Origin of the sequence: Nonlabens xylanidelens (genome assembly GCF_002934445.1) — a bacterium.
Lineage (GTDB): Bacteria > Bacteroidota > Bacteroidia > Flavobacteriales > Flavobacteriaceae > Nonlabens > Nonlabens xylanidelens.
This window is the reverse complement of the sequence record NZ_PTJE01000001.1, coordinates 692,055-749,725: the sequence shown is the minus strand read 5'-3', so window position 1 is coordinate 749,725 and position 57,671 is coordinate 692,055. Positions and strand designations below refer to the sequence as shown.

The window sequence follows — 57,671 nt, the reverse complement described above, 5'->3', positions numbered from 1 at the left end:
AAAATGATATCAGAATTTAAGGATGACCGTAAAAAAGACTTTGTCTATAGGGATGAAATAATAAAACCTAAAAAAGCCAAAAAGAAAAGTACTGGTCCTAAAAAGGATACTGTAATGGAAACGGTCCTTTTATTTAGAGAAGGTAAAACGATTCAAGAAATAGCTGCAATTAGAAATTACCAACCTGGTACTATCTTAAATCACCTTACTAAACGTTATGAAAGCCACAACGATATAGATTTAGAAAAATTGATAGATCCTAAGGATTATGATTTAATAGCTGCAGACTTTGAGCAAATAAAAGATGCTGAGAGCCTTAAAAGCATCTTTGAGCATTTTGACGGTAAGATAGATTATGGATCTTTAAGATTAGGTCTGACTTTATTAAATGAAAAAGCAGCTATTTAAATAATAACTGCTTTCTATATAAGTTACCTCTCAAAAATAAGAGTTTAAATTATCCTCCTACGATTGCTGGATTTACCCAACTAAATTTTGCTGACTCTGCCGGTATTTTAACACGTTGAGAAACGCGCTCCATACGTGCAGGTAGTTTCATTAAATAATCTCGTGCTTTCTCTGCTTCTTCAGTAAGATGACTCATACTTGCTATATCCCATTGATCTATAAGCTTTTGCATGATATCTATGTAATCTTGAGCTGTATAAACACCTATACGTTGTGCGCTGTTTGAAAAATCTTCAAACGCACTACCTATACTCTCACCTTGCTCTCTTAAAAACATGGCTGGCATTACAATTTTATGCACCATCATTTCTTTAAATGCAATCATCATATTACTAGCATCTACTTTAAAGATCTCTGTTACAAAGGTACTGTAGGCTTTATGGTGACGCATTTCATCTCCAGAGATAATGCGACACATTTTTGATAAAGCAGTATTTCCATAACCACGTGCAAGTTTTGCTACACGGTTGTGTGAAATGTATGTCGCTAGCTCTTGAAAACTTGTGTAAATAAAGTTTTTATAAGGATCGCGGTCTGTACCTATATCAAAACCATCAGTAATTAAATGATGTGTTGTAATTTCTATCTGACGCATATTAACACGACCAGAAAGGTAAAGATATTTATTAAGCACATCTCCGTGACGGTTTTCTTCACCAGTCCACTGTCTGATCCATTTAGACCAAATGTTTCCTTTTCCTTCTACTTGATTAATACCTTCTACGTCCATTAACCAAGACTCATAGGTAGGTAATGCTTCTTCAGTGATAGTATCTCCTACTAGAGCTACCCAAAAATCATAGGGTAATTCTTTAGCTAGTTCCCTTAGCTCACGTACTTCTTCAAAAAAGGTGTCTTCTTGAGAATTAGGTAAGAAATCTGTAGGCTGCCAGATCTTATCTACTGGAATTAAGTACTCATCCATAAAGGATTGTACTTTACTTTCTAGCGATTGCATCACCTCGATGCGTATATTTTTAAGGGGCTTGCTCATAAGTATAGCTTATTATGTAAAGGTAGTCGTTTTGAATTTGTTCCGCTTTCGCGAAAGCGGAAATATTATCTAGCTCTATACCGCTGTAGAAGTAACGCCGTTATGCACAATTTCTTGTGTTTCTAGAATCACCTCGTCCATATCTCTTCCTTGAATAGGAATAGGGTTATGAATGGTTAATGCTATTTTATTTCCCATACCGTAAGGGAATTTTCCATAACGATCTACTTTCCAACTATTATTAACTGTTACTGGTACTATAACGGCGTCTGGAGCGTATTTAAAAATAGTCTTTAAACCGTTAGTTTGAAATGGTTTAGGAACTCCTGTTCTACTGCGAGTTCCTTCAGCAAAAATCACTACGCTACGTTTCTTTTCATGTACGTTCTTAGCAAATTTAATAAGTGCTGTTATCGCCTGTTTGCGATCTTTACGATCAATAGCGCAGTTCTCTCCTATTCTTAAATTAAGTGAGATGCTAGGAATACCTTTGGCCAATTCCTTTTTTGCAATAAATTTTGCATGATAATCTCTAAGATAATAAATTAATGGAGGTATATCAAACATACTCTGGTGGTTACATACAAATACGTAAGATGGACCAACAGGTAGTTCGCTTTTATAATTGATGCTAAAGGTATTGAAGAGCGGTAATTGAGACTGCATTAAAAACCAGTTCAGTATATAAACACTCTTTCTATGAGAATTATAACCACCCAATTTATAGCATAATAACTGAATAGGATGAAAAATAACCAAAAACAAGAAGAATAACAATAAATGAACAACTGTTAATGGATAGGAAATAATTTTTTGCATGCCGCAAAGGTAATTTGTTAATACATATCAATAATAAAAGAATGACTTTAATCTATATGCGTGCATAATAAATAATTTTATTGACTTAAAATAGCATTTTCTACTTGCTCATAAGATGGGTCTTTTGCTATTACCTTTCCTTTATTATCAATTAAGAAAATACCGCCTCCGCCGCCATTAACTTGATAAGTTTGCCAAATTCTATTCTCTGCATTTATTTCTGTTAATTGCTTCCATTTCCAATCTTTATTATTGTCTAAAAAAGATTTTAAGGCATCAGTATTTTTGTATTCTCCTGCAACACCTACCATTGTAAAGTTTTGATCTTTATACTTTTTATAAAGTGGTTTAAGCCTATTAGTATGCACAATACATGGACCACACCATGTTGCCCATAAATCTAACACAGCTACTTTCCCTTCTATTTCGTCTGATAATTTTACTAGATTATCATCCAAATCTGGAGCAGTAAAATCAATAAAAGTGTTTTCTACTATGGGGTTAGCTTGACTTTCAATCATGCTATTAGTTCTTTCACTATATGGATGATTAGGAAACATACTATCCAAGCTCTTCATAAGTTTCTTTCTACCATTATAATCTTGTAAGTCTCCTTTAAAAGATAAATCCCATGTTAACTGATAATAAGTTACTAAATTGACATTATTAGCCATATAATCTTTTAGTTTTTCTTCACGAATCACAAAGGACTCTTCACTTATACTTAATAAATTTTGAGCTTCATTTGTATAAAATTTATCTTGTACTTTTAGTCTCTCTATACTCTCGTACAATTCCACACTTTCTTCTCTAGAACTAGTTTCAAGTAATTTATAAATGTTTTTTGCTTCTTGAGTAAAGTAATTATCTTTCTCTTCTAATCTCTTGATTAAAGGGCTAATTGAATCATAAACCAGATTAGATGGGTCATTAACAAGTTTATCATAAACAAGATATTCATCTTGAAATTTACTACCTACAACTATATTTTGTTTTCTATGATCTTCATCATGGATTGTTAAATGCATTTTTCCTGGCTCTAAAAACAAGGGCGTTCCTAAACCGTAATTCTTATCTACAAACATTATAAAAAACAATGGATGATCTGATTCTATACGATAAGAGAATTTATTATCCTTAACCGGAATAATAACAACATCTTCAGTTCTTGAATCTTGGTATGGAACAATTAAAAATAACTTAGTCGCATCTGTTCCAACAGTTATCCCTTCAATAATAATTTCATTTTTTATAATTTCTTCTTTAGGAGTTTCTTTACAACTCGTGAAAATTAATAATGATATTAAAAAGAGAAATAGATAATTGGTTTTCATAAATAGAGCTTTATATGAGATGAAATATAAAAAAATGGTTGTGTATTTTACACAACCATTTTTTAAATTATTAATCTAATAAGCTTCTAACAATTCTCATTATAAGCCTCTTTAAGGTTCTCAGCAATCATCTCTGCTGGTCTTCCTTCTATGTGGTGACGCTCTAACATGTGTACTAACTCTCCGTTTTTGAACAATGCCATAGATGGAGAACTAGGTGGAAAAGGAATCATAGCTGCTCTTGCTGCATCTACTGCATCACGATCTACTCCTGCAAAAACTGTCACGATATGATCAGGTTTTTTTGAGTTGTCTAAAGACATTTTTGCTCCTGGACGTGCATTTGCTGCTGCACAACCACATACTGAGTTTACAACAACAAGTGTTGTACCTTCTTTACTTAGTGCTTCTTTTACGTCGTTCTGTGTATATAAGTGTTCAAATCCTGCGTTACCTAAATCGTCACGCATCGGCTGAACTAATTCTGCTGGGTACATAATATTAATTTTTTACAAAGGTAAAGACTTCTAGCTCTTTATAAAATAGTAATCCTATCATTTAAGTTTATTATAAGAATGCTTTTATGTATAGTTAAGTGAGTTGGTGAGTAAATTTTAAAAAAAACAATCACTCCCTATTTATTTCACTCATATCAGTAAATTTATAATAAAGAGCTGCTTCTGTTCTAATTTCATTCCTAACCGTTTACAAATGTTTAGTATCTTTAAAAAATAGATAGTAAGTTAATTATGGCTAGAAAAAAATGTCCTGAATGTAAGGAAGAAGTGCGCGGTAGAGCTGATAAGATTTACTGTAGCGACTACTGCCGTAATGTGGCTAACAATAAGCTTAATAGAGATAGTAACGCCTTAATGCGCAATATCAATAATAGATTACGTAAAAATCATAGAGTATTACAAGAACTCAACCCTTCAGATAAGATTAAGGTGACCAAAAATAAAATGCTTGCAGCAGGTTTTGACTTTAATTTTTTCACTAGCATTTACACTACTAAAAAAGGTACCGTCTATTACTTTGTATACGATCAGGGCTATCTACCTATGGACGATGATCACTATTTAATTGTTAAACGCGACTGATCAATAAAACACGTAAACGCACGTTAACACCTCTATACAAACACCTCATTCTTACATGAACTTCACTTCTAATAAAGACATCTACCGATGGATCATGATTGTAGTTGCAGTCATTATTACTTCATTAATTCTATGGAATACTTTTGATTTTTTCCAGCAATTGAAAGAGAACGAACGTAAGAATATACGCGAGTTTGGTATCGCAGCAACAGATCTTCAAAATCAATCTCTTAATGCAGACTTAGGTGATTTAGGTTTTACCGTAATGGGAAATACTACATCAGTACCTATGATAGTGGTTAACTATAAAGGTGAAATGAGTGCCCGTAATTTACCAGAAAAAGCAGAGCGCGATACAGAAGAACTTAAAAGATTAATCGAGGTTTTTAAACAAGAAAATGACCCTATAGTCACTGAGTTTGAAGGAGAGCCATTTAGTACCATTTATTATGGAAATAGCGACGTAATTACAAAGATTAAGTACTACCCAATGGCGCTGGTAATTATAATGCTTCTATTCTTCTCAGTTATATGGTTTTTCTATCGATCTAGTAAAGCCAGCGAGCAAAACAAACTTTGGGCCGGTATGGCTAAGGAAAGTGCACACCAGATAGGCACGCCGCTTTCTTCTCTCGTAGGTTGGACTACTATTTTAAGAGATACAGATGTAGATCCTTCTTACATAGATGAGATGGAAAAAGATATAAACCGTTTAAAAATGATTACCGATCGTTTTTCTAAAATAGGTTCTATCCCTACACTTACCGAAGTGGACATCGTACAGCAAACTAAACAAGCCGTCGAGTATATAGCTAATAGGTCTTCAAAGCTCATCAAATTTGACATAGACCTACCAGATCAACCTATACAGGTTAAGTTAAATGAGCCCCTTTTTGAATGGGTGATAGAAAACTTGATTAAAAATGGTATCGATGCCATGAAGGGAAAAGGAAATATATCTGTCTACCTCAAAGCAGACGTGTACAACGTATTCATTAAAATAAAAGATACTGGTAAAGGAATTCCAAAACAGCAATGGAATCAAATATTCACACCTGGTTTTACTACTAAAAAAAGAGGTTGGGGCCTGGGGTTATCACTTGCTAAGCGCATTATTAAAGACTATCACAACGGTAAAATAAGAGTAGCCGATAGTAAAAAAGACCTAGGAACTACCTTTGAAATTACTCTAAACAAGATCTAACAACGATTATGAGAGCTTAACTTCTAGGTAGCGTTACTGTAAACGTGGTCCCTTCTCCATAGACCGTGTTCATCTCTATTTTTCCATTGAAGTTCTCTACGATTTGCTTTACCATAGCGAGACCTAATCCCATACCGCTATTTTTAGTAGTGAATTTAGGTTCAAATATTTTGTTTTCGTTATCAGGATGTACACCTGTACCGTTATCCTTCACCTCTAGAAATACATGTTGAGTATTGTGAGTAACTGACACATCTATAACATTTTCTCGGCTACTATCCACAGCTTGTATTGCATTCTTAACAAGGTTAGTAACCACACGTATCAATTGAGTTCTATCAAAAACTATCATTAAAGAATCTGTATCTTCTGTATAATTAATATTAGATTCATTAAATATATCCAGCGCTAGTTGGGTTACCATGCACACATCAGTCTCTTCGTTTTTTTGAGCCGGCATAGTTGCATAAGTAGAAAATGCACTAGCAATATTACTCATAACGTCTATTTGCTCAATAATAGAATTAGAATATTCATTTAGTTTTTCCTTAGCATCTGGATCTTCAGGATCAAATCTTCTCTGAAAACTTTGCACTGTAAGTCGCATAGGTGTTAGTGGGTTTTTTATCTCATGCGCGACTTGCTTTGCCATTTCTCGCCATGCTTGTTCTCGCTCGCTAGTTGCCAGTTTTACAGCACTTTCTTCTAGCTCGTCCACCATTTTATTATAAGACTCTACTAGAGTATTTATTTCTTCAGTTCCTTTATAATCTATTTCTAGCTTACGGTTGCGTTTTGAAATATCTAACTCTTTCAGGTTATCAGAAATATTTCTAATGGATCTAGTTATATATCTGGATAAAAAATATGCTAGGACTATAGAAAAGCAGAACATAAGCGCATAAACTAATGCCAGTCTCTTAAGAAACTCCTCTAATTCATGATTCATAAAGTCGTCGTTCTCTATGTAGGGTAAGTTAAGAATAGCAATATCCTTAAACCTATTATCTACTAGGTAGGTATAACTAGAGCGATAACTCTCACCATCTACTTCAAATTGTTCTACAAAACGATCATCTTCGGCATTATTGAGTCTTTTAATAATACCTGGTGATATTTGATTATGTAAACTATCACTAATAAATTGTGCTTTAGAACTTTTAAGTAAAGCTCCATTTAAATCATACATATAAATAGGCATACCGTGTACAGCACTCAAATCATAAATATCTTTTTTAAAAATATAAGGCAAATTACTAGTCACCACCTCATAAGTAGTTTCATCTAGAATAAACGCAATATGTTCCTTAATTGCTTGTTCCTTGCGTAATAATCGCTTTTCATGATAATCCTTTGCCTGCTCCTGAAATTGATATATAGACATACCAGCAATCAAGACACTCGCAATAATAGTTAGCACCATCATGGAGAAGAAGATGCGATTTCTAAGGCTATTTTTATACAATTTCATTAAGGTAAAAATAACAATAACCGAGCCAGTTGTAAAAAAATATTAAATCTTATAAGTGAATGGTGTTTTAATTCCGCTTTCGCGAAAGCGAATACAACATCCATCTATAAAGAGTCCATAAAACTCTGCGCGAGGACAGACTGCATATAATCAGTTAAATTAATAGATTTGCATAATGAAAATAGATAATCTAGAGCAAGGATATTACGGAATAGGAATCATGCATGGCAAGACACCAGAAAATCTAGGTGTATTATGGCGTACGGCACAAAATCTAGGAGCAAATTTCATTTACACCATAGGTAAACGTTATGCAAAACAAGCCTGTGACACTCACAACGCTGTAGGTGCTATACCTTATTTTCATTATAAAACATTTGAAGATTTTTACAGTCATTTACCTAAAGGCGCTATGGTGGTGGGAATAGAGTTAACTGACAGTGCTGTGGTGCTAGAAGATTTTAAACACCCACGCAATTGTGTTTACTTATTAGGTGCAGAGGACCATGGATTAACTAACGAGGCCATCACAAAATCACATCATATAGTAAAATTTAATACTCCCAAAAGCCTAAACGTGGCAGTTGCAGGAAGTATAATCATGTATGATAGAAGCGTAAAAGGAAATCATGTCTACATAAATGGTGTTCCAAAAGAGTCCTAATAGACTTAAAATAATTTTACATTTTTAATTTTAAAACGATGAAAGTTTTTACTTTTATGATCTAAACTATTATTAAAATAAACCATGAAACAAGGAACTGTAAAATTTTTTAATGAATCAAAAGGATTTGGATTCATCATTGAAGAAGGAACTAACCAAGAATGCTTTGTACACGTTACAGGAACTATCGACGAGATAAGAGAAGGTGACCACGTAGAATATGAAGAAAAAGAAGGAAAAAAGGGAATGAACGCAGTTAATGTAAGACTAGTAGATTAATTTTCATTCCATAGAAAAAGCAAAATCCCAACTCATTAAATGAGTTGGGATTTTTTTTTATGGTAAAGAGTATGGGTGTAATTAATTACAGCCCATTAAAAAGCCGCTGTATGACTACAGCGGCTTTTTAAAATGTGTTTTATAGAATTGAATTACTTAATTCCTAATTCTGCTTTTACATCATTAGTAAGATCATAACCGTCTGCCATGATGATACCAGTTCCTGTAGTAGAATCAAGTACATAATCAAATCCTTTTCTTCTAGCAACTGCAAAGATAGCCTCTCTTACTTTCTTATAAAGTGGCTTTAATAAGTCCGTTCTTTTTTGACCCATTGCAGTTTGAGAATTTTGGTAATACTCTTCTAATTTTTTCTGACCTTCAGCAAGCTCTGCAAGAATTCTTTCGTTTTCTTCTTGAGTTCTTTGCGGTGCAGCTTCTTGTGCATTTTGATATTTAGTTTTCAATTCTTTATCCATCGCAGTTAACTTAGTTTCATAAGTTTTTGCAAGATTTCTTAATTGCTTATCTGCTGCAATAGCACTAGGTAACGACTCTACTAATGATTGAGAAGCTACGTGACATACCTTAGTCGGTTGCGCATCTTGTGCCTGACCTAGATTAATACCTGCAAAGATAAATGCGATTACTGCTATTAGTGTTTTTACTTGTTTCATTTCTTTATTAATTGTTATCAATTTTTAATTCCATCAGCCTACTGAGGCGGCTGCAAATATAAGGAGTTCCTATATTATTCACCACCAGGTGGTGTTTTCTTATTTTTCTCTGCGTTTCTAGCGTCTATCTCAGCTTGTTTCTTTGCTCTAGCCGCTGCTCTTACTGCAAGAACACTGTCTTTTCTACGTTTGCGGTCTGCCATGAGCTTATCTCTTCTTACTTTGTAAGCTGCTGCTTTTGCTGCTTTTGCAGAGTCACGCACTCTTCTTTGCTCATTACGGACAGCATCACGCTCTGAGATCGCTTTTTGAACCGCTTCTTTTTTATCTTCTTTTGCCTGTTCCTTTTTCTCCTTTTCCTCTGCCTCTACAACAGACAAGTAAGGTTCATCATCTTCTACAGGATTATTTCTTGCATCTTGCTTTTCTTGAGCATCTTTTCTTTTACCGGTTCTACCGATAGCTTTTAAAACTAAATCACTAACATCGTGACGGTCTGCACTATATAACAAAGCAGCTTCAGAACTATCGATTAACATGTCGTATTTCTTCTGCTTTCCTATCTTTTGCACCTCATTAAAAACTTGGTCTTGTATAGGCTGTATCAACTGTTGTCTTTGCAATAGAAAGTCACCTTGTGGACCAAAACGTTTTTGTTGATAGTCTGCTAGATCTTGCTCTTTTAAAGAGATATCTTCTTCCTTTTCTTCAATAAGCTCTTTAGTAAGTAAAACCTTTTCATTTTGAAGAGAGGCTTTCATTTGAGAAATCTCATTAGACATTTGGTCTATCTCACCTTTCCACCTTTGCATTTTTTGCTCTAGTTGTTTTGATGCTTCTTGATATTCTGGAACACTTTCTAAAATGTATTCCATGTCTATGTAAGCTATTCTTGCTCCTCTTTGTGCTTGCGCAAAAGTGAAACTAAAAAAAGCTACTACTCCAATAATTAAAATCTTAGTTCTCATAAGCTAGTTGTTTAAAGAAATAATCATGCCATATTTAAAACTGTTGTCCGATTATAAAGTGAACGTTCCAGCCACTAGGCTCATCACTTGCAACGTTAGGAACACTATCAAAACCATAACCAAAGTCAACACCTAATAATCCAAATGCTGGCATAAATATACGTAATCCTGCACCTGCAGAGCGCTGTACATCAAAAGGATTATAGCTTCTAAAACGGTCATATGAACCTGCAGCTTCAGCAAAAGTTAATACATATATAGATGCTGCTTGTTCTAATGATATAGGATAACGTAATTCCATAGAGAATTTATTGTATACCGTATCTCCATCATCACTTGTAGTTAATGCACTGTTATCATAACCACGCATTCTAATAATATCACGACCATCTAGAGAGAAAGAACCTAATCCATCACCACCCACAAAGAATCTTTCAAAAGGAACTAGACCGCGATCATTGTTATACGCTCCTAAGAAACCAAATTCAGTCTTAGTCTGTAAAATCAATTTTTCATACAGTTGCGTATACCACGTTCCTTCAAATTTGATTTTATAGTATTCTAAAAACTTAAATTTCTCTTGATCTATCTTACCACTATCTGCTATTCCATTAGTTTGAAATTCTGGATCATCTTCTAGATTTTCATAATCTACTCCATTCCATACAGAATAAGGTAAAGTCATTTTTGCTGTAAGTGAGAAGGAAGATCCATATGTAGGGAAAATAGGATTTACACCCACGTTATTACGACTTAAACCAACTGTGTATGCCAGGTTATTTGAAAAACCGTTAGGGAAATTAAATAAACTAGTCTGGTAGTTTTTTAAGTTATAATGTTGGAAAGAAATAGCTTGAGAGAACTGAAAGTATTGATCAGGCCATTCTAATCTCTTTGCTATACCTACCGTACCACCAGTAATTAAGAATCTTTGATTTCTATCTACTTCACTAAAATCTTGTTGATTTACACGGAATTGCTCACTGTGTGAAAAAGAAACATTAAAAGAAACTGGTTTTTTACCACCTAACCAAGGCTCTGTAAAGTTTAAACTATAGGTTCTAAAAATAGTACTTGCTTGTGCTCTTATGGCTAGAGTCTGACCATCACCCATAGGTACTGGCTCATATGCCTCGCCATTAAATAAATTACGTAATGAGAAGTTGTTGAAACGTAAACCTAGCGTTCCTACAAAACCTCCACCACCATAACCACCTTGCAATTCTATCTGACTTGCACCTGCTTCTACTAGTTCATAATCTACATCTACAGTTCCATCTTCTTGATTCACATTATTCAATTGTGGATTAATCTGTTGGGCATCAAAGAAACCTAACTGTCCTAACTCACGAATAGAGTTAATAATCTTCTGACGAGAGTACTTCTCTCCTGGAGACGTTCTTATTGCTCTATAAATAACATGGTCATTTGTTCTTGTATTACCACTTACACTAATGTTGTTAAAATAAGCTTCTTTACCTTCTACTATTCTAATTTCAAAATCAATCGTGTCATTTTGAACACGAGTTTCTACAGCGTTTACACTAGAGAATAAATAACCACTGTTTTGATATAGATTAGTTAAATCATCAGAATCTGGATCTTGTGGATTACTAATTTGTTCATCAAAAGCAACACCATTATAAACATCTCCTTTTTCTATTTTAAGTAATCTCTTTAATTGCTCATCAGAAAAAGCAGTATTACCTATAAACTTAATATCTCCAAAATAATACTTTCTTCCCTCTTCTACTTTTATATCTAGAGAGATGGTTTTATCATCTACCTTAGTCAAAGTATCTGATATAACACGAGCATCTCGATAACCACTCTCTTTGTATTTATCTACAACAGCGATTAAATCGGTTTGAAAATCGTCTTCAATATATTTAGACCTTTTTAAAAGTCTTATAAAATTCTTCTTTTTAGTGTTGGACATTGCACCGCGCAATTCCTTATCGGTAAGCATAGAATTTCCTTCAAAATTTATCTCTGCTATTTTAACTTTCTTACCTTTATCGATATCTATTTTCATATCGACTCTATTCTTTCCAGTTGTATCCACTAGAGTGCGAGTTTTCACTTTAGCATCAGCGTACAAGAATCCTTTCTTTTTGTATTTATCTTCTATAAAAGATCTAGTTGTAGTAATAAGATTTTCAGTCGCTTTACGTCCTCTAGTTAACTTTAATTCTTCTCTAAGATCTTTAGTCTGCCCTTTGCGCAGTCCTTGTATAGTTACCTCATTAAGGTTAGGTACCTCGATAATATTAATTTCTAGATTAATAGTATCCATCACATCGTCTTCTGGATCTCCTATAATATCTGTAGCAAAAATTCTTATGTCACTAAATAGTTTTAGATCCCACATTTTCTTTACTACCTGACTTATACGTTCACCTGGCACAAAAACCTCTTCACCTTTACGTAGTCCTGTAAAAGCAATTACCGTATTTTCATTATAAGTCTGGCTTCCTGTAACCGTAATTTCACCTATTTTATATTTGGTGGCATCACCTATAGCTAGGTCTCCTCTTTTCTCTTGAGCGTATGTAGCTGCACTTAATAGTAAACATGTTACCAGTAGTAGCGAGTTTGCTAACTTTTTTATCATTCTATAATTGTTCACTTGTTTTACCAAACCTTCTTTCTCTATCTTGATAATTATGTATTGCTTCTAACAGATTTTCTCTTCTGAAATCTGGCCAAAGCACTTCTGTAAAATATAATTCTGCATAAGCAATTTGCCATAAAAGGAAATTACTAATACGTTGTTCTCCACTAGTACGTATCAATAAATCTACATCTGGCATATAACTCGTATATAGATGTTTATTAATAACGTCTGTATCTATTTGATCGATCTCTAAGGAACCTTCCTTTACCTGACCGGCCACATTTTTTATAACTGATATCAACTCTTCTCTAGATCCATAACTTAAAGCTAGAGTTAAATTCATTCTTTTATTATCTTTAGTCGCCTCAATAACCTCAGCCAGCTCTTTTTGGGCAGACTTAGGTAAAAGACTTAGAACACCTACAGCTTTAAGAGAAATATCATTCTTCTGTAAAGTAGGAAGCTCTTTTTTAAGACTAGAAACTAACAACCTCATTAAGGTGTCCACCTCTAACTTTGGTCTTTTCCAGTTCTCGGTACTAAAAGCATATAAAGTTAAGTGCTCCACACCTAATTCTGCACATGCTTCTACTGATTGCCTAACTGCTTTTGCGCCTTTTTCATGTCCACGCACACGCATTAAACCTTGTTTTTTTGCCCACCTACCATTACCATCCATGATAATAGCAACATGCTTAGGGATTCTAGTACGATCGAGTAGTTCTTGTGCCATACTTAAAAGTTACAATAACAAGGTTTACGACCGAATGTGTAGGTAAGAGTCACCCCACTAAACACGTACCAGTCATTGTTATTTAAGTTACCAAATTTCAAATTGTCAAAATCTTTACTTCTCACAGGACTACTTCCATCGAGATTATCTGTAAAAGTATACCTAGCGCCTATCTCTGCTGCGAGTATCAATTTAGGAGTAAGAGACATCTTAACTCCAAAAATTATAGGCACCGCAATATCTGTTGTTTCACCGTATTCTTCCAACTCATTTGTGTTATTTAGTGCAAACAACTCATAATGAAACGCAGTAAGCCCAGTATATAAATAGGGTGTAAATTGTGGTCTACCTGAATATAATTCCCAATCCCAGAAGGTATACTCTATACCTACGCTCGCTTCTAGCATCCTGTAATCATAGTTTAAACCTCTTAAATCTCTTGAAATATCGTCGCTATCATTATCATCACCTACCATATTTGCAGATATAATGGTAGCTCTAAAACTGTGTCGTGGACTACGGTTCCATTTAAAAACACCACCTATTGCGACATCGTTAAATTGAATGTACTGAGTACTTCCTACATCACCTACCACATTTGAGGTTCCTGCAAAAATACCTAACTCATAGGTTTGCGCTTTCGCGAAAGCGAAACTAAAAAAAACAATAAATAAAAAAACTAACCGCATGGAATTTTTAAAACGTGCAAATATAACAATTCTCTTTACCCAGCATGATGTTTACATGCTCGATTCTAGTAATACAGAACTAGTATTGATGTTTTTTATTGTTTAATTGCGTTTATCTTCACCCCAAAGCAACTTCTCCCTGATGGTCTTAATGAAACTTTGTCCTTTTAGCTCTATGAGATCTATAGTGAAATCTGCTTTTTTAAGTGTCAATTGTGTCTCATTAGGATAGGATGCTATACGATTATCTAGCGATGCAAGAAATTCTTCTTCACGACCACTTACTTTAATAGTGATCTCTGTATGATCTGGAATAACAAGTGGACGTGCATTTAAATTATGAGGCGCTATAGGTGTTATCACAAATGCATCTGTATCTGGAGATATTACCGGACCACCACAACTTAAACTATAACCTGTAGAACCTGTAGGTGTGGATATTATTAAACCGTCTGCCCAGTAAACAGTTAACAGCTCTTCATTTAATTTAGTTTCTATTTGAATCATGCTAGTGGTATTCATACGACTAACAGTCACCTCATTAAGTGCAAAATTACGAGGTTCTGGATGGTTTTCTTCATGTGTAGAAACCAGCGTGATTAGACTGCGCTTACTTAAAGTATAATCTCCATTATGTAAAGCATTTACCGCTTCTTCTAGTTGGTCTTTATGCAGTGTTGCTAGAAAACCTAGTCTACCTGTATTAACCCCTATTACTGGAATATCTACTTTACCTATGTAGGCGACAGCTCTAAGAACCGTACCATCTCCACCCATACTTATAAGCAGGTCAAATGATTTATCTAATTGATCAAAAGAATCCAACCCCAATGCAACACCCTGACCTTTAAGCAAATCATGAAAGCCAGACTCCACTAGCGCGACGCAATCTTTACTTCTTAAAAGATCGATGAGCTTCTGACACGTTTTCACTGTGTCATCATGAAGATACTGACCGTATATAGCGACTTTTTTCATTTACATATTTAGGTATTTATTCAAATAATCTGAGCGTTCTTTTAAGGTATCTAGATAAGAATCTTCTTCGGCAGCGCTTACTATCTCATAACTATACCTTCTAAAAGTTTGCAGAACGGTATTTAAATTTTGAGGACTCAGTTTGAGTGTAATCTCAGACATATGATCATTATAATTACTTACAAAACAACCGAATATCTTAGAATCATTAGACTCCACTATTTGTGCTACTTCACTAAAACTATAATCATTAGATCCTTTTTGAACGACTACTACTGCACCAGACTCGTACATAAATGGTGCGTCATTAAATAGCTCCATAATATCTTTAAGCTCATAGTAGCCTAAATATTCATTTTTACCATCTAAGACAGGCATCATATTAGATTGATGTTGTGCAAACGCTTCTAAAACATCTAACCAGTGCGTTTCTTCTTTTACATGAAAAGCAGTCATAGAATATTTAACGGTCTGTAATTTTTGATCTGACTCAAAACAATGCGCATCATTTTCTGACAGACACCCTATATAAATATCATTTTCCATAATAGGCAAATGAGAATAAGTAAGCTGCGAGAATATTTCTTGAGCCTTTTTCATGTCTGACGAAATGTCCAATGGCTTTACATCATTAATTATGTATTGCTTAATATCCATAGAGTGCAAAATTTAACGCAAATTAATCAATTCTACACTTATGCGTCTGACGCAATCCTTTGTATTTTTGAAATAAAAATACAACATGGCAATTTTAAGTGTAAATGTCAACAAGATAGCAACTTTGCGTAATTCTAGAGGTGGTGATGTACCTAATTTACTAAAAGTCGCGATCGATCTAGAAGCATTCGGCGCACAAGGAATAACAATTCATCCTAGACCTGACGAGAGACACATAAGATATCAAGATGCTAGAGATCTTAAAAAAGTAGTGCAAACAGAACTTAACATAGAAGGAAACCCTATAGAAAGTTTTATAAAACTAGTGGACGAGGTACAACCTGCTCAAGTAACCCTAGTACCAGACGGACCAGATGCCTTGACATCTAATGCTGGATGGGATACTATTAAACATAAAGATTTCTTGACTAAAATCGTGAAACATTTTAAAGATCAAGGGATACGCACCAGCATATTTGTAGACCCTACTATAGAAATGATAGAAGGCGCTGCGCAAACTGGTGTAGACCGCATTGAGTTATACACAGAAGATTTTGCTAGTCTTTATGATACGGACAGAGATAAAGCAATCGCTCCTTATATAACAGCAGCAAAAAAAGCAACAGAACTAGGAATAGGAATTAATGCTGGTCATGATTTATCTCTAGAAAACATAAAGTTTTTCAGCGAGCAAATACCAGGCTTATTAGAAGTATCCATAGGTCATGCTTTAATTTCTGAAAGTTTATATCTAGGACTAGAAAATGTAGTTAACATGTATAAATCAAGACTAGCATAATGTTACATTCTATAATTTTAGGTGAAGGACAGCCATTTTTAATCCTACATGGCTTTTTAGGCATGGCAGATAACTGGAAAACTCTAGGTCGCAAATGGAGTGAAGACGGTTTTCAAGTACATCTAATCGACCAGCGCAATCATGGACGCAGTTTACATAGCGACGAGTTTAACTACTCATTAATGGCACAAGACATAAAAGAATATTGTGATGAGCATGAGCTTAAAAACATTATTCTTTTGGGACACAGCATGGGTGGTAAAGTAGCCATGCGATTTGCTGCAGAAAATGAAAGCTATTTAGACAAATTGATAATAGCAGATATCGCCCCTAAAGTATACCCACCACACCATAGCGATATTATAAATGGACTAAAAAGCATTGACTTTGATAAGGTAAGCTCTCGCAATGATGCAGACGAGATGTTAGAAAAAGTAATTTCTGACTTCGGCACACGTCAGTTCTTGTTAAAAAGTCTTTATCGCGTTGAGAAAGGTCGTTATGGATGGCGATTTAATCTAGATGTCTTAGGTGAGTCTCAAGAAAAAGTCGGTGTTCACGACCCTATTACTACACCTATAAAAACACCTACCCTTTTTATAAGAGGTGGTAAGTCTGGATACATATTAGACAGTGACGTGATGATTATAGAGCACGCTTTCGCGAAAGCGGAACTAAAAACAATAGAAAATGCAGGACACTGGCTTCATGCAGAGAAACCGCAAGAATTCTTAACATATGTTACGAAATTCGTAAAATAACAGTTGTTATGCTTGCATAATAATAACGAAAACGCTTGCGTAATATTAATTTAATATTAAATTTGACACATACAAATTTAACTTATACCTCAAACCCTTGATTATGAACAAACTGAAAGTTTTTGTTGTACTTTGTTTGATCTCTACGTTTGCTTATGCAGGTGGATATCGTGTTAGCACACAAAGTAACACGCAATTAGCAATGGGACATACTGGTGTCGCTGTCGTTAATAATGCAGACATCTTATTCTTTAATCCAGCTGGAATAGTACACCTGGAAAACAAATTAAATATAAGCGCCGGTGGTTTCGGTGTATTTTCTGATGTAAAGTACCAAAATCAAGAATTTGGGACCACATTTGAAACAGAAAGTGAAACTAGTACTCCTATTTATCTTTATGCTACTTACAAAGTATCTGAAGATTTTGCTGTAGGTTTAGGTGTCTACACACCTTATGGTAGTAATGTAACATGGCCTACTGATTGGGCAGGATCTCACCTAGTTAATGAAATAGACTTAAGTGCAATTTTTATTCAGCCTACTTTATCTTATCAATTATTTGATAGTGTAAGTATAGGTGGTGGACCTATCCTAGCTATAGGAGCGGTTACATTTAATAGAAACGCAAGTAGAACACTAACTGATGAAGAAGGTGTTCGTTCTAACATTGAAATAGAAGATTCTGGTATTACGGCTTGGGGTTGGTCTGCTGGACTTATGTTTACTCCAGACGATAGATTTACTCTAGGTTTCAACTACCGTTCTTTAATAGACATTAATAGTACAGAAGGTACTGCTACTTTCTCAAACTTCCCTAACAGTTCATTAACTCCTAGTAATGGTGAGACTGGATTTACTGCAACACTTCCTTTACCTGCAGAACTTACTATAGGAATGTCTTATAAATGGGACAAATTACTTCTAGCTTTTGATTACAATAGAACTCTATGGAGTGAATACAACAGTCTAGATCTAGAATTTAGTAATGGTGTTGCTTCTATTAACCCAAGAAACTATAAAGATGCTTCTACATGGAGATTAGGTGCTCAATATGAGTTTACTGAAAAATTAACCGTAAGAGGTGGTTATTACTTTGACGAGTCTCCTGTACAATCTGGATTCTTTGCTCCAGAAACACCACGTAATGATTCTAACAACTATACTTTTGGTCTTTCTTACAAAGTAAATTCGAAGTTATCTATTGACACATCATTCCTATTTGTACAATTTAAAGAAATTAATGAATCTTATGATTTCTTTTCTGACACTGGCGCAACTACTACTGCACCATTTGCAGGAACCTACAAATCATCAGCATTTATCGGTGGTCTAGGTATAACTTATAGCATGTAAAAAAAATAAAATAATGAAAAACTTAAATATAAAATTCATTGCTCTTTTTCTTGCAGGTGCTGCAGTAATAGGCTGTGATGACGAATTTGACAACGCTATCGAAGATGGTGGAGTATACACATCTGGAGAAGCAGACTTCTCTAAATTTGTAACTGTAGGAAACTCTTTAACGGCAGGATTTGCAGATAACGCATTGTACCTAAATGGACAATTAAATTCTTACCCTAACATTATTGCAGGTCAAATGCAGTTTGCTGGTGGTGGTGAATTTAATCAACCACTCGTTAATGATAATGCTGGTGGCCTACTTGCCGCTGGGGTACAAATACTACCTAATCGTTTTGTACTAGCGTCTGACGGTAATGGAACTCCTGCTGGACCAGTTGTTCTAGACGCAACTCCTACAACAGACATTACTAACAAAGTTACCGGACCATTAAACAACTTTGGTGTTCCAGGCGCAAGAGTATTTCACCTAGCAGCTCCAGGTTACGGTGCTTTAGCTGGTGTTGCTACAGGTACTGCAAACCCATACTATGCTCGTTTTTCTAGCTCAGAATCTTCTACAGTAATAGATGATGCGATTGCTGCAAACGGAACGTTCTTTACTCTATGGATAGGTAATAATGATATATTAGGATATGCTACTAGCGGTGGGTTAGGTGTTGATAACAACGAATTAAACAACATAGACCCAGCTGCACAAGGAGACAACAGTATAACTAACAATAATGTATTTGCTGCCGTGTACCAACAATTAGTTGCTGGACTTACTGCAAACGGTGCAAAAGGAGCTCTAGTTAACATTCCAGATGTTACTTCTATTCCTTTCTTTACAACGGTACCATTTGCTCCATTAAGCCCTGCAAGCCCTACATTCGGTCCTCAGATACCTACTTTAAACGCAACATTTGCTGGTCTAAATCAAGCGTTTGCATTTTTAGGTGTTCCAGAAAGATCAATTACTTTTTCTCAAACTGCTGCAAGTGCTGTAGTAATTAACGATGAGTCATTAACAGACTTATCTGCACAATTAACGCAAGTTTTAATAGGTGGCGGATTAGACGCTGCTACAGCTACTCTATTCGGACAACAATTTGGTCAGGCAAGACAAGCTAACGCTACAGATTTATTAACTTTTACAAGTCAGACAGTTATCGGTGAGTTAAACGCAGCTCGTTTTGCACAACTTACAGGAGCTGGTTTAGACGCTGCTACTGCTGGACAACTTTCTATTAACGGTGTTACTTTCCCTCTTGAAGACCAGTGGGTACTTACCCAAGATGAGCAAGATAGAATAACAACTGCACAAACTGCATATAACGCAACTATAGAAGCACTTGCTGCTGCAAATGGTCTTGCATATGTTGACGTACGTACAGAACTTTCTACAGTAGCTACTACAGGGATTTCTTATAACGGTGGCGTTTTAACTTCTACATATGCTTCAGGTGGTGCTTTTTCACTAGATGGTGTTCACCCTACAGCTAGAGGTTATGCATTAACCGCAAACACTATAATAGATGCTATCAACGCACAATACAGCTCTACTTTACCTAAAGTAGACATAGGTGCTTATGATTCTATTCAACTAAGTGATTCTGCTCAATAAACAGAGCATATAATTTCTATATAAATCTGCTGAAGGCTCGTTCTTCAGCAGATTTTTTATTTTTACACAAATTCTATATTATGAGATTCATTATAAAATTACTTATTACAGCTGCTCTAGTTATGGGACTGGCAGAAATATTACCAGGTATAGGTATTACTAATTATGTAAGCGCCATACTAGTTGCCCTTACCTTATCTATATTAAATTTTATAGTAAAACCCATACTTGTTATACTAACCTTACCTATAACTATAGTCACATTAGGTATATTTCTATTATTTATAAACGTTATCATTATCTACCTAGCAGACTGGTTTGTAAGCGGTTTTACGGTAACAAGTTTATTTTGGGCATTTATATTTTCACTATTACTCGCAGCGGCACGATCTTTTCTCTTTAAATTATTAGACAAAGAAGATAACTAAAAATATCTAACCACCACGTAGGTCAATAGCAATAAGACAAACACTTTGATAACTAGTAAATAAAGCTTAATTTTGCAGCCCAATTTTAACAGCATAAAAAAGTCTTTAAATGAATATAAAACGTACGGACACAGACGCATTAAATGCGACAATTACCATAGAAATTGAAAAGGCAGATTATCACCACCAAGTAGATAACGTACTTGCAACTCACCGCAAGACAGCAAACATACCTGGTTTTAGAAAAGGCCATGTACCTGCTAGCCTTATCAATAAAAAGTACCGCATTCCCGTATTAGTAGAAGAGATCAATAAACTGACTCAATCTCAACTTAATAAATTCATCACCAGTGAAAAAATGAATCTTTTAGGAAACCCACTTCCTAAGGCTCAAGAAGACATTGACTGGGATCAAGACAATTTTACTTTTGAATTTGAAGTAGGTCTAGCTCCAGAATTTGATGTAGATGTAAAAGCTAAAAAAGCCATTACACAGTACGAAATCAAAACTGATGACAAAACTATTAACGACCAAATCGATCGCATACGTGAGCAATATGGTAAGTTAATCGCAAAGAAAGAAGTTGAAGAAGGAAATGAAGTTACTGGAGTTTTTAGAAATGACGACGAAGAAATCAATTCTGACGCTACATTCTCTACATCAAAGATCAAAGGAAAGACCAATCTTAAGAAATTTGTTGGTGCTAAAGTAGGCGACTCTTTAGAACTTAAAACTAAAGGTCTTTTTAATGATGATCACGATCTAATGAATTTTCTTAAAGTAGAACATGATAAAGCACACGGTCTTGAAATACCTGTAACTTTTGAAATCACTGAAGTTAACGAGCGTGAAAAAGCAGAGCTAAATCAAGAATTCTTTGATAAGCTTTTTGGAAAAGATGTTATCAAGAGTGCAGAAGAACTAGTTGAAAAACTACGTGAAGACGCAGGGAAACAATTTGCTCAACAAACTGATCAGAAATTATTAACAGACGTTACAGAATCACTTATTGAGAACACAAAATTTGATTTACCAGCAGACTTTCTTAAAAGATGGATCGCAAGTAATGGCGAGAATCAATTAACAGAAGAAGAAGCTGCAGCAGAGTACGAGCGTTCTGAAAAAGGATTGAGATACCAACTTATTGAATCTAACATTGTAAAAAACAATGAAGAATTACAATTAAAGTTTGAAGACCTACAAGAATATTCTCGTAAGATGATACGCTTACAAATGGCTCAATATGGTCATACCGGTGCAACTGACGAAGAGGTAGACGGTGTAGTAGCACGTATCATGAGCAATCAAGAAGAAGTAAAACGCATGAGCGAGCAACTTCAAAATGAGAAAATGCTAGATTTCTTCAAAGCAAACGCAAAATTGAAAAAGAAAGAATTGACTTACGAAGACTTCATTAAAGAAGCTTACGAAGCATAATTTATTCCTGTCAATAATTCATATCTTTAGGCGTTGACTATTTTATCAATTAGTTAACGCCTTTTTTATCACTCATATAGTATCATTACAACATGGATATATCTAAAGAATTTGAAAAATTTGCCGTAAAAGATCAAGGAGTAAATCCTATGTATTACGATAAAATTATGGGTAGCATGTACCCAACTAATCTTACTCCTAACATTATAGAAGAGCGCCAGATGAATATCGCGATCTTTGACGTATTCTCACGTTTAATGATGGACCGCATCATTTTCATGGGAACTGGAGTAAACGATCAAGTAGCAAACATTATACAGGCGCAACTGCTTTTCTTAGAAAGTGCAGACGCAAAGAAAGACATACAGATCTACATTAACTCACCAGGTGGTAGTGTTTATGCAGGACTAGGTATATATGACACGATGCAGTTTATAAAGCCAGATGTAGCCACTATCTGTACCGGTATGGCTGCAAGTATGGGAGCTGTTTTATTATGTGCCGGTGCCGAAGGTAAGCGTAGTGCTCTACCACACAGTCGTGTAATGATACACCAGGTTTCTAGTGGGGCGCAAGGTCAGGCTAGTGACATAGAGATAACAGCACGTGAGGTTGTAAAACTTAGAGAAGAATTATACACCATCATAGCAAAGCATTCTGGACAGACTTATGATAAAGTCTATGCAGACTCTGACCGTGATTACTGGATGAAAGCTGATGAGGCTAAGGCATACGGTATGATCGATGAAGTATTAAGAAGAGACTAAGAACGTTTCTTGCAATAAAATTGTGGTTATTCCGCTTTCGCGAAAGCGGAAACCACAACACTTAAACTGCCTATATTAAAATTAAGAATCGCATTTCTAACTTTATAGAAAAACGACTCCTATCTAAAAGGACACAAACTATCGTGTCAAAAACAGAAATATGAGTAAAGAACAACTAGAATGTAGCTTTTGTGGACGCAATAAAGCAGAAACTAATTTGCTTATTGCAGGACTGGACGCACATATTTGTGACCGCTGTATAGAGCAGGCTCATGGAATAGTTCTCGAAGATACTACAGTCGATAAACCTGGAGTTTCTAGTGCAGAATTAGAACTTAAAAAACCTAAAGCTATAAAAGCTTTTCTTGATGAATACATCATAGGGCAAGAGTTCACTAAAAAAGTAATGTCTGTAGCGGTTTATAACCATTATAAAAGATTATTACAAAAAAATACCGATGACGATGTAGAGATACAAAAATCTAACATCATGATGGTAGGGCAAACAGGAACCGGTAAAACACTTATTGCAAAAACAATTGCAAAAATGTTGAACGTGCCTCTTGCCATAGTAGATGCAACGGTACTTACTGAGGCTGGATATGTAGGAGAAGATGTAGAAAGTATCTTAACTCGATTATTACAGGCAGCAGACTATAATCTTGAAAAAGCACAAACAGGAATCGTTTTTATAGACGAGGTAGATAAAATTGCTCGCAAGAGTGATAACCCATCTATTACAAGAGATGTGTCTGGAGAAGGTGTACAACAAGGACTTCTTAAATTACTAGAAGGAACTGTGGTAAACGTACCGCCTAAAGGTGGACGTAAACATCCCGATCAGAAATTTATCGAGGTAAATACAGAGAACATCTTGTTTATCGCAGGTGGTGCCTTTGACGGTATTGAAAAAGTAATACGTAAGCGATTAAACATGCAGGCAGTAGGTTTCAGCGCGAGTATGTCTAACGATGGGGTTGTAGAAAAAGATAATCTTTTACAATATATTATACCTAAAGACATTAAAGATTTTGGGATGATTCCAGAAATCATAGGTCGTTTACCTGTATTAACGTACATGAATCCGCTAGACGCAAATACGTTAAGAGCTATACTTACAGAGCCTAAAAATGCCATAGTAAAACAATACAAAAAATTGTTTGACATGGATGATATTAATTTCACAATCACCGACGATGCGCTTACCTATATAGTAGAAAAGGCTATTGAATATAAGCTAGGAGCTCGTGGACTACGTTCTTTATGTGAAGCCATACTAACAGACGCCATGTTCGACATGCCAGGTGGAGATACTAAAGAATTAGTTGTTACGAAAGAGTATGCTGCGTCTAAATTAGACAAAAGTGCTATTCAAAAATTAAAAGCAGTGAGTTAAACCACTTCATTAAATATATTATTAAACCCCTTACATTAGATGATGTAAGGGGTTTTTATTTTAACCTAGTGGTTAAATTCACCTCTTCAGTATTTACATATTCTCCGAAGTCTTGATCTTCATATGTATATGCATTAATAGTAAAACTAAGAAATGCACCTTTAGAGAAAGTTAATTGATAGGTTCCATCCCTATTTGTTTTAACAGATTTAATCACACTGCCTTCATAACTTTCATCTGGACTATTACCATAATACCAGCATTCCATATTAATAGTAGCATTGTGCACCGGTAAATTTGTTTTACCATCTAGTACTACTCCATTTACCTCAACATCATCCACATCGCTAGCGCACCTCCATAAACTTAAGAAGGTTAAAGTGAGGACAAAAAGAGTAGAAAACTTCATAAATAGCAAAATTAAAACTTAATAGACCTAATTTAAAACAATCATCTTAAATTGCACACGTTAAATATACCAGTGAAAAAACATCTTTTAAACATACTCGCAGTTCTATTAATAGCCATCACACTAGTTCAATGTGCAAAAAAAGGCTCACCTACAGGTGGTCCAGTGGATGAAAAGCCACCAGTAATATTACGTATGTATCCAGATAATTATACTCGTAATTTCAAGAATCGAATTATCGAGATAGAATTTGACGAATTTGTAAAACTTAATGATTTACAAAAACAACTGGTTATATCACCGCCTTTAAAAACGCGTCCTACTATTACACCACAGGGAACTCCATCGAGAAAAATAACTATAGAGATTACCGACACATTAAAAGATAATACTACTTATGTTTTCAATTTTGGACAAAGTATAGTAGACAACAATGAAGGGAATCCATATCCATTTTTTAAATACGTTTTCAGTACTGGGACCGTGATAGACTCCTTAACCTTAAAAGGTAAAATAACTGATGCCTTAAATTATGAGGCAGAAGAGTTTGTAAACGTTTTGCTATATGAAGTAAATGAAGAATATACAGATAGTATCATATATAAAGAACAACCGCGATATGTTCTAAACACCCTAGACAGTCTGACTACCTTTACTATGGAAAACCTTAAAGAAGGTACTTACAAAATGGTAGCTCTCAAAGAAGAGAATTACGATTTACGCTTTGATGTAACAAGAGATAAAATAGGCTTTATAACAGAACATATAACTATTCCTAGTGATAAAGTTTATGAACTTAACATGTACCAGCAAGAACTAGATCCTAGCATTAAAAAAATCACACAGCAAGCTCCATCTAGACTATATGTAGGTTATACAGGTAACGTAGACGATTTAAATATAGAACCTACTAACAAATCACTAATTACCAAAAGTCGCTTAACGCAATTAGAAAAGAAAGACACCTTACAATATTGGTATCAACCAGTTATCAAGCAAGATTCTGTTATGATAAGTACAACAGTTTCAAATCAAGAAGAAGAATTTAAAGTACGCTTAAAAGAGCTGACAAAAGACACATTAAGCATAAAAAAAGGCAATGATTTCTCACTAAATAAACCATTTACCTTTTCAGCATCTACTCCTATAGAAAAGGTGGACACCAGTTTTATGAAACTTATTGATAAAGACAGTCTACAAGTATCTTTTACCACAAGGTTAGACAGTCTTAAAAATAATGCTGTAGTAGACTTTGAAAGAAAAGAGTCTCAAAAATATAATCTAACCCTTTTTCCAGGTGCTGTAACAGATTTTTATGGTGAGAAAAACACAGATACTTTAAGCTATAATTTTAACACAGTAAAATCAACATCTTTAGGTAATATAAGTGTTACTATAAATAATACAGGAGAATTCCCTATTCTTATTCAAATTACAAAAAAAGATTTGAGTATAGAATTACAACAGTCAGTTGATAAGAATGGAACTTATAACTTCTTCTATCTTAACCCTGGAAATTATTATATAAGAGTCGTTTATGACACTAACCGAAATGGCAAATATGATGCAGGTAATTTCTTAAAAGGCATACAACCAGAAAAGGTAGTTTACCATCCTGAAGTAGTAGAATTAAAACCTAATTGGGACAGAGTTTACAACCTCAATTTAAAGTAAACTTATCTCTATCTTCTAAAAAGCGCAACTTAGAACGGTATTTCTCAATTTGAGATTTATGAATCTCCATAGTTTGTATTCCTTCTTCTTCCCAAGGTTGATTAAGTAATTCATTACCTAAAACATCATAAACTTGAGAGTGTCCGTTATAATCCATTCCTGTACCATCTTTTCCTACTCGGTTCACACCTATGCAATAACTCATATTTTCAATGGCACGAGCTTTTAATAAAGCATCCCAAGCGTTTATTCTAGGTACAGGCCAGTTAGCAACATATAACAAAACGTCATAATTACTAGTATTTCTTGCAAAAACAGGAAAACGCAAGTCGTAACAGATTTGCAGGTTAAATTTCCAGCCTAGATATTCAGCTACTATGGTTTTTCCACCTTTCTCATACACCTCATGCTCACCAGCAAGTGTAAACGTGTGTCTTTTATCATAAATGGTAGAAGATCCATCAGGGCGCATGAAAATACCGCGGTTTACAAATTTATCTCCTATTTGAAACATGACACTTCCATAAATAGCAAAACCACCTCTTATTGCATGGTCTTTTAAATAATCGATAACACCAGAGTCACAAGCAAGACCATCAGGCTTCATAGAAAAACCTGTAGTAAACATCTCAGGAAGCACTACTAAATCTGTTTTTCCATTGAGTGACTCTATCTTCTTAGAAAAATTCTTCAAATTTTGTTTTGGATTTTCCCAAACCAAAGAAGTCTGAATAATCGATGTTTTTAAAATATCCTTTTTCATGAGTCTGTTTTAAATTAAAAAAAATAGGCAGCACTATTTAAAGAACTGCCTATAATATTGTGTTAGATAATAAATGTAAATACTATAAAATTAAGCGTTCATTATATCTTCTATTTCTTCTGCTTCTATAGGAATATCTCTCATAAGATTAAATGGCGCACCACTATTATTGATAACCACGTCATCTTCTAGTCGTATACCAAATCCTTCTTCTGGAATATAAATACCAGGTTCTACCGTAAATACATTTCCTGCTTGCATAGGCTCCCATAAAATACCATAATCATGAGTATCTAGACCCATGTGGTGAGACGTACCGTGCATAAAGTATTTCTTATATGCTGGCCAGTTAGGGTCTTCGTTTGCAACATCTGCCTTATCGATAAGACCTAGTTCTAGAAGTTCTTTGGTCATTATCTTACCTACCTCTACATGATATTCTTTCCACAAAGTACCTGGCACAAGCATTTTAGTAGCCTCATTCTTCACTCTTAATACCGCGTTGTACACCTGTTTCTGTCTATCTGTAAAACGACCATTTACTGGTATAGTTCTAGACATATCACTTGCATAATTAGCATACTGCGCACCAGCATCGATAAGAATTAAATCGCCACTCTTGCATTCTTGATTGTTCTCTATATAGTGTAGTACGTTTGCATTATTACCACTCGCAATGATAGGCGTGTAGGCAAAACCATCACTACGGCTTCTTATAAATTCATGTAAAAACTCTGCCTCTACCTCATACTCCATCACACCAGGCTTCACAAAATCTAATACACGACGGAAACCTGCATTAGTAATATCACAAGCCTTCTGGATTAAATCTATTTCGATTTGATCTTTAACCGCTCTTAAACGTTGCATAATCGGTGCAGACTTTGCATAATTGTGCGCTGGATATTGAGCTTTGGTTTTTTTAATAAATCGATCTTCACGACTTTCTAATTCTACAGACTGGCGGTAATGCTCATTAGTATTAAAATAGATGGTATCGCATTGCGTCATCATTTCAAAAAACTTCTTATCAAAATCACTTAACCAGTATACAGTTTTTATACCTGTTACTTCAGTCGCCTTTTCTTTAGTCAGTTTTTCACCTTCCCATACAGCAATGTGCGCGTTAGTTTCCGTAACAAAAAGCACTTCTTTATGTGCTGGATCTGGACTATCTGGAAAAAGAACTAAAATAGTATTCTCTTGATCTGCACCACTTAGATAGAATATATCGCGGTGTTGTTTAAACGGCAGCGTACTATCAGCTCCTGTTGTAAAAACATCGTTAGAATTAAAAACAGCTAGACTAGACGGCTTCATTTTGGCCATGAAGTTCTTACGGTTTTTAATAAAAAGAGCCGGATTTATAGGATGATATTTCATATGTAAAATCTATAATTGAGTTAGGATAATGGTTCTTATACCGCTTTCGCGAAAGCGGAACTACAACCTACCGCAAGGTAAGAATAGCTCTATAGACGGCAAAGAAAACTAGAATTCATTAACAACAAGATCTACACCCTTTTTAAAGAATCACTAGATTATTTAAGAGCGTTTCTTTTTACGGTTTTTTATAAAAGTAACTACTAAAAGTAGTACGATAACAATGGTAACACCGATGATAAAATATCTTGCAACTTCCATGATATAAGTAATTTAGATTAATCTTCTAAATTTATAGAAAAGCTAGCAATAAAAAAAGCCCTGTTTCTTAGCTTAAGAAACAGGGCTTTAAAATATTTTAAACTCTATCTAGTCTACATAAACACCGTTCTCAGGTTTTGCATATGTTGCTGTATCCATATTACCGCCGTCTATATCTATGCTCTTAAATTCTCTTACTTTACCAGCAGGCACCGTAGGTTTGTTGTTTTCTACTTTATACCAAGTAAGTTGTGTAGGTAACAATAAACCGTTTACCTCATTCCACTCATTATAGTTCACAAAGTTAAATTTATCTGACTTACCTCTATTACCAGCAGTAACTGTATAAGCTAGCCATGTCATTTTTTTAGTTTCTGGGTGGTAATACATTAGGTAATTATCATCAGGAGAATCTCCTACTGCAGCTTCAAATCCAACCTTAATACCAGGATAAGTAACTCCATCAAATTCTAGTGGTTCTACATCTTCATACACAATACCACTATCTGCAAGTAAGAAAGGCATAGAGTAGAAATAGAACATTAAATTATGATAGAATTTTGCTCTAGCTTCTGGAAAATAAGCACTATCCTGTGCGATCCACACTTTACCGTCTAGAGAACCTATGGTATGAGTAGGTGATTTTACCACTATATCTCTAGTCTGCACATCTGCAATAGTTTCTGTTTCATCTAGAGAGTAAGTAAGACTTCTCATTTCAGACCATTTTTGAAGTCCGCCATGTGCAGCAAGAACATCTTTCAATCCCTGAGGATATCTAGATAGGTCTACCATAGTTTTTTCTACAACGGTTTCTTTTTCTACAGAAACTTCTTTCTTCTCTTCGGTCTTGCAAGACACCATCAATGTCGCTACAAATAAAGCTAGTATAATTTTTTTCATCTGCGGAAAATAAATAAAGAGTATCACGATTATGTTAGGGATATTATAAAATTAAGTTAGAAGAAAACTACCCTAGAAAAAATTATTATATTCTTGTGGTAAGGAATTATATGGATTAAAACTATAACTCAAAGTCCTTATCTTTAAACGCCACTTAAAAAACACTTCATGAAAAAGCTCTTGTCTTTTCTATTTATCAGTTCTTCTATTTTCACTTTTGCACAAAATCCCGTTGCCACAAGCGGTACAGATGTGCAAAGTAGTCTAGATAAAAAAGAGCAACTGTCGCAATCTTCTCCTTTTAAAAATCTAGAATTTAAAAACATAGGACCTACAGTAATGTCTGGTCGTGTAGTAGATATAGACATTAACCCAGCAGACCCAACAGAAATGTTAGTCGCATATGCCAGTGGCGGTTTATGGTATACTAATAATAACGGTACTAGCTTTACTCCCATTATGGATAATGCTGGCACAATTAATCTAGGTGATATCGCTGCAGACTGGACTTCTAAAACCATATGGGCAGGAACAGGAGAAAACAACTCTAGCCGTAGTAGTTATGCCGGTATAGGTTTACTTAAATCTACCGATTGGGGTAAAACATGGAGCAAGCCCATGCTTACAGACTCTCAACATATAGGGCGTATTTTAATAGATCCTAAAAATACCGACCATGTAGTCGTTGCTGTAACTGGTCCGTTATATTCAGTAAGTGATAATCATGGTATTTACACTACTCAAGATGGTGGTACAACTTGGGATAAAACTCTTTTTGCAACCAGTACTGCAGGTTTTATAGATCTAGCGACAGCACCAGATAATTTTAATATTATGTATGCTGCCAGCTGGGAGAAAAATCGCAAAGCATGGAATTTTGATGGAAATGGAACGGCAAGTGCCATTTATAAAAGTACCGATGCTGGAAAAAACTGGATTAAAATCACTACAGAGGCAAGTGGTTTTCCTGTAGGAAGTGGAACAGGCCGCATAGGACTAGCTGTCTATGATGAGAACACCGTATACGCTATTCATGATTCCCAATTTAGAAGACCTGCTCAAAAAACAGATTCTAAAAAATCGACTAGAAATCAACTTTCTAAAAACGATTTTACATCGATGTCCAAAGAGGACTTCTTACAACTAGATGATAAAAAACTAAATACCTTTTTAAAACAAAACGGTTTTCAAGAAAAATACCGCGCCCAAAACGTAAAAAACATGGTACGTGCAGGAGATGCTACTCCTATGGATGTTGCAAAATATCTTGAAACGGCAAACACACAGCTTTTTGACACACCTGTAAAGGGCGCCGAATTGTATCGTTCTAATGATGGTGGTAAGACATGGAATAAGACTCATGAAGGACAGATAGATGGCGTTTTTTATAGCTATGGATACTATTTTGCACAAGTACGTGTAGACCCTAGCGATGTAAATCACCTTTACGTTATGGGCGTACCGATTATTAAATCTGTAGATGGCGGTAAGAACTGGATCAACATTTCAAGAGAAAACGTACATGCAGACCATCATGCTTTATGGGTAAATCCTAATAAACGTGGTCATATTATTAACGGTAACGACGGTGGACTTAACATCTCCTATGATGACGGTGAGACGTGGATCAAAAACAATTCACCTAGTGTAGGTCAGTTCTACTCTATTAATTACGACACAGAAAAACCGTATAATATTTATGGTGGTTTACAAGATAACGGCGTTTGGGTAGGCGCACACAACGCAAGAGAAAACAGAGCATGGCAACAAAGAGGTCACTACCCATGGGAAACCATTATGGGTGGCGATGGTATGCAGGTTCAAATAGACGCTAGAAATAGCGACATCGTTTATACCGGATACCAGTTTGGTAACTATTATAGAATAAATCGCGATTCTGGAAAACGCACTTACATACAACCTAAACATGAATTAGGAGAATCTCCATACCGTTTCAACTGGCAAACTCCTATTCTATTAAGCTCACATAATCAGGATATCCTTTATTTAGGTAGCAATAAATTACACCGTTCTATGAACAATGGTACAGACTGGACCGCTATCTCACCAGACCTTACCCAAGGTGGTAAAGAAGGAAATGTAGCTTATGGAACTATAACGACTATTAGTGAATCTCCGTTTCAATTCGGATTAATTTACACAGGCTCAGATGACGGTTTAGTACAACTTACTCAAGATAGCGGTGCTACCTGGAAAAGTGTTAAAGGCAACTGGCCGGCAAACTTATGGATAAGTCGTGTCGTTGCTTCTCAACATAAAAAAGAACGTGTTTATGTAACCTTAAACGGTTATCGATTTGATGATTTCACTACCTACGTTTTCATGAGTGATGATTATGGAACTACCTGGGAAAACATAGGCAACAACATTCCTACCTCTCCTGTAAACGTGATTATTGAGCATCCTAAAAGTAAGAATACTCTCTTTGTAGGAACAGATAATGGTAGTTACATAAGCACAGACAGTGGAGCAAATTGGGACATTTTAAATAACGGTATGCCACCAGTTGCCGTTCACGATATGAAAATACAACCAGTTGCAAACGACTTGTTAATCGGTACGCACGGTCGTTCTATTTATACTGCAAATTTAGATGCACTTGCATTGATGAATAATGATGGTTTCGCTTTCGCGAAAATCGATAAAACCAGAGCCTCGTCTAGATATGGATCACAAGGATTTATGTGGAGCAAAGGACCAGAACCTGCTATAAAACTTTCTTACTACACTCCTATGGCTGGAAAAGTAAAGATAGAGGTACTCAACAAAGATGGAAAAACCATTTTTGAAGATGCTAGCATGAGTTCTATCGGTATTAACTTTTACACTTATAATGGTACTGTAGGAGAATATGCTGTGAAAAGATTTGACAAAGAAAACAGACCAGTAAAAGCACAAAACGGAAAGTATTATTTGCCTAAAGGAGTCTATTCTGTTAAGTTAAGTGGTAGTGGTGGAAACGCTAGTCAGGAGTTAGTAGTGGAGTAAAGTATTTGTTTTTCTAAAATGACAAAAAAAGAGATCGATCACATTATTAAGAAAGAATCTGGTACTGTTTTACTAGTAAAAGATTCAGGGCAAACCTTTTTTGAGGCAATTCTTAATAATTGGATATCCTTTCTTTCTGTTCTATATTTTTTAAGTCAAAAGAAACTTAACTATCTCGTTTTAACTGAAAAAAGAATAATTTTAATCATTAGAAATAAAGTTTCTAATGAGTACACTCTATCTGATTTTGAAACTATAAATTATAATGGGATAAAAAGCGTTTTAGAAATAACTGATGCAAATCAACAGCTTTCAATTCCTCTAACTAAATTAAATATAAGTTACGAAGAGTCTAAGATTTTAAAACATCAACTATCAGAGTTTTTAATTCGTAAAAAACGATGTAGAATCACTCAGTTATCGAAATGTAAATTAATAAGTTATATATGAAATATTACTTTCTATTACTTACCATTGTATTGACTAGTTGCGTAGAACAAAATAAGTCTGAACCACAAATATCATTCATGAAAACAACCATACAGCTAGAAAAAGAGCAAATATCTATAGATCTTTCAAAACCACATGATATTAGTCTAGCGGTACAAAATAATGCTGGAGTTGGTGCGTGGTACATCGATCAACCTGTTATTAAACATGTTGAGGTAGATGGATATGTGGGGAATGTAAAATTGGGTGGCTCGACTAATTTTAATGACGTTAATTTTAATCCGCATAGTCATGGAACACATACGGAATGTATTGGGCATATTACAGAAGAGTTTCATAGTGTGAATAATGCACTAGATGGGACCTTCTTTAAAGCGCAGTTGATAAGTGTAACACCACAAGAAATAGATGGCGATTTAGTCATTAATGAATCGGTGACAACTCCTGTCGCTGCTGGAATAAAGGCTGTGATCTTGCGTACCATGCCTAATCCAGAAAGTAATAAGAGCAAGAATTATTCTAATAGCAACCCACCGTATGTAGATGCTGGATTAATGTTACGCTTTCGCGAAAGCGGAATCCAACACATTCTCATAGATTTACCTAGTGTGGACAAAGAAAAAGATAATGGTGCGTTACTGGCACATAAAGAATTTTGGAATTTTAATGGTGAGCAACGACTAGACGCTACTATCACCGAGTTGATTTATGTACCTGATGTGATAAAGGACGGCTTTTACATGCTAGATCTTCAAGTAGCGCCTATAGAAAATGATGCTGCACCTTCTCGTCCTATTCTCTACGAGATATTGTAACTTTGATTTATGGAATTATTATTTTTTCTCGGACTGGCATTAGGAGCAGTCGCTTCATTTTTTATTTTTAAATTCTTTTTTAAAAATAGCAAAAAAGAAAACACACGCGAGCAGAGTGTTGTTCTTATGGAGAAAATACGCTCGGTTTGTAAATTTATAACCGTAGAAGGAGATTTTTCTGAAATCTACCACTATCAAAATGTAAAAGACAAAATTGCCAACTTTCTATTAGGGAAGAAAAAAGCCATTATCTTAATTAATGCAAAGGCACATATAGGTTTTGATCTTACTAAAATAGAAATGGATAGCGATCCTGAGAGAAAAACGATTGTTCTTAAGAACTTTCCGCAACCGCAAATTTTGAGTATAGAAACCGATTTTAGTTACTATGACAAGTCAGAAGGATGGGCAAATTATTTTACCAGCGATGATCTTACTGAGGTAACACGCAATGCAAAGCAACACATTATCGATAAAGTACCAGAAAGCGGCCTTATGGAACAAGCTCGTAAAGAAGCTATTCTTGCTATTAAAATGATGGAAGGACTCGCAGCAACTATAGGCTGGACTCTAGATTATAATGCCTTAGTTTTAGAAAAACACGAGGAGACTAAAAAACTAGATTCATAAGATGGAAATAGACCAACTTAGGGACTACTGTCTTTCTAAAAAAGGAGCTACAGAAGAGTTCCCCTTTGACGAGGTGACCTTAGTCTTTAAGGTAATGAATAAGATGTTTTGTCTCGCTGGTCTTGAAAAATGGGAACGTGGAGAAAAAACTATAAATCTTAAATGCGATCCTGACAAAGCCATAGAGTTAAGAGAGCAATATGATGGCACTGTAATAGGTGGTTTTCATTCTAATAAAAAACACTGGAATACCATATACACAGACCGTGATATGCCGCGAGAAGAATTGCAACAATGGATAGATCACAGTTATAATCTAGTCGTTGCAAAACTGACTCGCAAAGACAAAGAACTTTTAAAAAACAGCTAATTGGATTCAAAACTCCACACCTTTTATAACGAGCGCATTGCTCAATTTACAGACTCTAGCAACCGTTTACAAAATCAATTGCGCTTATCTAGCACGATACGGTTTCTAGTATTTATAGGTGGTTGTGCTGCCGTTTATTTACTTTTTGATTATTGGCAATATGCCTTATTAGCAGCATTTGTAATATTTGGTATCTTTCTGTTTTTAGTTTCTAGACATGAGAATTTAAAACGCAAGCGCGATTTTCAAATAGCATTAAGAGATATTAATGGTAAGGAATTACAAATTCTAGATCGTGATTTTCATGGCTTCCCTGATGGTAAAGAATTTCTAACGGAAGATCATGAATATGGTCGTGATATTGATTTATTCGGTGCAGGGTCTATATTTCAATACCTCAATAGAAGTGTTACTAAAGATGGAATTAAATCACTTGCTCATAAACTAAACAGCAACGACATCTCTCAAATAGAGAAAAAACAAGGCGCTGTAAAAGAACTAGCAAACAAGGTAGATTTTAGACAAGAATTTTGGGCAACAGCTACATTGCTTGATAATGAACGCAATCCCAAATCGATGTTAGAATGGGTAAAAGGCTATGAACCTTTTGTCCCTAAGATATTCTCCTGGTTGTGCTGGTTATGGTTAGCGCTGAGTATATCGACATTTGCTCTATACTTCTACGATCTAGTTACTGGTTATGTGCCATCTGTAGTGTTTTTTGCAGGTTTAGGAATTACAGGTAAATACATTAAAAGAATCACTGCTTTTTCTGGTAACATAAGTAGTCTAGAATTATTTTTTAGTCAGTACAGTCAGTTAATTCTCGCGATAGAAAATGAAAATTTTGAAAGTGAATTGTTAGTAGAATTGAAGTCAAAAATAACAACCGATGGAGCGCCGGCTTCAGAACGTTTTTATGAACTAGCAAGATCCATAGGAAGACTGGACCAAAGAAACAACATGCTTTTTGGCGTTATGGCAAATGGTCTGGGACTTTGGGATTTAAAACAAGTACATACCATAGAAAACTGGCTACAAGAAAACGCGAGTCATATAGAAAACTGGTTACAAGCCGCTGCAGAGATAGATGCAATGAGCTCGCTAGGTAACTTTGCTTACAACCATCCTGACTTTACCTATCCTAAAATAGTATCAGGTGATTTTCAATTAAAAGCGACAGAGGCACATCATCCTTTATTAGATCCAAACAAATCCATAGGCAACAACATAGATATATCCTCTGGTGAGTTCTTTATCATTACCGGTGCAAACATGGCTGGAAAAAGTACCTTCTTACGAACTGTATCTATGAAAATAGTACTCTCTAACGTAGGTTTACCAGTACGTGCTAAAGAAGCAACTTATAGCCCGATTAAGCTTATTACAAGTATGAGAACCAGCGACTCTTTAACAGATGATGAGTCGTACTTCTTTAGCGAATTAAAACGTCTTAAATATATAGTTGATAAAATAGAAACCGATCGGTATTTTATTGTTCTAGATGAGATTCTTAAAGGAACTAACAGTCAGGATAAAGCTAACGGTTCTCGCAAGCTTATTGAAAAGCTCTCTAGAAAACATGCGACAGGAATTATCGCTACACACGATTTAAGCCTTACTGAAGTAGCAAACGAATACGATACCATTTCCAATTATTTCTTTGACGCAGACATCACTAATGACGAGCTCACCTTTGACTACAAATTCAAAGATGGTATTGCTACTAATATGAATGCGAGTTTCTTGTTGAGAAAAATGGGAATTGTCGATGAGTAGACAGTAGACAAAATATATTCCATTACAAATAATGACGTTAAGTTTTAACTTAAACGATCGAGTTATTTAAGCGTTTTATTTTCTAAAATATCAAAACCAAAAAAACCTTCTTTTACTTCTAACTCAATTATTTTGAACTCATTTCTTCGTTCATAAAATTGATGTGAGAAAACTAGCTGTTTACGATAATACGAATTGAATTGAATTTCAAAAATTGGCTTTCTTTCATTTCTATGTCTTTTCCCTCCAGACATGGAAGATCTACTTATAATAGTATGTTGTTGAATTTCTATTTGCCCACTTGATAAATAAAAATTCATCAAAATAAAAATACCAGAAACGATAAAGCCAAAACTGATTAAAGATTGTAACACAGTAAAAAACATAAGTTTTATACCACTATATATGGGATATATTTTACTGTAGTTTCTTGATATCATAACTACACCTATTATAGTAGCTATGATTACTATAGCACTTAATAATTTAGGATCTACAATAGTCTTACGATAGATTAAAATTTGCCAACACAATAAAGCAAAACCTAGAAATAAAGAATAAGTATAAACTCTTTTTGCAGTTTTCTCAGTCATATACTCTACCTGTATTAATCTCTTAACAGACTAATCTTATTAAAGACATCGTAGATAACAATACCAGCACAAACTGATATGTTTAAACTGTGTTTAGTACCATATTGATCTAGTTCTATGACTTCTTTACATGCGTCTACTACTTCTTGCTGTACACCTTTTACCTCGTTACCGAGAACAATGGCTACCTTATCACCTTTTGATGGTGAGAAATTATAAAGGTTTTGCGAGCGCTCTGCTTGTTCTATTGCACAGGTTGTATAACCTTGCTCATTGAGCCTGTTTACTATATCCACAGTATCTTCTACATATTCCCATTCTATGGTTTCAGTAGCTCCTAAGGCCGTTTTTCTAATGTCTTTATGAGGTGGTTGTGCAGTGATTCCACATAAATAAATTTTTTCAACACGATAAGCATCTGCACTACGGAAAACGGAACCGATGTTATTTAAACTACGCACGTTATCTAAGACAATTATCAAAGGTGTTTTATCACTTTCTTTAAAACCTTCTGTAGTAAGGCGATCTAGTTCATCGTTAAGTAGTTTTCTCATCATGTGTCAAAGGTAAGAAGTTGTATTTTCTTTCTAGAAACTTTATTTAGGTAATGGCATTAAAGTTATTCCGCTTTCGCGAAAGCGGAACACAAAAAAAGGATAGCCATAAAGCTATCCTTTTATATTATAATTGATTTATGTAATATTATAAGTTAACCGCAGGACAGTTACAACTCCATCTATCTTTTCTACATAAGAAATCGATACCTAAGGTAATCTGGTGAAAACCTCCATTTGCAAACTGTACATCACCAAACTGGTAACTGTAGTTATAACCAAATGTAAACTCTTTGTACTTTACACCAAGAATAGGAGAAAGAAGAGAAAGGTTTTGTTCTTGTACGCTAGTTCCATCTAAGAACTCAGCCCCATCAAAACTCTGACGGTAAGAAAGTCCCATGTAAAGAACACTAGTATCGTTAAGGTCATAATAAGCCTTTGCATTTATGTCCATAAATTGCTCTCCAGTGCGGTCCGTACGTTGATATAATACAGAAGGTTCCCACTGCCAGTCACTATTACGTGGCGCAAATAAATAACCTACTGTTGCAACATAACGACGCTGGTTAGTACTTTCAAAACCTTCAGAATAAATTTCACGGTTTTGGAAAAGAGCATTTTTAACAGTAAAGTGTGCATAAAATTCTTTGTAGAAGTAAGACATACCTATATCTACATTAAAGTAAGAATCACTTCTAAGAACTCCTGTAATAATAGGGTCAAAATCTGCAAGGTTAAAATCTGATTCATCTAGTCTACTTTGTACTAGACCAGCACTCATACCGAAGGAAAGTCTGTTTAAATCTTCAAAACCACCACCTATTTGTAAGTGATAAGCATAAGAAAGGTAAGCACCAGTTTGTGAGTGGTAACCGTTCTTGTCATTAAATAATATTGCTCCTATACCACTATTCTCTCCTATACCTGTATTAAAACTTAACGTTTGTAAGTTAGGCGCGTCCTCTTGATCAAACCATTGCTGTCTTACTGTACCTCTTACTTTACCACATGCCGCAGCTCCTGCCATAGAAGGGTGAAGTAAGTAATAGTTATCTGTTAGATAATCTAAATAAACTGGAACACCTTCTTGTGCGATGGCTAGCTGACCACTAAAAACGATAGCTAGTAAAATGAATAGTTTTTTCATGTTTAGTTTTGTGTAACTCTCTAACGTTATCAACGTTAAAAATGTTTTATACCTTGTTAGTTAATTGATTTTTCAAAAATGAAACAAATGAATTGCTTGGGCGCATTTTCTGAAAAACATCGTCTAAAAACCTAGGATTAGATGACAAGGTTTCAAATATATAAATTTTTGTTTTAGAACAAGGGTTTATAAGGATTATGTTGAACAACTAATGAAATAAAATCACAAATTTGTCCTATAATCTCACAGAATTGGTAAAACAAAAAGCTTCATAAAATTAATCGATTGATTTATATGAAGCTTTACCTTCTTAAGCGCCTTATCTTTGTGTTAGATTAAAATAATTATGGAAAATCATCAAATTAAGGTTGTAAACACTAGTAATGAATCGATTGTGAAATTCGAAAGCAATCATTTCTTAGTAAAAAACCATAGTTACGAGTTTAAAAATATAGATGACGCAAAGCCATCACCTCTAGCACAACAGCTTTTTTACCTTCCTTTTGTAAAAACAGTTTATATCGCACAGAACTTTATCGCTATAGAAAAATATGATATTGTAGAATGGGCAGATGTACAAACAGAGGTGGCAGAGCAAATTGAGACTTTTCTCAATAGTGGCGCTACTCTAGTTACCACAGACCAAGAGAAAAAGAAAGTGCCTGTCACTGTTTATGCAGAGGCTACCCCTAATCCTAATGCAATGAAATTTGTTGCCAATAAAAAACTTACTGTAAACAGCAAGGAGTTTAAAAGTATCAATGATACTGAAGCAAACACACTAGCGAGAGATTTATATAAATTCCCTTTTATTAAGGAGCTTTATGTAGATGAAAACTATATTTCTATTCAAAAGCATGACGTCATTTCTTGGGACGAAGTAACTCACGAGGTGCGTTCTTTCATAAGAGAATCTATTGAAAACGGTAATTCCATAGGAGAAACAAAACATGAAAGTGCCGCTATTGTAAAAGAAAAAGGAGAGTCTACAGACCTACCTAAATTTGAAAATCTAGATGACATTTCTAAAAAGATAGTTGAGATTCTAGATGAATATATAAAACCAGCTGTCGCAAGTGATGGAGGTAATATAGTCTTTGAAGGTTATGAAGAAAGTAGTGGTGAGGTAAGAGTTATTTTACAAGGCGCATGTAGCGGCTGTCCATCTTCTACCATGACTTTGCGCAATGGTATTGAAACTATGCTTAAAGATATGATACCTGGTAAAATAGATAGAGTTGTTGCACTAAATGGCTAAAAAGTGTATCTTTTATGATTAATTAATCATAAAAAAATACAATCATGGCAGTTTTAAAAGTAATCGAGGTATTAGCAAACAGTGACACTAGCTGGGAAGAGGCAACAAATAAAGCCGTTGAACACGCTGCAAAAAGTGTGAAAAACATAAGATCTGTTTACGTAAATGAGCAAAGTGCTCAGGTAAAAGACGGTAAAGTATCTGAATACAGAGTGAATGTAAAAATCACTTTTGAGGTTAATTAATTCTAACCTGCTTTAAATTCTTTAAGGTAAAACGGTTCAAAATAAGCGACATCTACGGTGTCGCTTTTTTTATACTTTTCCATGGCTAGATCGCACATGGTAAGTGCCGTCGGATTAGAAGTAGTATAAGTATGCTGCTCTTCTTTTATAAGCTCTTCGAACTTAGTAATACCAGTCCCGATGAATGTTACGGTTCCGCTTTCGCGAAAGCGAGAAAAACTTTCTTGATCTAATATAACCGCACTAACTGGCTCTATTTGTTCTACACCCTTAAAAACAGCCGCATATACCTCCATCCTTCTAGCATCTAGCATTGCGATAGAAACATTTGAACTGGTATTTTGTTTACTTAAAGATTCTAAGGTACTCACAGCCATCATAGGTATGCTTAAAGCGTAGCACAATCCTTTTACTGTAGCCACACCTATACGCAAACCGGTGTAAGAACCTGGACCTTCACTAACAGCAATACCGTCTAGATCATTTGCAGTGATATTATTACGTGTTAAAATCTCATTTATGTAAATATGCAGTCGTTCTCCATGGCTGTAACCATCACTATTATCTTCTATTAAATCTAGACAGTGGACAATGCCATATTCATTATCAAAACCTCCATTATCAGACGCTAGTGCAACAGAACAATTAGTAGAGGTAGTTTCTACACATAAAATTAAAGCCATAGGGATAGATGTGCTAGTTTACTTATTCTTCTGTAGAGTATTCTCTAGAAGTATCGTTATTCTTTGAGTTAACCGCTTTACCAGATTTTAATGTCTTGGTAACCGTTCTATAAGGTCCGGTAATTACTTTATCACCTTTATCAAGACCAGAAAGTATAACGATATTTTTATCATCTTGAATACCTGTAGTTACTACTCTTAATTTTGCCTTACCATTTACTTCTAGATATACACATTCAAATTTTTCATCGCTCGTAGAAACACTACTTTTTGCTGGGAAAGCTTTTTCTACCGTATCATTTTTGATTACTATAGAACTTATAGGCACCGCGATTACATCATTCTTTTCTCTAGTTATGATATCTACTGTAGCAGTCATACCTGGTTTAAAAGGACTGTAATTTTCACTCTTACCTTCTACTAATTCTTTGTAACTGTCTGGCAAGATTCTCACTTTTACTTTAAAGTTAGTCACCTGGTCTGCACTTAATGTTCCTGTAGCCGTGTTTGCTATTTCTGTAACCTCACCTTTAAACTGTCTTTTAAGATAAGCGTCTACTTCTACTATAGCTTTGTCACCTACTTCTATCTTAACGATATCATTTTCATTTACATCTACCTCTACTTCCATTTGAGAAAGGTCTGCAACGCGTAGTAATTCTGTACCAGCCATTTGCTGTGTTCCTACTACTCGCTCTCCCAACTCTACCGCTAGCAAAGAAATAGTACCTGTCATAGGGGCAAAAATACTAGTACGCCCCAAGTTATCTGTAGCTTCATTAACTGTCGCTCCAGCACTTTGAACTGAATAGTAAGCAGAACGTTCTGCTGCTTTTGCTCTTTCATAAGACGCAGTGCTTGTATCAAAATCTGATTGTGAGATCACGCCTTTTTCAAAAAGGGTAGAACTACGCTGGTAGTTAGCCTTAGCTTCGGCAAGAGTTGCTTTTGATTGCTCATAACCTGCTCTAGTATTTGCTAGACCAGCTCTAGACCTACTAACACTAGATTGTAGTAAATCTGGGTTTATTCTTGCGAGTAAATCTCCTTTTTTTACGGCCTGCCCTTCTCTTATAGGTAATTCTATAATCTCTCCTGGCACTTCTGGTGATATACTTACCTCTACTTCTGGTGTTATTTTACCAGTGGCGCTTACTGTTTCTACGATGTTCATGGATTGCACATCCATAACCTCTACAGAAACACCTTTATCGCTAGAACCAGCGATTTTCTGGTAGCCAAAAAAGCCTATAGCTATAAAAGCTAGTAGTATTACTATAATTATTATCGCCTTCTTCATGGTTGGGTTTTAAAGTTTTAATTCTTCTGGAGCTATACCATTGAATAATTCCAATACTTTTAGCTTGAAGATATAATCGTATTTATTACTTAACAAAGAACTTTGAGCATTAGTAAGTGCCGTCTGTGCCTGATTAAAGTCAAAGGCATTCATAAGACCTACATTATAACGTTCTCTAGCGTATTCAAATGCTTGTTCTCTAGCCTCTAATGCTGAGGACGCACTTTCATAAGCTGCCTTAGAACCTTTAGCATCATTATATGCTTGATAAATATTACGTTTAAGAGTCAGTTTAGTCTGGTCTTCTGTAAGTTTATTACTTTCTACATTAATCTTACTACGTGCAATATTATTGCTCACAGACCAACCGTTAAAAATAGGTACACTAAGACTTAATCCATAAGAGATACCATCATTACGTGATAATTGATCAAAAAATGGATCTGGATTACCTACCGTAGATGTGAAGTTAGGAGCAACGACACTCTGGTTAGTCCCTTCTACAATACCTATCTGTCTTGTAGGTGCATTAGGATCTAAAAAAGAATTAAAATTACCTTGTCCCGACTCTCTAGTATTGTAATTAAAGAAAGCTGAAAGTCTAGGTAACACAGCTGACTTTGCAATTTTATAATCTTGCTCTGCCAGTAATGTATTTTGTTCGGCTATTTTTACTTCAAATCTTTTTGAGCGTGCATTTTCATAAATATCTGTCACCGCTTTATCCAGCACAAAACCATTAGGATCAGTTAAATTAGGATCTTGCACATCAAAATTTGTAAAGTCATCTAAATTTAAAATTTGTGCAAGAGCGATTCTTGAGTTTACAATACTGTTAGTTGCAGCAATAATTTGTTGCTCTTCATTTGCATAAGTGGCTGCTATTTCTAACAAGTCTCCACGAGGTAAAGAACCAGCTTCTACTAGTTGTGAAGTACGATCTATTTGAGCCTTAGTCAATATATGTTGAGTTTCTAGTCTTTTTAAATTCTCTTTATTAAAAAGAACATTTAAGTAAGAGTTTGCAACATTAAGTAATGTATTATCTTCTATTAACTCAGAATTATATTCTCTAGCAAGAATATTCATCTTTGCTCTTTGTAATCTATAAACATTTGCCCAACCATCAAACAAGGTAACTCCAGACGTAATTCCATAAGAAGAATTACGAGTGGTTTGAGTTTGTAAAACTCCTGTAGTAATATTTTGAGTAAGACCAGTATTCCATGAATTACTAGCACTTGCATTAAGTGAAGGCAAGAAAGAACCTAGGGCATCTTTCTTATCTAACTTTGCAACCTCTGTATTCAGGTCTGCTTGTTTTATATCTATATTATTCTCAATAGCATACTGGACACATTCTTGTAGGGTCCAGATTTTTGTCGATTGCGCTTTCGCGAAAGCGAAACTTAAAAGAACAATGCTGCAAATTATTAACTTCTTCATAATGTGATAATGTCTATATGTAGATTAAAAATGTAATTTGTTACAGAAAAAATAGAAGCCTCTAAAAATTAGCGCCCAATAGGTGCTTTAAGAGGGTTCCAAACTTTAATTTCATCCGACTCTGTGACACCACTTTTAATCTCTACGTTGATACCGTCGCTTAAACCTAATTCTACATCTCTTCTTTCAAATTCTTGATCACCTGTCTGAATTTCTATAAAAGGTTTTTTAGTTTTAGGATCGTATTGCACAAGCGCTTCTTTAACTGCTAGCACATCAGTTACTCTATCTAAGATAATACTCGCATTTGCGCTGAGACCTGCACGTACAAATGTAGAATCTTGGGCAACCGTTTTTAATGTTCCTTTTATGGCAAATTGTATAGCACCATTTTCTGCAATACCCTTAGGCGCGATGTAGTCTAATACGGCATCAAATTTCTTGTTATTATAAGCTCCTACTGTAATCTCCAGTGGCAGCCCTTCTTTTATTTTACCTACTTCACTCTCGTCCACTTTACCTTCAAAAATCATTTTCTTAACATCTGCAATTACGGCAATAGAAGTACCGTCATTAAAGTTATTTGCTTCAATTACTTGATTTCCTTCTTTTACTGGTACATCTAGCACCATACCAGATACTGTTGCACGTACACTTGTGTTAGCATATTTACCTAATCCAGCAGTGGTACCTGTTCTAATGATGTCATAATTTTGCAATGAACTGGTTAAACTAACTTGTTCTTGCTTATAACGTTGCACCGCATTATTGTATGCATTTTGTGCTAGATCAAAATCATTTGCTGCAATAACTCCTTTATCAAAGAGCGCTTTTTGTCTGTCGTAAATAGCTTTTTGGTTATCTCTAGCAAGTTTTGCTGTTTCTACCGTAGTGCGCTGTCCTGCAATATTGTTTTTTGCATTAGTAAGAGAGCTCACGTTAGGAACTACTTTAATATCTGCTATTAAGTCACCAGCCTCTACATAATCACCTGCTTCTACATGTATTTTATCAATCACACCAGAAATATTAGGTTTAATATTCACCTCTTCTTTAGGGACTATACTACCTGTAGCAACTGTTTCTTTTAGTATGGTCTTTGTCTCAGCTTGCTCTGTCTTATACTCCATAGGATCTTCAAGATCTTTAGTATAGATATACCAGATTCCTGCTGCTGCTGCAAACAAGATTACTAATAATGTTATGACGGTTCCTGTACGTTTCATTTATAATGTATTAATGGATGATTCTTTTTTATTCTGTTCTTAAAGCGTCTACTGGCTTCATGGTAGTAGCCCTAGAAGCCGGTATAAAACCAGCGAGTAGTCCGGCTATACTTAATATTATTAAAGCAATAACTACTACTACAATATTTACTGAAGGGTTTGCAAAGTTCTCTACTGGCCCATTATTATCTAAGAAGTAATTCATAAACCAAATAAGCCCTGCGGAAAAAGCAATACCTGCAAGCCCTGAAATTAATGTCAATACAATAGACTCTTGTAAAATTTGAGATTTAATAGCCCATGGGGTAGCACCTAAAGCGCGACGTACACCTATTTCATTAGTACGTTCTTTAACTACAATAAGCATAATGTTAGAGATACCTATACCACCAGAAAGCAATACCAATGCACCTACAAAATATCCTACAAAAGAAAGGATATCAAATAGACCTGTAAATTTTGCAAATAACTCTGCTCTATCAAAATTACCTATCGCACGTTTATCATCTGGATGAACACTACGCTGTTCTCTCATAATAGAAAGCACTTGCTCTTTAACATCTGTTATACTGACGTCATCATGAGCCGTTATAGCCATCCACTGTACATTATCAGCAGTATTAAAAGCCTTGGCAAATGATGTAAATGGAATAAAAATAGTATTAGCCTCTTCCTCACTATCTCCTTGGGTATTCGGATTTTCAAAAACCCCTACGACCTTAAAGTTTACTCCTTGTAATTTTATATAAGTTCCTATAGGCTCTTCACCTATATCATAAAGTGATTTTACCACGTCAGTACCTATTACGGCACTTTTCATCTCTTTTTGAATATCAGAATAATTGAGCCACCTACCTTTTACAATATCCATATATTGCTGGTATATGTATTCTGGATAATCACCGTTTACTTGAAAGGCTCCAGTTTTCTCATCGCGAGTTACATTATTTGCACCCTGATAACCACCTAACTGCTGTCTAGGGGAAACATATTTAAGTGAAGGCATTTTTTCTTTGAGCACTTCAACATCAGCAAGTTTGAATTGAACTCTGCGACCTTTATTCATTCCTTTATAAGGTACTGAGGTACTTTGACCCCACATGAACATAGAGTTAGTAGCGCTATTTGCAAAATTTGCAGTAGCGCCATTTCTCAATCCATTAGTTAACGCTAGTAATGCTACTAATATAAAGATACCCCAAAACACACCAAAAGCGGTAAGCAATGTTCTCAACTTATTAGCATTAAGTGCTTCTATTATTTCTATCCAGCGGTCTCTATTGAACATATTACTCGTCTCTTAAGGCTTCTATAGGTTTAATGTTTGCAGCTCTTCTAGCAGGAATAAAACCAGCTAATGTACCTGCGACAATTAGGATAATTACCGTGGTTATAGAAGTAGTAAAATCTACTGTAGGGTTATTTATAAAATCAGTCTCTGCATATGGCGCGATCAACTGTAATAATCCTACACCGGCAAACAGACCTATTAATCCAGAAAGCGCAGTTATAAAGATAGACTCTTGTAAAATCATCCATATAATTTCACTAGGTAATGCACCTAGTGCTTTACGTATCCCTATCTCTTTTGTTCTCTCTTTAACGACTATCAACATGATATTACCTACTCCTACTATACCAGCGATAATAGTACCTATACCTATAAACCAAAACACCATTCTTATTGTGTCGATTAAACTGTATATTTTCTTAGCTTCTTCAAGAGTATCGTTAACTCTTACAGCAATTCTATCGTCTGGAGCAACACTAAATTTTGTTCTTAAATCTTGATCTATAGATTGTCTCATTGCAGCACTAAGAGCTACAGCTGCGTCAAAGTTGTCACTCATTTTAACCGTATAAGCAATACGGTTGATATTCTCTCCTGCGTTAAATACTTTTTGCGCTGTAGTCATGGGTATAAATAACCTAGACTCTTCTCGACTACCGCCTGGATCTGTATAAACACCTACCACAGTAAAGTTGATGTTGTTATTAACCAAAATAATCTCACCTATAGGATCCGTATTAGGAAAAAGATCCTCCTTCATTTGATATCCTAACACGGCAACTTTACGAGACTCGTCCACGTCAGACTGACTTAAGAAGCGTCCTTGAGTTAAAGTTGCATTTTCAATAAATTGTTGATCTGGGAAGGCACCTTCTATGCGATAACTACCTTGTTTTTCTTTATAATTAATTTCTCCACCCCAAGTATTATAAAGACTAGTTTTATACTCTATTTGATCCTCATACTTAACATTAAGAGTCTCGTAGTCAGAATTAGTCATTTGTAATTTCCTGCCAGGATTAAGTCCATTAAAACCTTTGGTAGTAGTACGTGTACTTACTTGTATACGATTAGTAGCATCACCCTCAAACTGAGTACGAACACCATTTTCAATTCCTGATGAAAAACCTAACAAAATAACCAATATAAATATACCAGCTGCTACCGACAGACTAGTCAAAAAAGTACGTAGCTTATTCTTACTTATGGTTTCAAAGATTTCTTGCCATCTCTCAATATTAAACATGAGCAGATGCTTTAATCTGATTTACTAATCTATCATCTATAATTCTACCATCTTTAAGATTCACGACACGTTTAGTCATTTCGGCTATATCAGGTTCGTGTGTAACGATAAGAATAGTTCTACCTTCTTCATTGATACCTTGTATAAGTTCCATTACCTCGTAAGAAGTTTTAGTATCAAGTGCTCCAGTAGGCTCATCGGCAAGTAACACTTTAGGGTCACTAGCAAGAGCACGTGCTATGGCAACACGTTGTTTCTGACCACCAGAAAGTTGATTAGGCAAGTGATTTGCCCAGTCTGCAAGACCTACTTTTTCTAGGTAATGCATAGCCTTTTCATCACGTTCTTTACGACCTACTTTCTGATAATAAAGAGGCAAGGCCACATTATCAACGGCGGTTTTATAATTAATAAGATTAAATGATTGGAAAATAAAACCAAGAAACTTGTTGCGGTATTGAGCAGCAATTTTTTCGTTTAAGTTTTTTATAGGCGTATTATCTAGCATGTACGTACCCTGATCTGCCTCATCTAGCATACCTAATATATTAAGTAAAGTAGATTTACCAGACCCTGAAGAACCCATTATAGAAACCAACTCACCTTCTTTTACAGAAAAATCAATACCTTTTAAAACATGTAATGACGTATTTCCTGTAACGTAAGACTTCTGCAGATTAGTAATTTCGATCATGGCTAGTGTTTATGAAACCTAATTTAAAGGCCTATTTCTAATAGACCCTAAAATTGCGCACTTGTTACACTAAAAATTATAATAAAATGTTAATATACATAAATCAACATCTATTTGAAATCTCTATAGATAGTGACTAACAGATTATTACGATTCCATCTCCTTAGAACCCTTTTGAGTATTTCTATAAATCATGTAAATAATCGCACCTACTAACAAGTATGGAAAAACCATTAAATAGGTGATTCCGTTGTTAAGCCCTTCAGCAGCTGCGGTATCTCCAGAACTTTCTATAACGGCACGGCACATGGCGCATTGCGCTTTCGCGAAAGCGGGAAAACTAAAAACAATAACTAGAATAAATAATTTTTTCATAGTACAATATTAGTAGTAAGGTTGCATGAAAACATACACTAAAACACCAGTCACCGCAACGTATAACCAAATAGGAAACGTCCAACGAGCTATCTTTTTATGCTTTTCAAACTTTTTATTCCATGCAAAATACATCGTGTATAACACTAATGGCAGTATAATTCCAGAAAGAACGATGTGAGTTAGGAGTATGAATAAATAAAGTGCTTTGAGCGGTGCCTCATCTGGATAAGGTACTGGATCGTTACTGATTTTAGAAATCACATAACTTACTAAAAACACAGCACTCAATAAGAAGGCTGTCGTCATAACCCACCTGTGCGCTGTTCTACTTTCCTTTTTAATAAGAATAAAACCTGTAGTTAACAACACAGCGGTCATACCATTAATAACTGCATGAAATAATGGCAACAAACCTGATTCTATACCTAAAAAGTTATAACGCTCTGGCATAAGCATTAAAAAAACAACTACTAGCGGTACTAGAATAGAAATAATTATAATTATAGCGGGACCTCTTTTCTCTAACATATTTTACTTGTTTAAAAGTGTTTCTGCATCTTCAATAATCTCATTTAATTGGGCAGGTATATCATTTTCCTGAACACCACTGTAGTGATATATCCAGTTTTCATTATCCTTATCGATACGCACTTTACGAGAGCGTATGTAACCATCACGATCTACTAACGCAAAATTACCGCTGTGTTCAAAACGTATCGCCTTGTCATCACTCTCACCTACATAGGCGTTAAACCCTTCACGACTTAGTTTATAAGTAGCTTCTTTATCTCCTACTAGAAATTGCCAGTGATCATTTGCATCATACTTAGCAGCATACTCTTTTAAAACCGCAGGTTGATCATGATCTGGATCAATAGTAATTGAAACAGTTCTAAAATCTTCATGACTAGAAAGCGCTTCACTAACCTTGGACATATTGATACTCATAGGAGTACAAATAGTAGGACATGTGGTAAAGAAAAAATCTATCACATAAACCTTACCGAGTAGTGAATCGTTAGTAATAGTATCGCCATCTTGATTTATAAATTTAAAATCTGGGACTTTATTGAATTTCTTTAGGAACTTATCTCCTACAGGCACGCGATCTTCTGACCTGTTGCTATCTACTATCTTATCTTTATTTACATAATGAATAACATTAGTAACAGCAAAGTAACCAAAAATGATAATTATAATACCTAACCCTACGTAGTATGGAGTATCGCTTTTCTTATCGCTCATCTTTCTGTATTTTTTCGTCTCTATTTTTCTTAAATGCAAATCTATACTCTGCAAGCAAGACTCTTATATCATCCATCATTCTTTTATTAAGATTTGCAATAAGATAAGTGTCATAACCGTAAACCATACCCAATTCTGGGTCGTCATTGCGACCTCTTAAAGACATTTGTTTATCGATTATAAAAGCATGCTCTGAAGAGAGATCTTTATTGAGACTTAAGTCAGACTCAAAAGAATTGAATAATTTATTTATAGCATCATCACTACCCACTAGAAAATGCCAGTCATTAAGATCTGTACTTTCTGCCATTTGCAACTTAATCTCTTCTATATCTTTTACTCCAGCTTCTGGAAGAATACTTATCATTTGAAACCCATCAAACTCATGAAAGTCTTTATAGATTTTTTCATTCACATTAGACACATATCCTATTCTCTTATAAGGCTGATTTCCCAAAAAGGTAACAATAGACACACTATCTTTTAAATGAATAGGCTCACCATCTAAGTTCCTAAAACCGTCTAGGCTTGAGACCTTTTCTGTTACAATAGGCAATGTTTTAAAGTGATGTTCTCCATTTAAGAAAAACAAATAAGTAAGCAATGGCAACGCAAATAGTATTACTAGAACGCTTATTATCGCCACCCTACTAGTTTGCTTAATCCCTTCGGCTTCAGGAAATTTAGACATAATTCTTTTTTAAAAATGAGGTATAAAAAAGGACGGAAAAACCGTCCTTTTTTATATGTTTATTTAGTAGCCACTAGAAGTCAAAACTTACAGCTGCATTTTTATAAACTTGATAAATATATTCTCCTTCTACTAATAGAATAACCATTAGGTATATGATTAAGAAAACTGAAGTCCAAACCACAGATCTTCTTAAACCACTTGCCTCATCTCTCATGTGCATAAAGTCCCATGTGATGTAATAAGCTTTTACTAATGTAAGAATTATAAATATCCAATTTAATAATTTGAGACCTATAACCTTTGCATTTAAAAAATCTGGTTTAATGTAACCTAAAGCTACTTCTACTATCGTTATTAAAGAAAGGAATATTAATACACCCCAAATCTTCTGCGTATTAGATTTGAACTTTAAAGTTCCTCTAAAAATCGCTAATTTATGTCCGTCGTGTGCTGCGTGATCTGCCATTTTAATATCTTAAAAAATTATACTAGGTAGAAGAATGTAAATACAAATACCCAAACTAAATCTACAAAGTGCCAGTAAAGACCTACTTTCTCTACCATTTCATAACTACGTCTTTTCTCATAAGTTCCTAAAAGAACATTAAAGAAAATGATCAGATTAAAAATTACACCAGAGAAAACGTGAAAACCGTGAAAACCTGTAATAAAGAAAAAGAAATCTGCAAATAGAGGAGCACCGTATTCATTTTCAGTAAGGTTTGCACCTTCTACAACACCTACAGCGTCTTTATTTAATTTTACTAGAGCATCTTCTCTAGAAAGAACTAGTTTCTCACTAGCACCAGTTTCTTCATTTACGACTAACTGCTGCGTTCTTATAGTAACGTTAGGGTTATCTACAAAACCTTTCTTAACCTCTTCTATGGTATAAGTTGCGTTATACTCACCAGATGTGGTATACCATATACCTTCACTGTTACCATAAGTATCTACATCTCTAGGACCTACTTCAACAAATTCATTTAAAGCAACTCTCTCACCAGTTTTAACATCTAGAAACTGAAGAATCTTTCCTCCTTTAGTTTTTACTGCTCCATATTCACCAGCGATAAAGTTTTTCCATTCCCAGGCTTGAGAACCTACGAATATTAAACCACCAATAATGGTAAGTAACATGTAAAGAGATACCTTTTTCTTGTTCATGTGGTGTCCTGCATCTACTGCAAGTACCATAGTAACAGAAGAACCGATAAGAATAAAGGTCATCAATGCCACATAGAACATAGGCGCATCAGTGCCATGTAAGAATGGGAAGTGATTGAATACCTCATCTGCGATAGGCCATTCTTCAATAAATTTAAATCTCGAGAAACCGTAGGCTGCAAGAAACCCTGTGAAGGTTAATGCATCCGATAGGATGAAAAACCACATCATCATTTTCCCGTAGCTGACGTTAAGCGGCTTAGACGCTCCACCCCATTTTTGACCTTCGGTACCAGTAGTAGCTACTGTTGTGTCCATAACTTTAGATTAGTTGTAATATATTGCAAAAATAGGTTAAAAAATATCTTTAGCAAAAACTAAAAACAGAAGAAGAAAAATCCATAGCACATCAACAAAGTGCCAGAAGATCGCTCCTAATTCAAAACCTAACATTTTTTCATTAGAATATTTTTTTGTCACAGCCTTAAAGGTAATGACTGTTAAGGAGATAAGGCCTGCAACTATGTGTGCTAGATGCGCCATTACCATGATGTAAATAAACGATCCTGCGACGCTACTTCCTTTTCCTGTAAAGAAAATTCCAGCATCGGTTAATGACCCAAAAGCCATAAATTGCATAATTACAAAGGCAGTTCCCAATAAAAAAGTAATAAAAGTAAGAATCGCAGCGCCAGATAGGTTATTACTTTTCAGACTTTTCTTTGCTAAAAACAAAGTAAGCGAGCTCAATAAAATAACACCTGTGCTATAAAAAAACTCTGAAGGCAAATCTACATCTACCCAGTCTCTACGGCTGCTACTTATTATATAAGCACTAGTTAACCCAGCAAACATCATGGTAAGACTCATGATGGCAAACCACATCATCTGTTTTTTAGATCTTGCGATTTTTTCCTCAATAGGTAATTGCGTTATATCTATCATTTTTATCTTATAAATTTATCTACTACATAAATTATTTGAATAAGTGTAATGTAACTCACACTTACTAACATTAATTTTTTTGCAATAGCATTACTTCTTTCTTTATATAATTTAATAGCGTAGTATAAAAACCAGCCTCCTAACAACCCAACTATCACAGCGCTATAAGGAGTCATGTACAAATCTCCAGTAACGCCAAAAACAGGTACTAAAGACACCATGACCGTCCAGATAGTATATAATATAATTTGTACCGCAGTACCTTTATCTGCCGCACCGGTAGGGAGCATTTTAAACCCTCCAGCTTTATAGTCGTCTTCTAACATCCATCCTATCGCCCAAAAGTGAGGAAATTGCCAAAAAAACTGCAACATAAATAAAGTTCCTGGCTCTATACCAAAATTTCCACTAGCAGCAACCCAACCTAACATATAAGGAATCGCACCTGGAAAAGCACCTACAAAGACACATAATGGCGTCCTAGTCTTTAACGGAGTATAAACAGCGGCATAAAGCAAAATGCTTAACGCACCAAAAAATGCCGTGGCAAAGTTGATTAAAAACAGCATGTAAATACCGCTTAAAGCCATTATAACACCGTAAATCCAAGCGTTTTTAACGGACACTCTACCGGTAGGTAGCGGTCTGTTTTGAGTACGCTTCATTAAAGCGTCTAGATCTTTTTCTATAATCTGGTTAAAAACATTTGAAGAACCTACAAGAAAATAACCACCTATACATAAAAGAACAAGGGTTTGCCACTCATAAGTATTTGCAGCTAGAAAATATCCAGCAATAGATGAAAACACCACAACTATGGATAGTCTAGGCTTAGTAATCTCGATGTAATTTTTCAACATACTAGGAGATCGTTCTATGGCATTTACTTCTGTCAAAAAAAAGCTGTTTTTAAAGGAGTGCAAAGATACCTCACAACTACTTTGTTGCAAAGGTTTTAAAAAGCTTTCGGTCTAATTTATATTGATTGTACGATTAATTGTTTTAAAAAGGAATTTGATAGTCGTTACGCTTTCGCGAAAGCGAGAACCACCTCAACCTTTTTTAACAAAAAAAGCTGCCTCTTTATAACAAGAGACAGCTTTTTAAAATCTAAAATAATATCATTTAATGAATCATAATTTTTTCAGTAAACACATTATCATCGCCTTCTACCTGAAGAATATACCATCCAGAGCGTATGCTAGACATATTAGAAAGACTTAAAGTCTGTTGATTTACATCTAACTCTTCTTTCAAAATTTCTTGTCCTAAAGAGTTAAATAAACGAGCTGTCCATTTTTCCGAAACCACATTACCTGTATTTATATGGATCACATCTCCTGTTACTGGATTAGGATATACAGAAACCACAGCGTCCGTAACAGACTCATTAGATAATGTTACATTTTCAAAGAATAATTCAAAGCGGCCTTCCATCTCTGCAGGATCTACTATAAAATCTATAGCGTTATTTACGCCATAACTAATAGCTGTTATCGTACCTGCAAAATTATCTCTTAGATATGCATTTACTCCTGGCACAGCTTCCATTTTAATAGCTAACGTGTAATTAGTACTCTTATAATTAGTAATACTTAAAGGAATCACGTCTGCATTCACAGGAAATGGTCTTGACTCAATTGCTAGATTAGAAAGGTTACTCACTATAGATAATGTCTCGTCTAGATTACTAAACTTCACTGCATCACGCTCATCAATTGCAGGATTTTCTACATTAGAAAACCTCACTAAAACACCATCTTGAGCAGTTAAATTACCCATATACCTACTAGTTTCATAAAGATCTACCGTTAGCATATTATCTAACACTGGCGCAGAAAATATACCTGCGTCTGTTAATGAAACTTTATCATCGATATGAAAATCTATGGTACCAGGTGTAAGAGCTTCTATAAAGAAAGACTGTCCTGGTTCTAAAACATTACTTGCAAGAGACGCTCCTGTTGCACTACCGCTAGGTAATGTAATAGTTGTATACGCACCTCTAGTACCCAAAGTAGGGTCCCAGTAATAAGCAAACCCTATCGCTGTTGCACTAGTTGCAAGACCTAAATCCATCTTAGACTGATATGGATTACCTACTAGATTAAATCCTGCCGCAAGAGGTAAAGAAACATCTTCCTGCTCTAAAACTCCTGTCGCTCTAAGCGTAGTAGTCATATCCTGACCAGAACTGTTGTTATTAAGATCTAGATTACGATCACCTCTTACTAAAACTCTATAAGCCTTCCCTACACTGTGTAATGTAGTTTTAGTATTAGTAACTGCATTCCAGCTACCACCATTAAATTCAAAGGCACTTGGATTACCAGTTGTAGTAAAATCTAATCCTGTAACTGCATCTGCAGGGCCACCTACTTCATTTAAAGAACCTAATACACCTGTTATTTGCATACCATATCCTACAGGTGTATTACCACCTTCTTGCCATGTATCAAATAAAGACTCTCCAGACACAGGAGATGTTAAAAATCTAAATGCGCGATTTCCAGAAATATAACGCTCTACTTCTATCCCATTTAAAGGATTAGGGTTAAAATTACCATCACCTACTATTTGCGCCGTATGCACAGCATTACTTTTAAAAACAACCTTACCTAAAACATCTCCAGAAGTTGACACATCATTACCAGCAAGATCTATTTCTCCAGCTACATTAAGAACAGTCTGACCGCTTACAGCACCTAGCCATAAAATCTGATTCCTATCACTAGCCGTTCTATAATTACTTAAGGATATCTCAAATGAAGTAGCTGTAGATCTTAACACAGCATCTACCACATCATTACGATCTCCATGCACTAAATAACCACTACCTAACACAGCAGTGTTATCTCCTAAAATAATATCCCTACCCACATGCACGTCAGATGAGACATTAAGCGTTCCATTATCATTTATAATAAGATCCCTACACAGAAAACCACTTATCCCAGCAGAACTTCCCGCCTCAATAATCACTACATCCTGCATAGAAGACGGTCTACCACCGTCTGCACCAGTAGGGTCATTAACCCATCCCATGGTATCGTTTCTATATACATAACTACCTACCTCATCATCAATAATGGTTCCTGTCGCGCTATTGTAGTTTAAATCCACCACATAAGAAGTGTCTGGCACGATACTTAAAACAATTGTTTCATGATGTTCAAAAACATCATCTCCATTAATAGCAACATTTAATAATGCAACACCATCTGCACCGGTGGTAACTGTACCAGTGAGGTTAGTTACAATATCCTCACCTGGAATAGTGTTTGCTGTTCCCGAGACAGAATAATTAATAGTAGTAACACCCATATTGGTATTTACAAATCTATACACTAAGGTACCACCATCAGTAGCATTATCACCTTCTAGCGCACTAGCAGTAACCATCTCTACTCGTACACCACTAGGTAGCGGCGTTGTATATTCTTGTACAGGAGAATCTGTTATTCTCTCTGATGGCAATGCAGACACCTTTCTTGCTACCCATCTTACCGTTCCGTAATATGGAGGTACGGTTCCAGAATAAGTACCTAAACCATCTGTAGTACTAAGTGGCAACACTTCTGGTATGGCACGTATACCAGTAGGTACCGTTAGTGGATCACAACCAGCACCTAAACAATAAAAGATACCTGACCTAGCACTATCATAGGTAGGATCTGTATCACTTACGAGATCAATTGAAATATTAACATTATCTGCTCCAGAAGGCAGCATTGGCGCCATTACAGCGTTAGACCATACTTGTGCATTCCCTATAGCACAAGAGGTCATGACCACCAAGGTGATGGTCTTTAGAATTCCCCTATTCATAATTCTTAAATTAATTCACAGCAAATAACTCATTTACATCTCAATCGTGAAAGCGTTTTAAGGAAACAATAAAATCTTTTCGTTGAGTAGATTACAAAGTCCGTTTAACGAATCGCAGAACCTTGTTTCTCAATTAATAACGAAATATTTAAAGCTATAATTGATAATAATGAATTTTATAAGTTTCGCTTTCGCGAAAGGGGAATTTCAAAATAATTACCAAATGATAAAACAAAAAAAAGGGAGTGGTTATACACCACTCCCTTTTTTATTATCAAATGTTTAAAAACTACCCTACTACAAAGTTCACAATCTTACCAGGTACAATAATCGTTTTACGTATTTGTTTTCCTTCTAATTGTTGCTGTACTTTCTCATTTGCAAGTACCATTTTCTCCAACTCATCTTTTGAAACGTCTACCGGTAAATCTAGTGTAAATTTCATTTTACCATTAAATGAAATAGGATACGTCTTACTACTTTCTACCAAGTGCTTTTCATCAAACACTGGGAAAGGCGCTTCACTTATAGATTCCTTATGACCTAATAATGACCATAATTCTTCGGCTATGTGCGGTGCATATGGTGATACAAGAACAGCAAGTGGTTCTAACACTTCACGACTATTACATTTTTGAGCAGTTAACTCATTTACCGCAATCATAAAACTACTTACACTCGTGTTAAATGAGAAGTTCTCAATATCATCTTGCACCTTTTTAATGGTCTTGTGCAAGGTTTTCATGCTATCTGGTGATGCTTTTTCATCACTAACAGAAAAACCAGCATCGTTATGATACAGTTTCCATAGTTTTTTCATAAAACCATAAACTCCTGTAATACCAGCAGTATTCCATGGTTTTGCTTGTTCTAGCGGACCTAGAAACATCTCATACAAACGCAAGGTATCTGCTCCATACTGATCACAAATATCATCTGGACTAACGACGTTGTATTTAGACTTAGACATTTTTTCTACTTCTCTAGAGACTTTGAATGTTCCGTCTTCAGCAGTAATGAATTCTGTAGATGCATAATCTGGACGCCAAGCTTTAAAAGCTTCCATATCCAATTC

At 35.2% G+C, this 57,671-nt stretch carries 58 protein-coding genes (2 of these 58 cut by a window edge); 22 read left to right on the top strand and 36 right to left on the bottom strand.

Going from position 1 to position 57,671, the window contains the following annotated elements; genetic code table 11:
* Window positions 1-408 carry the 3' end of a DNA helicase RecQ gene (gene recQ, locus LY01_RS03400; RefSeq protein WP_104514391.1) on the top strand. Its footprint begins 1,755 nt before the window's first position, so the window shows 408 of its 2,163 coding nt (coding positions 1,756-2,163); its start codon lies beyond the left edge, outside the window; it ends in the stop codon at window positions 406-408.
* Between the two features lie 49 nt (window positions 409-457).
* Here recQ and LY01_RS03395 read toward each other — a convergent pair whose 3' ends face one another.
* The 4 genes from LY01_RS03395 to LY01_RS03380 form a co-directional block, all read right to left on the bottom strand.
* Window positions 458-1,462, bottom strand: coding sequence for an acyl-ACP desaturase (locus LY01_RS03395; RefSeq protein ID WP_104514390.1), 1,005 nt, complete (start codon window positions 1,460-1,462; stop codon window positions 458-460).
* Between the two features lie 75 nt (window positions 1,463-1,537).
* The gene (locus tag LY01_RS03390) at window positions 1,538-2,281 is read right to left on the bottom strand and encodes a lysophospholipid acyltransferase family protein (protein WP_104514389.1); all 744 of its coding nucleotides are present in this window, start codon (window positions 2,279-2,281) and stop codon (window positions 1,538-1,540) included.
* A gap of 77 nt (window positions 2,282-2,358) precedes the next feature.
* Entirely contained in the window at window positions 2,359-3,615 is a 1,257-nt protein-coding gene (locus tag LY01_RS03385) for a TlpA disulfide reductase family protein (RefSeq protein ID WP_104514388.1), read from the bottom strand.
* 86 nt (window positions 3,616-3,701) lie between these two features.
* Entirely contained in the window at window positions 3,702-4,112 is a 411-nt protein-coding gene (locus tag LY01_RS03380; RefSeq protein ID WP_104514387.1) for a BrxA/BrxB family bacilliredoxin, read from the bottom strand.
* A gap of 252 nt (window positions 4,113-4,364) precedes the next feature.
* Between LY01_RS03380 and LY01_RS03375 the strand changes: the two genes are divergently transcribed.
* The gene (locus LY01_RS03375; RefSeq protein ID WP_104514386.1) at window positions 4,365-4,715 is read left to right on the top strand and encodes a hypothetical protein; all 351 of its coding nucleotides are present in this window, start codon (window positions 4,365-4,367) and stop codon (window positions 4,713-4,715) included.
* A 55-nt stretch (window positions 4,716-4,770) separates the two neighbouring features.
* Window positions 4,771-5,919: a sensor histidine kinase gene (locus LY01_RS03370; protein ID WP_104514385.1), complete on the top strand. Its 1,149-nt coding sequence runs from the start codon at window positions 4,771-4,773 to the stop codon at window positions 5,917-5,919.
* A 16-nt stretch (window positions 5,920-5,935) separates the two neighbouring features.
* Here LY01_RS03370 and LY01_RS03365 read toward each other — a convergent pair whose 3' ends face one another.
* The gene (locus tag LY01_RS03365) at window positions 5,936-7,390 is read right to left on the bottom strand and encodes a sensor histidine kinase (protein WP_245890617.1); all 1,455 of its coding nucleotides are present in this window, start codon (window positions 7,388-7,390) and stop codon (window positions 5,936-5,938) included.
* A gap of 175 nt (window positions 7,391-7,565) precedes the next feature.
* Between LY01_RS03365 and LY01_RS03360 the strand changes: the two genes are divergently transcribed.
* Together LY01_RS03360 and LY01_RS03355 are read left to right on the top strand one after the other, a co-directional pair.
* Complete coding sequence (locus tag LY01_RS03360) at window positions 7,566-8,054, top strand: RNA methyltransferase (protein ID WP_104514384.1); 489 nt, start codon at window positions 7,566-7,568, stop codon at window positions 8,052-8,054.
* Window positions 8,055-8,138: 84 nt separating this feature from the next.
* The gene (locus LY01_RS03355; RefSeq protein WP_104514383.1) at window positions 8,139-8,333 is read left to right on the top strand and encodes a cold-shock protein; all 195 of its coding nucleotides are present in this window, start codon (window positions 8,139-8,141) and stop codon (window positions 8,331-8,333) included.
* Window positions 8,334-8,485: 152 nt separating this feature from the next.
* Here the strand turns inward: LY01_RS03355 and LY01_RS03350 are convergent, their stop codons facing one another.
* The 7 genes from LY01_RS03350 to LY01_RS03320 form a co-directional block, all read right to left on the bottom strand.
* On the bottom strand, window positions 8,486-9,010 hold the full coding sequence (locus LY01_RS03350; RefSeq protein ID WP_104514730.1) for an OmpH family outer membrane protein: 525 nt from the start codon (window positions 9,008-9,010) through the stop codon (window positions 8,486-8,488).
* 74 nt (window positions 9,011-9,084) lie between these two features.
* Window positions 9,085-9,978, bottom strand: coding sequence for an OmpH family outer membrane protein (locus LY01_RS03345; protein ID WP_104514382.1), 894 nt, complete (start codon window positions 9,976-9,978; stop codon window positions 9,085-9,087).
* 34 nt (window positions 9,979-10,012) lie between these two features.
* Window positions 10,013-12,592 carry an outer membrane protein assembly factor BamA gene (gene bamA, locus LY01_RS03340; RefSeq protein ID WP_211289259.1) on the bottom strand — a complete coding sequence of 860 codons (2,580 nt, stop codon included), beginning with the start codon at window positions 12,590-12,592 and terminating at the stop codon, window positions 10,013-10,015.
* Between the two features lies 1 nt (window position 12,593).
* Complete coding sequence (locus LY01_RS03335) at window positions 12,594-13,328, bottom strand: isoprenyl transferase (RefSeq protein ID WP_104514381.1); 735 nt, start codon at window positions 13,326-13,328, stop codon at window positions 12,594-12,596.
* A 2-nt stretch (window positions 13,329-13,330) separates the two neighbouring features.
* The gene (gene porG, locus LY01_RS03330; RefSeq protein WP_104514380.1) at window positions 13,331-14,017 is read right to left on the bottom strand and encodes a type IX secretion system protein PorG; all 687 of its coding nucleotides are present in this window, start codon (window positions 14,015-14,017) and stop codon (window positions 13,331-13,333) included.
* A 102-nt stretch (window positions 14,018-14,119) separates the two neighbouring features.
* Complete coding sequence (locus LY01_RS03325) at window positions 14,120-14,995, bottom strand: NAD kinase (RefSeq protein ID WP_104514379.1); 876 nt, start codon at window positions 14,993-14,995, stop codon at window positions 14,120-14,122.
* Window positions 14,996-15,652 (bottom strand): CBS domain-containing protein, encoded by a 657-nt coding sequence (locus LY01_RS03320; RefSeq protein WP_104514378.1) that lies wholly within the window; start codon window positions 15,650-15,652, stop codon window positions 14,996-14,998.
* A gap of 85 nt (window positions 15,653-15,737) precedes the next feature.
* Between LY01_RS03320 and LY01_RS03315 the strand changes: the two genes are divergently transcribed.
* The 8 genes from LY01_RS03315 to clpX all read left to right on the top strand — a co-directional run bounded on the left by LY01_RS03315 (window position 15,738) and on the right by clpX (window position 24,207).
* Window positions 15,738-16,451: a pyridoxine 5'-phosphate synthase gene (locus tag LY01_RS03315; protein WP_104514377.1), complete on the top strand. Its 714-nt coding sequence runs from the start codon at window positions 15,738-15,740 to the stop codon at window positions 16,449-16,451.
* Window positions 16,451-17,212: an alpha/beta fold hydrolase gene (locus LY01_RS03310; protein WP_104514376.1), complete on the top strand. Its 762-nt coding sequence runs from the start codon at window positions 16,451-16,453 to the stop codon at window positions 17,210-17,212. The genes LY01_RS03315 and LY01_RS03310 overlap by 1 nt, the downstream gene beginning before the upstream one ends.
* A gap of 103 nt (window positions 17,213-17,315) precedes the next feature.
* Window positions 17,316-18,566: an OmpP1/FadL family transporter gene (locus LY01_RS03305; RefSeq protein WP_211289258.1), complete on the top strand. Its 1,251-nt coding sequence runs from the start codon at window positions 17,316-17,318 to the stop codon at window positions 18,564-18,566.
* A 13-nt stretch (window positions 18,567-18,579) separates the two neighbouring features.
* Window positions 18,580-20,178: an SGNH/GDSL hydrolase family protein gene (locus LY01_RS03300; RefSeq protein WP_104514375.1), complete on the top strand. Its 1,599-nt coding sequence runs from the start codon at window positions 18,580-18,582 to the stop codon at window positions 20,176-20,178.
* An 80-nt stretch (window positions 20,179-20,258) separates the two neighbouring features.
* The gene (locus tag LY01_RS03295; RefSeq protein WP_104514374.1) at window positions 20,259-20,606 is read left to right on the top strand and encodes a phage holin family protein; all 348 of its coding nucleotides are present in this window, start codon (window positions 20,259-20,261) and stop codon (window positions 20,604-20,606) included.
* Window positions 20,607-20,715: 109 nt separating this feature from the next.
* Window positions 20,716-22,044, top strand: coding sequence for a trigger factor (gene tig, locus LY01_RS03290; RefSeq protein ID WP_104514373.1), 1,329 nt, complete (start codon window positions 20,716-20,718; stop codon window positions 22,042-22,044).
* A 92-nt stretch (window positions 22,045-22,136) separates the two neighbouring features.
* On the top strand, window positions 22,137-22,811 hold the full coding sequence (gene clpP / locus LY01_RS03285) for an ATP-dependent Clp endopeptidase proteolytic subunit ClpP (RefSeq protein WP_104514372.1): 675 nt from the start codon (window positions 22,137-22,139) through the stop codon (window positions 22,809-22,811).
* A 160-nt stretch (window positions 22,812-22,971) separates the two neighbouring features.
* Window positions 22,972-24,207: an ATP-dependent Clp protease ATP-binding subunit ClpX gene (gene clpX / locus LY01_RS03280; RefSeq protein ID WP_104514371.1), complete on the top strand. Its 1,236-nt coding sequence runs from the start codon at window positions 22,972-22,974 to the stop codon at window positions 24,205-24,207.
* 55 nt (window positions 24,208-24,262) lie between these two features.
* Here clpX and LY01_RS03275 read toward each other — a convergent pair whose 3' ends face one another.
* Entirely contained in the window at window positions 24,263-24,616 is a 354-nt protein-coding gene (locus tag LY01_RS03275) for a hypothetical protein (protein ID WP_104514370.1), read from the bottom strand.
* 72 nt (window positions 24,617-24,688) lie between these two features.
* Here LY01_RS03275 and LY01_RS03270 point away from each other — a divergent pair, with 72 nt between their 5' ends.
* Window positions 24,689-26,290, top strand: coding sequence for an Ig-like domain-containing protein (locus LY01_RS03270; RefSeq protein ID WP_104514369.1), 1,602 nt, complete (start codon window positions 24,689-24,691; stop codon window positions 26,288-26,290).
* On the opposite strand, the gene LY01_RS03265 is transcribed toward LY01_RS03270, so the two are convergent.
* The 3 genes from LY01_RS03265 to LY01_RS03255 form a co-directional block, all read right to left on the bottom strand.
* Complete coding sequence (locus LY01_RS03265) at window positions 26,277-27,053, bottom strand: nitrilase family protein (RefSeq protein ID WP_104514368.1); 777 nt, start codon at window positions 27,051-27,053, stop codon at window positions 26,277-26,279. The two genes, LY01_RS03270 and LY01_RS03265, sit on opposite strands and share 14 nt — an antisense overlap.
* Before the next feature lie 90 nt (window positions 27,054-27,143).
* Window positions 27,144-28,436 carry an aminopeptidase P family protein gene (locus LY01_RS03260; protein WP_104514367.1) on the bottom strand — a complete coding sequence of 431 codons (1,293 nt, stop codon included), beginning with the start codon at window positions 28,434-28,436 and terminating at the stop codon, window positions 27,144-27,146.
* Window positions 28,437-28,805: 369 nt separating this feature from the next.
* Window positions 28,806-29,600: a DUF6503 family protein gene (locus LY01_RS03255; protein ID WP_104514366.1), complete on the bottom strand. Its 795-nt coding sequence runs from the start codon at window positions 29,598-29,600 to the stop codon at window positions 28,806-28,808.
* A 168-nt stretch (window positions 29,601-29,768) separates the two neighbouring features.
* On the opposite strand from LY01_RS03255, the gene LY01_RS03250 reads away from it, so the two are divergent.
* Genes LY01_RS03250 through LY01_RS03225 form a run of 6 tightly spaced genes read left to right on the top strand, consistent with a single transcriptional unit; the run spans window position 29,769 to window position 36,653 of the window.
* The gene (locus LY01_RS03250; RefSeq protein WP_104514365.1) at window positions 29,769-32,609 is read left to right on the top strand and encodes a WD40/YVTN/BNR-like repeat-containing protein; all 2,841 of its coding nucleotides are present in this window, start codon (window positions 29,769-29,771) and stop codon (window positions 32,607-32,609) included.
* An 18-nt stretch (window positions 32,610-32,627) separates the two neighbouring features.
* Window positions 32,628-33,059 carry a hypothetical protein gene (locus LY01_RS03245; RefSeq protein ID WP_104514364.1) on the top strand — a complete coding sequence of 144 codons (432 nt, stop codon included), beginning with the start codon at window positions 32,628-32,630 and terminating at the stop codon, window positions 33,057-33,059.
* Window positions 33,056-33,874, top strand: a complete 819-nt coding sequence (locus tag LY01_RS03240) for a cyclase family protein (RefSeq protein WP_104514363.1) — start codon at window positions 33,056-33,058, stop codon at window positions 33,872-33,874. Before LY01_RS03245 ends, LY01_RS03240 begins: the two co-directional genes overlap by 4 nt.
* A 9-nt stretch (window positions 33,875-33,883) precedes the next feature.
* The gene (locus LY01_RS03235; RefSeq protein WP_104514362.1) at window positions 33,884-34,504 is read left to right on the top strand and encodes a DUF4230 domain-containing protein; all 621 of its coding nucleotides are present in this window, start codon (window positions 33,884-33,886) and stop codon (window positions 34,502-34,504) included.
* A gap of 1 nt (window position 34,505) precedes the next feature.
* Window positions 34,506-34,874 (top strand): MmcQ/YjbR family DNA-binding protein, encoded by a 369-nt coding sequence (locus LY01_RS03230; protein ID WP_104514361.1) that lies wholly within the window; start codon window positions 34,506-34,508, stop codon window positions 34,872-34,874.
* Complete coding sequence (locus LY01_RS03225; protein ID WP_104514360.1) at window positions 34,875-36,653, top strand: MutS-related protein; 1,779 nt, start codon at window positions 34,875-34,877, stop codon at window positions 36,651-36,653.
* A gap of 62 nt (window positions 36,654-36,715) precedes the next feature.
* Here the strand turns inward: LY01_RS03225 and LY01_RS03220 are convergent, their stop codons facing one another.
* The 3 genes from LY01_RS03220 to LY01_RS03210 all read right to left on the bottom strand — a co-directional run bounded on the left by LY01_RS03220 (window position 36,716) and on the right by LY01_RS03210 (window position 38,950).
* On the bottom strand, window positions 36,716-37,246 hold the full coding sequence (locus LY01_RS03220) for a hypothetical protein (RefSeq protein WP_104514359.1): 531 nt from the start codon (window positions 37,244-37,246) through the stop codon (window positions 36,716-36,718).
* 14 nt (window positions 37,247-37,260) lie between these two features.
* Window positions 37,261-37,800 (bottom strand): RNA methyltransferase, encoded by a 540-nt coding sequence (locus tag LY01_RS03215; protein ID WP_104514727.1) that lies wholly within the window; start codon window positions 37,798-37,800, stop codon window positions 37,261-37,263.
* A gap of 148 nt (window positions 37,801-37,948) precedes the next feature.
* Window positions 37,949-38,950, bottom strand: a complete 1,002-nt coding sequence (locus LY01_RS03210) for a PorP/SprF family type IX secretion system membrane protein (protein WP_104514358.1) — start codon at window positions 38,948-38,950, stop codon at window positions 37,949-37,951.
* 346 nt (window positions 38,951-39,296) lie between these two features.
* On the opposite strand from LY01_RS03210, the gene LY01_RS03205 reads away from it, so the two are divergent.
* On the top strand, window positions 39,297-40,208 hold the full coding sequence (locus LY01_RS03205; protein ID WP_104514357.1) for a NifU family protein: 912 nt from the start codon (window positions 39,297-39,299) through the stop codon (window positions 40,206-40,208).
* 44 nt (window positions 40,209-40,252) lie between these two features.
* Complete coding sequence (locus tag LY01_RS03200) at window positions 40,253-40,453, top strand: dodecin family protein (protein WP_104514356.1); 201 nt, start codon at window positions 40,253-40,255, stop codon at window positions 40,451-40,453.
* Between the two features lie 2 nt (window positions 40,454-40,455).
* Here LY01_RS03200 and tsaB read toward each other — a convergent pair whose 3' ends face one another.
* The 17 genes from tsaB to leuS all read right to left on the bottom strand — a co-directional run.
* Complete coding sequence (gene tsaB, locus LY01_RS03195; protein ID WP_104514355.1) at window positions 40,456-41,136, bottom strand: tRNA (adenosine(37)-N6)-threonylcarbamoyltransferase complex dimerization subunit type 1 TsaB; 681 nt, start codon at window positions 41,134-41,136, stop codon at window positions 40,456-40,458.
* A gap of 22 nt (window positions 41,137-41,158) precedes the next feature.
* A complete protein-coding gene (locus tag LY01_RS03190; protein ID WP_104514354.1) occupies window positions 41,159-42,436 on the bottom strand; it encodes an efflux RND transporter periplasmic adaptor subunit in 1,278 nt (425 codons plus the stop codon).
* Window positions 42,437-42,445: 9 nt separating this feature from the next.
* Window positions 42,446-43,882 carry a TolC family protein gene (locus LY01_RS03185; protein ID WP_104514353.1) on the bottom strand — a complete coding sequence of 479 codons (1,437 nt, stop codon included), beginning with the start codon at window positions 43,880-43,882 and terminating at the stop codon, window positions 42,446-42,448.
* 68 nt (window positions 43,883-43,950) lie between these two features.
* On the bottom strand, window positions 43,951-45,108 hold the full coding sequence (locus tag LY01_RS03180; RefSeq protein WP_104514352.1) for an efflux RND transporter periplasmic adaptor subunit: 1,158 nt from the start codon (window positions 45,106-45,108) through the stop codon (window positions 43,951-43,953).
* A gap of 28 nt (window positions 45,109-45,136) precedes the next feature.
* Window positions 45,137-46,396 carry an ABC transporter permease gene (locus LY01_RS03175; protein WP_104514351.1) on the bottom strand — a complete coding sequence of 420 codons (1,260 nt, stop codon included), beginning with the start codon at window positions 46,394-46,396 and terminating at the stop codon, window positions 45,137-45,139.
* A 1-nt stretch (window position 46,397) separates the two neighbouring features.
* A complete protein-coding gene (locus LY01_RS03170; protein ID WP_104514350.1) occupies window positions 46,398-47,645 on the bottom strand; it encodes an ABC transporter permease in 1,248 nt (415 codons plus the stop codon).
* Entirely contained in the window at window positions 47,638-48,339 is a 702-nt protein-coding gene (locus tag LY01_RS03165; RefSeq protein ID WP_104514349.1) for an ABC transporter ATP-binding protein, read from the bottom strand. The genes LY01_RS03170 and LY01_RS03165 overlap by 8 nt, the downstream gene beginning before the upstream one ends.
* Window positions 48,340-48,486: 147 nt before the next feature.
* The gene (locus LY01_RS03160) at window positions 48,487-48,714 is read right to left on the bottom strand and encodes a hypothetical protein (protein WP_104514348.1); all 228 of its coding nucleotides are present in this window, start codon (window positions 48,712-48,714) and stop codon (window positions 48,487-48,489) included.
* A gap of 9 nt (window positions 48,715-48,723) precedes the next feature.
* Complete coding sequence (locus LY01_RS03155) at window positions 48,724-49,245, bottom strand: DUF420 domain-containing protein (protein WP_104514347.1); 522 nt, start codon at window positions 49,243-49,245, stop codon at window positions 48,724-48,726.
* A gap of 3 nt (window positions 49,246-49,248) precedes the next feature.
* Entirely contained in the window at window positions 49,249-49,962 is a 714-nt protein-coding gene (locus tag LY01_RS03150) for an SCO family protein (protein WP_104514346.1), read from the bottom strand.
* On the bottom strand, window positions 49,952-50,653 hold the full coding sequence (locus tag LY01_RS03145) for a membrane or secreted protein (protein ID WP_104514345.1): 702 nt from the start codon (window positions 50,651-50,653) through the stop codon (window positions 49,952-49,954). The genes LY01_RS03150 and LY01_RS03145 overlap by 11 nt, the downstream gene beginning before the upstream one ends.
* A 73-nt stretch (window positions 50,654-50,726) precedes the next feature.
* A complete protein-coding gene (locus tag LY01_RS03140) occupies window positions 50,727-51,122 on the bottom strand; it encodes a cytochrome C oxidase subunit IV family protein (RefSeq protein WP_104514344.1) in 396 nt (131 codons plus the stop codon).
* Window positions 51,123-51,139: 17 nt separating this feature from the next.
* Entirely contained in the window at window positions 51,140-52,141 is a 1,002-nt protein-coding gene (locus LY01_RS03135) for a cytochrome c oxidase subunit 3 (RefSeq protein ID WP_104514343.1), read from the bottom strand.
* A gap of 36 nt (window positions 52,142-52,177) precedes the next feature.
* Window positions 52,178-52,768, bottom strand: coding sequence for a cytochrome c oxidase subunit 3 (locus LY01_RS03130; RefSeq protein WP_245890616.1), 591 nt, complete (start codon window positions 52,766-52,768; stop codon window positions 52,178-52,180).
* A 2-nt stretch (window positions 52,769-52,770) separates the two neighbouring features.
* Complete coding sequence (cyoE, locus tag LY01_RS03125; RefSeq protein ID WP_104514342.1) at window positions 52,771-53,664, bottom strand: heme o synthase; 894 nt, start codon at window positions 53,662-53,664, stop codon at window positions 52,771-52,773.
* 229 nt (window positions 53,665-53,893) lie between these two features.
* On the bottom strand, window positions 53,894-56,596 hold the full coding sequence (locus LY01_RS03120) for a T9SS type A sorting domain-containing protein (protein WP_104514341.1): 2,703 nt from the start codon (window positions 56,594-56,596) through the stop codon (window positions 53,894-53,896).
* Between the two features lie 289 nt (window positions 56,597-56,885).
* Window positions 56,886-57,671, bottom strand: the end of a protein-coding gene (gene leuS, locus LY01_RS03115; protein WP_104514340.1) for a leucine--tRNA ligase. 2,109 nt of this gene lie beyond the right edge of the window; the window shows 786 of its 2,895 coding nt (coding positions 2,110-2,895); its start codon lies off the right edge, out of view; the stop codon is at window positions 56,886-56,888.

What these genes read in the sequence shown, in the direction of transcription:
- LY01_RS03395 (WP_104514390.1), bottom strand. Translation starts at nt 1,462, where the DNA reads ATGAGCAAGCCCCTTAAAAATATACGCATCGAGGTGATGCAATCGCTA.
- LY01_RS03390 (WP_104514389.1), bottom strand. Translation starts at nt 2,281, where the DNA reads ATGCAAAAAATTATTTCCTATCCATTAACAGTTGTTCATTTATTGTTA.
- LY01_RS03385 (WP_104514388.1), bottom strand. Translation starts at nt 3,615, where the DNA reads ATGAAAACCAATTATCTATTTCTCTTTTTAATATCATTATTAATTTTC.
- LY01_RS03380 (WP_104514387.1), bottom strand. Translation starts at nt 4,112, where the DNA reads ATGTACCCAGCAGAATTAGTTCAGCCGATGCGTGACGATTTAGGTAAC.
- LY01_RS03375 (WP_104514386.1), top strand. Translation starts at nt 4,365, where the DNA reads ATGGCTAGAAAAAAATGTCCTGAATGTAAGGAAGAAGTGCGCGGTAGA.
- LY01_RS03370 (WP_104514385.1), top strand. Translation starts at nt 4,771, where the DNA reads ATGAACTTCACTTCTAATAAAGACATCTACCGATGGATCATGATTGTA.
- LY01_RS03365 (WP_245890617.1), bottom strand. Translation starts at nt 7,390, where the DNA reads ATGAAATTGTATAAAAATAGCCTTAGAAATCGCATCTTCTTCTCCATG.
- LY01_RS03360 (WP_104514384.1), top strand. Translation starts at nt 7,566, where the DNA reads ATGAAAATAGATAATCTAGAGCAAGGATATTACGGAATAGGAATCATG.
- LY01_RS03355 (WP_104514383.1), top strand. Translation starts at nt 8,139, where the DNA reads ATGAAACAAGGAACTGTAAAATTTTTTAATGAATCAAAAGGATTTGGA.
- LY01_RS03350 (WP_104514730.1), bottom strand. Translation starts at nt 9,010, where the DNA reads ATGAAACAAGTAAAAACACTAATAGCAGTAATCGCATTTATCTTTGCA.
- LY01_RS03345 (WP_104514382.1), bottom strand. Translation starts at nt 9,978, where the DNA reads ATGAGAACTAAGATTTTAATTATTGGAGTAGTAGCTTTTTTTAGTTTC.
- bamA (WP_211289259.1), bottom strand. Translation starts at nt 12,592, where the DNA reads ATGATAAAAAAGTTAGCAAACTCGCTACTACTGGTAACATGTTTACTA.
- LY01_RS03335 (WP_104514381.1), bottom strand. Translation starts at nt 13,328, where the DNA reads ATGGCACAAGAACTACTCGATCGTACTAGAATCCCTAAGCATGTTGCT.
- porG (WP_104514380.1), bottom strand. Translation starts at nt 14,017, where the DNA reads ATGCGGTTAGTTTTTTTATTTATTGTTTTTTTTAGTTTCGCTTTCGCG.
- LY01_RS03325 (WP_104514379.1), bottom strand. Translation starts at nt 14,995, where the DNA reads ATGAAAAAAGTCGCTATATACGGTCAGTATCTTCATGATGACACAGTG.
- LY01_RS03320 (WP_104514378.1), bottom strand. Translation starts at nt 15,652, where the DNA reads ATGGATATTAAGCAATACATAATTAATGATGTAAAGCCATTGGACATT.
- LY01_RS03315 (WP_104514377.1), top strand. Translation starts at nt 15,738, where the DNA reads ATGGCAATTTTAAGTGTAAATGTCAACAAGATAGCAACTTTGCGTAAT.
- LY01_RS03310 (WP_104514376.1), top strand. Translation starts at nt 16,451, where the DNA reads ATGTTACATTCTATAATTTTAGGTGAAGGACAGCCATTTTTAATCCTA.
- LY01_RS03305 (WP_211289258.1), top strand. Translation starts at nt 17,316, where the DNA reads ATGAACAAACTGAAAGTTTTTGTTGTACTTTGTTTGATCTCTACGTTT.
- LY01_RS03300 (WP_104514375.1), top strand. Translation starts at nt 18,580, where the DNA reads ATGAAAAACTTAAATATAAAATTCATTGCTCTTTTTCTTGCAGGTGCT.
- LY01_RS03295 (WP_104514374.1), top strand. Translation starts at nt 20,259, where the DNA reads ATGAGATTCATTATAAAATTACTTATTACAGCTGCTCTAGTTATGGGA.
- tig (WP_104514373.1), top strand. Translation starts at nt 20,716, where the DNA reads ATGAATATAAAACGTACGGACACAGACGCATTAAATGCGACAATTACC.
- clpP (WP_104514372.1), top strand. Translation starts at nt 22,137, where the DNA reads ATGGATATATCTAAAGAATTTGAAAAATTTGCCGTAAAAGATCAAGGA.
- clpX (WP_104514371.1), top strand. Translation starts at nt 22,972, where the DNA reads ATGAGTAAAGAACAACTAGAATGTAGCTTTTGTGGACGCAATAAAGCA.
- LY01_RS03275 (WP_104514370.1), bottom strand. Translation starts at nt 24,616, where the DNA reads ATGAAGTTTTCTACTCTTTTTGTCCTCACTTTAACCTTCTTAAGTTTA.
- LY01_RS03265 (WP_104514368.1), bottom strand. Translation starts at nt 27,053, where the DNA reads ATGAAAAAGGATATTTTAAAAACATCGATTATTCAGACTTCTTTGGTT.
- LY01_RS03260 (WP_104514367.1), bottom strand. Translation starts at nt 28,436, where the DNA reads ATGAAATATCATCCTATAAATCCGGCTCTTTTTATTAAAAACCGTAAG.
- LY01_RS03255 (WP_104514366.1), bottom strand. Translation starts at nt 29,600, where the DNA reads ATGAAAAAAATTATACTAGCTTTATTTGTAGCGACATTGATGGTGTCT.
- LY01_RS03250 (WP_104514365.1), top strand. Translation starts at nt 29,769, where the DNA reads ATGAAAAAGCTCTTGTCTTTTCTATTTATCAGTTCTTCTATTTTCACT.
- LY01_RS03245 (WP_104514364.1), top strand. Translation starts at nt 32,628, where the DNA reads ATGACAAAAAAAGAGATCGATCACATTATTAAGAAAGAATCTGGTACT.
- LY01_RS03240 (WP_104514363.1), top strand. Translation starts at nt 33,056, where the DNA reads ATGAAATATTACTTTCTATTACTTACCATTGTATTGACTAGTTGCGTA.
- LY01_RS03235 (WP_104514362.1), top strand. Translation starts at nt 33,884, where the DNA reads ATGGAATTATTATTTTTTCTCGGACTGGCATTAGGAGCAGTCGCTTCA.
- LY01_RS03230 (WP_104514361.1), top strand. Translation starts at nt 34,506, where the DNA reads ATGGAAATAGACCAACTTAGGGACTACTGTCTTTCTAAAAAAGGAGCT.
- LY01_RS03220 (WP_104514359.1), bottom strand. Translation starts at nt 37,246, where the DNA reads ATGACTGAGAAAACTGCAAAAAGAGTTTATACTTATTCTTTATTTCTA.
- LY01_RS03215 (WP_104514727.1), bottom strand. Translation starts at nt 37,800, where the DNA reads ATGAGAAAACTACTTAACGATGAACTAGATCGCCTTACTACAGAAGGT.
- LY01_RS03210 (WP_104514358.1), bottom strand. Translation starts at nt 38,950, where the DNA reads ATGAAAAAACTATTCATTTTACTAGCTATCGTTTTTAGTGGTCAGCTA.
- LY01_RS03205 (WP_104514357.1), top strand. Translation starts at nt 39,297, where the DNA reads ATGGAAAATCATCAAATTAAGGTTGTAAACACTAGTAATGAATCGATT.
- LY01_RS03200 (WP_104514356.1), top strand. Translation starts at nt 40,253, where the DNA reads ATGGCAGTTTTAAAAGTAATCGAGGTATTAGCAAACAGTGACACTAGC.
- tsaB (WP_104514355.1), bottom strand. Translation starts at nt 41,136, where the DNA reads ATGGCTTTAATTTTATGTGTAGAAACTACCTCTACTAATTGTTCTGTT.
- LY01_RS03190 (WP_104514354.1), bottom strand. Translation starts at nt 42,436, where the DNA reads ATGAAGAAGGCGATAATAATTATAGTAATACTACTAGCTTTTATAGCT.
- LY01_RS03185 (WP_104514353.1), bottom strand. Translation starts at nt 43,882, where the DNA reads ATGAAGAAGTTAATAATTTGCAGCATTGTTCTTTTAAGTTTCGCTTTC.
- LY01_RS03180 (WP_104514352.1), bottom strand. Translation starts at nt 45,108, where the DNA reads ATGAAACGTACAGGAACCGTCATAACATTATTAGTAATCTTGTTTGCA.
- LY01_RS03175 (WP_104514351.1), bottom strand. Translation starts at nt 46,396, where the DNA reads ATGTTCAATAGAGACCGCTGGATAGAAATAATAGAAGCACTTAATGCT.
- LY01_RS03170 (WP_104514350.1), bottom strand. Translation starts at nt 47,645, where the DNA reads ATGTTTAATATTGAGAGATGGCAAGAAATCTTTGAAACCATAAGTAAG.
- LY01_RS03165 (WP_104514349.1), bottom strand. Translation starts at nt 48,339, where the DNA reads ATGATCGAAATTACTAATCTGCAGAAGTCTTACGTTACAGGAAATACG.
- LY01_RS03160 (WP_104514348.1), bottom strand. Translation starts at nt 48,714, where the DNA reads ATGAAAAAATTATTTATTCTAGTTATTGTTTTTAGTTTTCCCGCTTTC.
- LY01_RS03155 (WP_104514347.1), bottom strand. Translation starts at nt 49,245, where the DNA reads ATGTTAGAGAAAAGAGGTCCCGCTATAATTATAATTATTTCTATTCTA.
- LY01_RS03150 (WP_104514346.1), bottom strand. Translation starts at nt 49,962, where the DNA reads ATGAGCGATAAGAAAAGCGATACTCCATACTACGTAGGGTTAGGTATT.
- LY01_RS03145 (WP_104514345.1), bottom strand. Translation starts at nt 50,653, where the DNA reads ATGTCTAAATTTCCTGAAGCCGAAGGGATTAAGCAAACTAGTAGGGTG.
- LY01_RS03140 (WP_104514344.1), bottom strand. Translation starts at nt 51,122, where the DNA reads ATGGCAGATCACGCAGCACACGACGGACATAAATTAGCGATTTTTAGA.
- LY01_RS03135 (WP_104514343.1), bottom strand. Translation starts at nt 52,141, where the DNA reads ATGGACACAACAGTAGCTACTACTGGTACCGAAGGTCAAAAATGGGGT.
- LY01_RS03130 (WP_245890616.1), bottom strand. Translation starts at nt 52,768, where the DNA reads ATGATAGATATAACGCAATTACCTATTGAGGAAAAAATCGCAAGATCT.
- LY01_RS03120 (WP_104514341.1), bottom strand. Translation starts at nt 56,596, where the DNA reads ATGAATAGGGGAATTCTAAAGACCATCACCTTGGTGGTCATGACCTCT.